The sequence below is a fragment of the Bradyrhizobium cytisi genome, assembly GCF_008123515.1.
Taxonomy (GTDB): Bacteria; Pseudomonadota; Alphaproteobacteria; order Rhizobiales; family Xanthobacteraceae; genus Bradyrhizobium; species Bradyrhizobium cytisi.
The window spans coordinates 1-56644 of record NZ_VSSR01000063.1 but is presented as its reverse complement, the minus strand read 5'-3'; the positions used below and the strand labels follow the sequence as shown (position 1 = coordinate 56644).

The following is a 56644-nucleotide window of genomic DNA, read 5'->3' as shown; positions in this document are numbered from 1 at the left end:
GGTAGCTACGCCGTTGGGGCGAAAAACAAGACCCGGAGCAGATGCGTGTAGTCGGCTTCGAACACCATGATCGCCACGAAGACCAGCACCAGCACCGGCGGCAGCAGGATCGCGTAGGCCAAGGCCAGCCGCTCCCAGGCCATGTGCATGAAGACCGCAACGATCAGGCCAGCCTTCAACACCATGAACAGCAGGATCAGCGACCACCGGAGATGGCCATGGAGGCCGAAATAGTCGACGAGATAGGAGCAGGTGCTGAGAACGAACAACCATCCCCAGACCACGAGATAGAGCTTGATCGGATGCTGCTGGCCCTTTGTCTGCGTGGTTCCTGATGCAAGTGCGTCATGCACGTGAGCTTGCAGCGTGTGTTGCTGTGCTTCCAGATGTACCGCGACGTTTGTCATGCTGCGACCTCACCAGAGATAAAAAAGCGCAAAGATGAACACCCACACCAGATCGACGAAGTGCCAGTACAGGCCGGTGATCTCGACGATCTCGTAATGCCCCTTCCGGCTCGTGAAAAAGCCGCGCCTCTCGACATCGAAGTCTCCGCGCCAGACCTTTCGCGCAATGGCGATCAGGAAGATCACGCCGATCGTCACGTGGGTGCCGTGGAAGCCGGTGATCATGAAAAAGCTCGATCCAAACTGCTCCGCACCCCACGGGTTGCCCCAGGGCCGCACGCCCTCCCTGATCAGCTTGGTCCATTCGAACGCCTGCATCCCGACGAAGGTTGCGCCGAATGCCGCTGTGGCCAGCATCAAGGCTGCCGTTTTCACGCGATCGCGGCGGTAACCGAAATTGACCGCCATCGCCATCGTCCCGCTGCTGCTGATCAGGATGAAGGTCATGATCGCGATCAGGATGAGCGGGATTTTCTTGTCCCCGATCGTGAGGGCGAAGACCTCGCTGGGATTAGGCCACGCCACGGTCGTGGTCATTCGCGTCGTCATGTACGACAGCAGGAAACAACTGAAGATGAAGGTGTCGCTGAGCAGGAAGATCCACATCATGGCCTTCCCCCAGGAGACGTTCTTGAAGGCGCGCTGATCCGAGGACCAATCGGCGGCGATGCCTCGCCAACCTGCAGGCCGCGCCGGCGGTTCTACATTGTTGATCAGCGCCGTTTCTGCCATCTGGTCTTTGCCTTCCCTAGCTCAGCAACTGGCGACAGATGTCGACGAAATTGTCTGTCCAGCCCGTCAGCAAGCCGAGCAGGACCAGCCAGACCACCAGCAGGAAGTGCCAGTAGATCGTGCAGAGTTCCACGCTCAGGCGAATTTGGCTCGCCTCGGCGCCACGTAATACCTTGGCCGTCGTTCTGCCGAGGGCCACCAGGCCGCCCATCAGATGCAGCCCGTGCACCGCGGTGATCAGGTAGAAGAACGAATTGGCTGGATTGGACGCGAGGAAGTACCCGGCGGCACTCAGCTGGCGCCACGCCAGCAGTTGCCCGACAAGGAATGTAATGGCGAACGCTCCACCGGCACACAGGCCGACGCTTGTGACGTCGATGTCGTCGCGGCGCGCGGCCATATACGCCCATTGCAGTGCCACACTGCTCAAGACCAGGACGCCGGTGTTGAACCACAACAGTACCGGCACCGGCAGCGTACGCCAGTCCACCAGGTTCATCCGCATCGAGTAAGCACTGATGAAGAGTGCGAACAGCGAGCCGACGACGGCAAGAAACACGCCCAATCCGATCTTCGCCGGCGGCAGGGACGAGGTGCTCTGCTCACGAAGATCGACGATCAGCCCTTCCTCCAGCCAGGGCTTCGCCGTCAGCCGTTGTTGCGAGAGCCACCATCCCGCAATTGCGGCTATTCCGGCCATGAACAGGATGATGGCGCTCATGCGTGGGATCCTTGCGCCGACAATCCGGCCGGCGGTTCATTCTGCGCCACGAAATCCCTGGCGGCGCCGGGGACGCTGTAATCGTAGGCCCAGCGATGGACGATCGGGAGCTCCTTGCCCCAGTTGCCGTGCCCCGGCGGGGTTTCCGGCGTTTGCCATTCCAACGACGCGGCGCCCCAGGGATTGCCGCCCGCCTCTTTTCCTTTGAGCAGGCTCCAGATCAGGTTGAACAGGAACACGAGCTGGGCGAAGCCGACGATCAGGGCCGCCACGCTCATGAACGCATTGAGGTCATGGGCGGATGCCGGAACGAAGGCCGTTTCGCCGATGTCATGATAGCGGCGGGGCATGCCCAACAGGCCAAGATAGTGCATGGGGAAGAAAATCGCATAGGCGCCGAGGAACGAGACCCAGAAGTGGAATCGCCCGAGCACCTCATTGAGCATTCGTCCGGTGACCTTCGGGTACCAATGATAGATTCCGCCGAACACGGCCATGATCGGCGCAATGCCCATCACCATGTGAAAGTGGGCGACAACGAACATCGTGTCCGACAAGGGAACGTCTACGACCACGTTGCCGAGAAACAGGCCGGTCAGGCCGCCGTTAACGAAGGTGATGATGAAGGCCAGCGCGAACAGCATCGGGATGGTGAGATGAATGTCGCCGCGCCAAAGGGTCAGCACCCAATTGTAAACCTTGATCGCGGTCGGGATCGCGATGATCAGCGTCGTGGTGGCGAAGAAGAACCCGAAATAGGGGTGCATCCCGCTCACATACATGTGGTGCGCCCACACGACGAAGCTGAGGGCGCCGATTGCCACGATCGCCCAGACCATCATGCGATAGCCGAAGATGTTCTTCCGGGCATGGACGCTGATCAGATCGGAAATGATGCCGAAGGCCGGCAACGCCACGATGTAGACTTCAGGATGCCCGAAGAACCAGAACAAATGCTGGAACAGGATCGGGCTGCCGCCGCCATATTTCGTCAGCGTGCCCATCTCGACCAGCGTGGGCATGAAGAAGCTGGTTCCCAGCAGGCGATCGAGCAGCAACATCACCGAGGCGACGAACAGCGCCGGAAAGGCCAGCAGCGCCATGACGGTGGCCGTGAAGATGCCCCATACCGTCAAGGGCAAACGCATCAACGTCATGCCGCGCGTGCGCGCCTGCAGCACGGTCACCACGTAATTCAGCCCGCCCATGGTGAAGCCGATGATGAACAGGATGAGGGAGGCCAGCATGAGAACGATGCCCCAGTCCTGCCCCGGAGTACCGGAGAGAATCGCCTGCGGCGGGTACAGCGTCCAGCCGGCGCCGGTGGGCCCGCCGGGCACGAAAAAGGTCGAGACCAGCACCATGACCGCGAGCAGGTAGACCCAGTAGCTCAGCATGTTCACATAGGGGAACACCATGTCCCGCGCGCCGACCATCAGCGGGATGAGGTAGTTGCCGAAGCCGCCGAGGAACAGCGCGGTGAGAAGATAGATCACCATGATCATGCCGTGCATGGTGATGAACTGGAGATACTGGTTCGGATCGATGAACGAAAACGTGCCGGGGAATCCGAGTTGCAGCCGCATCAGCCATGACAGCACCAGCGCAACCATTCCAATGGACATCGCCGTGATCGAGTACTGGATGGCGATGATCTTGGCATCCTGCGAAAAGACGTACCTCGTCCACCAGCTTCTCGGATGATAGAGCTCGACCTCGCCCACTTCGGCGGGCGGGACGCCTGCGACTGTGTCAAACGGGACATCGACCATCGGAATTCCCTCCTTGGTCTCTCTCTTCAGCGAAGAGTTCGCCCTCTGCTATGCGGCGCTCCTCGCCGATATTTTCATTCGCTCTCTCTCGTGTAAGCCGCTTTCGCGACATCACGCTGCCCGGAGAGCTCGGCGAACGAGTGCTGCTTCTCCAGCCACGCGTGATAGTCTTTCTCTTCCTCGACGATAACCTTGCTCCGCATCTGCGCGTGCGCGGCACCGCAGAGCTCCGCGCAGAGAACGTCGAACGTTCCGGTGCGCGTTGGCGTGAACCAGTAATACGTGACCGAGCCCGGTATCATGTCCATCTTCGCCCGAAACTCGGGCACATAGAAATCATGCAGGACGTCAATCGAGCGGAGCAACACCTTCACCGGCTTCCCAAGCGGCAGGTGCAAGTCGTCATTTTGAATGACGACATCGTCTTGGCCGGCGGGATCGTCGGGATTCAACCCCATGGGATTTTCGGCACTGACATTGCGGGCATCGGAAGTCCCGAGCCGGCCGTCCTTTCCGGGAAGCCGATAGCTCCATTGCCATTGCTGTCCCATGACCTCGACCTCGGTCGCATTGGCCGGAACCGTGACGAACTGGTGCCAGACGACCAGGCCGGGTGCGAGCATGGCGGCGACGCCGATTGCAGTCCCGACGCTGAGCCACCATTCGAGCCTCTTGTTTTCGGGATTGTAGGCTGCGCGCCGTCCCTCCGTGTGTCGAAAGCGGAAGACGCAATAGGCCATGAATGCGACGACCGCGAAGAAAACCGCGCCGGTGATCCAGAATGTCAGGGTGATGGTGTCGTCGATGTAGCGCCAGTTTGAGGCGAGCGGGGTCCACCACCACGGGCTGAAAATGTGAAACAGCACCGAGGCGATTGCGACCAACAGCAGTATGATTGCTACAGCCATCCCTCATGCATCCTTGCCGCTAAAGGCTGTGGATACGAACCAGAGGGCGGAGCTCACGTCTGTCGCGATGGCGAAATCACATCCGCCTTCGTCGTGCCTCTTGCCTCGCCCATTCAACCGGTCGCGATGTCAACGCTTGACACGAGGACAAGTCACGACCGCAATCTCGTCGGAGCTGAAGGCGTTCAGTGTCTTTAGCATGATACCCGTCGAGCCCGGCGTCAATAGAGTCAATAGAGGAGTATGCCTCGCATTGGTCTGGCGGACGCTGGCCCAAATGCAACGCAAGCCGGAGCACCTGCAGGCACCACCCGTCGATGATGCACTGCAGCAGATTGGTTTTTGTGCGGAAGCACAATTCACTCACCTGCGGACGCTACTTGCTTCTATCGCATATCGCGCTAACTTCAGCGTACCGGTCGCGACAGATGTCGTCCGGCAAAGCTCCTTCACGTTGAACCTGATTTGCCGGGATCGATCGCGATTTTCGCGCACGAGACGGATGCGCGTGTTTTAAGTGCGCACCGTTCCCCTGCGATCAGAAGCAAGGAGATCGGCGCCATGACCACGGTATTCGCAAGACCCAAACTGCAAGTGTTTGGCGTCTCTACCCCCTTCGTCGTTCGCAAGATCAGCCTTTCCGATTTGGGCAATGCGCTACGCCTGGGCTGGGAAGACTTCAACGCCGTCCCAACTCACGCCATCGTCCTGTGCGTGATTTATCCCGTTCTCGGACTTGTCCTGTTCAGACTTGTCATCGGCTATTCGGTGCTGCCGCTACTGTTTCCGCTGGCCGCGGGCTTTACGCTGATCGGTCCGTTTGCCGCGCTCGGCCTCTACGAGCTCAGCCGCCGCCGCGAGCGCGGAGAGCAAGCCGCAGCGTGGGACGCCATGCAGGTGCTGCGCGCGCCATCTTTCGGCGCCATGCTCGAACTCGGCGTCCTCCTGCTGGTTCTGTTCGGGGTCTGGATCGGCGCCGCGAACGCGATCTACGTTGCAACCTTCGGCCACGCTCCGGCTGCAAGCATCCCCGACTTCGCAACGCGTGTTTTGACGACACCGGAAGGATGGTCGCTCATCATCGTCGGCTGCGGCGTCGGCTTCCTGTTCGCCGTCGTGGCCCTGTGCGTCAGCGTTGTGTCGTTTCCGCTGATGCTCGACCGGCATGCGACTGCGATCGACGCAATCCGGACGTCGCTGCGGGCCGTGAGGGAGAATCCAGTTCCAATGGCGGCTTGGGGTCTGGTAGTTGCGGCATTGCTGGCGATCGGCTCGCTACCGTTCTTCGTCGGTCTCGCCGTCGTTCTGCCCGTGCTCGGTCATGCCACCTGGCATCTTTATCGGAAGGTGGTCGAGCCCGATCCAAACCCGCCGGAAGAACAGCCCCGCCCACCGATAGGACACCGCTATGCGGCGGATTTCCCGGCCTCACTCTTCCCGTGGAGCCGCGAACGCTAGCCGGAGGCAGCAACGAACGGTCGCACCATCACCGTGTTCGAGGAGGCGAGGCGGCGCCAGGCTGAGCGCGTTGCCTCCAGAACAAAAACGGCACGCGTGATGGTGGCCATTTTCGTATCGGAGCCTAGCTCTCCAAAATCGCGACCGCTCGCGTCCATCCTGCCGAGGCTCGCTCGATTTTCACGGGGAAGCATGACACCTTGAAGCCGGTCGACGGCAGCAATTCGAGATTGTGCAGCTTCTCGAGATGGCAATAGCCGATATGGCGGCCGGCCTTGTGGCCTTCCCATATCAGGCTGGCGTCCCTCGTCCCGGCGTATTTCTTCGCGGTATGAACGAACGGCGCGTCCCAGCTCCAGCCGTCGATGCCGGTCAATCGCACACCGCGCTCGAGCAGGTACATGGTTGCTTCATAGCCCATCCCGCAGCCCGACGTGACGTAGTCCTGCCGGCCATATTTGACGCCGGCGCTGGTGTTGACCACGACGATCTCCAACGGCTTCAGCTCATGGCCGATGCGCTTCAGCTCAGCCTCGACATCTTTGGCGGTTGCGACATAGCCGTCGGGCAGGTGCCGGAAGTCGAGCTTCACGCCGGGCTGGAAGCACCATTCCAGCGGCACCTCGTCGATGGTCCAGGAACGCTCGCCGCGATTCATGGTCGGGTGGAAATGCCAGGGGGCGTCGAGATGCGTGCCGTTGTGGGTCGAGAGGCTGACCTGTTCCACCGCCCAGCCTTGCCCGTCCGGCAGATCCTCGGCCTTCAGTCCGTCGAAGAACTGCAGCATGCGCGGCAGGCCCTGCCGGTGGTCGATATACTGGATCGTCGGATGATTGCCGGGCGGGTCGGCCGGCACATCGTTTTGGAGGGGGACGGAGATGTCGATCAGCTTGCTCGTCATGGCGCTTCCTCGTTGACTGTTTTGGTTGGCGGCCTTCAGGCGTCCCTTCAGACTTCCTGCCGCTCGACGCGGTTCTTCAAAATACCGATCTTCTCGACCTCGAGCTCGATCGTATCGCCATGCTCGAGAAACCATCCGAGCTCGAGGCCGCAGCCATTGCCGACCGTGCCGGAGCCGATGAATTCGCCAGGCATCAACGTCTCGTCCTGGGTGACGTGGGCGATGATCTCTTCGAAGGAAAACAGCATGCCCTCCGTCACGCCTTTCGAGCGGGTCTCGCCGTTGACGCGCGCTTCCATCTTCAGCTTGTAGGGATCGCCGATCTCGTCCGGCGTCACGATCCACGGACCCATCACGTTGCCGCCGTCGAAGCTCTTGCCCTTGGCCGGGCCGAGCCGTCCCTCCATCTCGATGCGCTGCGCGTCGCGCGCGGAGAAATCGTTGAAGATGGTGTAGCCGAAGATGTGATCCTTCGCCTTCGCGGCGGAGATGTTCGCGCCCTTGTTTTTGGTGATGATCCCGAATTCGAGCTCGTAGTCCATGACCTTGCTGTAGCGCGGCCATTTCACCGTGGTGTTGGTGCCGCGGACGCTGAAGCGGTTGGTGATGTAGAAGATCGGCTGCTTGCGATAGACCTCGGGCAACTCGCCGAGCGGCTCGGCGTCGATGCGCGCCAATTCCGCCATGTCCCCCTTGGCGCGCGCCGCGAGCTTCCGCTGCCCGCGTGGCGCCTGGAGGATATGCAGCGCAAACGACATGCCGTCGCGCATTTGCCGCGGCTCTGGCACCGGGGCGAGAACGTCGACGCTACCAACGGCCGCCGACAGCGTCGCGTCCTTGCCTTGCTTGTCGAACAGGGCTGCCGCCCGATCGAGCGCGCGCGGCCCCGCGTCGATCAATGCCAGCATCGAGCCGAAGGCCGGATCGGCCCCGCCGTCCCGCGCGGCGGCGGCGGCGAGGTCGAACAGCTGGCTGTCATTGGCGTGGACGGCTCCGATTTTCTCCTGACCGGCAGATCTGAACGTTGCGAGCTTCACCTTGGGTACCCCTTGCTATCGTTTGAAATATATGATCAGAGAAAATATCGATAAACAAGACTGAAAAATACAAATCGGGAGAGGGCGGTGAGGCGAAAGAAAATAAGGGAGACGTTGACCGGTCTCGCGCTCGGCCTCGGAGTGGGCCTTGGACTGTTTGTTGCCTTAACGGGACCAGCGCTTGCGCAGGCCAAGATCCAGATCGGCTGCACCGCAACCTCCGACTGCGCCTCGGCCATGGTCGCGGTCGACGAAGGCATCTTCAAGAAGCATGGGCTGGACGTCGAGATGACGCCGATCGCGATCAACTCCAACATCCCGGCCGCGATCCTGTCGAACTCGATTCAGGTCGGCGGCCCCACCTCCACCGTCTTCCTCCAGGCCGTCGACGGCGGCCTCGACCTCGTCGCGATCGCCGGCGCCTCGGTCATGAACCCGACCTCGAACACCGCGATCGCCGCCTTCGTCCGCAACGGCATCACCATCAACGAGCCGAAGGATTTCGTCGGCAAGAAGGTCGGCGCGCCCGGCCTGAATGCCTTTCTCCATGTGCTGTTCGTGAAATGGCTGGTGGAGAAAGGCGTCGCCCCCAAAAGCGTCAATTTCGTCGAAGTCACCTTTCCGACCATGGCCGACATCATCAAGTCCGGCGGCGTCGATGCGGTGCTCACCGCCGAGCCGTTCGTCACGCGCATGACCAATGCCGGGATCGGTTCGGTCGGCGCGCGGTACGGCGCCGAGCTCGGCCGCACCGACCCGATCATCTTCTATGCCGCGGCGCGCGACTGGGCGGAGAAGAATGTGGCGACGGTAAAGAAGTTCCGCGAAGCCATCGCGGAGGCTGCTGCAATCGTCAACAGCGATCGCGACAAGGCCTCCAACTCGATCGCCAAGTTCACGAAGCAACCACTCGAGCTCGTCAAGGCGACACCGCCGAACCAGTCCGAGCCGAATCTCAAGCCGGAAAACCTCGCCTGGTGGATCGACGTGATGTCGTCGCAGAAGATGCTGCAATCGAAACTCGACACCGCGAAACTGGTGCTGAACTGAGGACATTGGCGATGCCTGCCCCCGAGCGCACTCTCGAACGTCCTCCGGCGGAGGCCGGCACCTTGAGCGAGCGCGCCGCGAACCTCATCGAGCAGGACATCCTTGCCGGAGATCTCGCACCGGGATCGCGGCTCGGCATCGTCGATCTCGTGCAGCGCTACGAGATCGGCGCCACCCCCCTGCGCGAAGGCTTGTCTCGGCTGATGTCACGCGGCCTGATCGTCGGCATCGGCCAGCGCGGCTTTCGTGTCGCCGAAGTCAGCCACGACGATCTCGCCGACATCACCTGCATGCGGACGGCGGTCGAAATCGAGGCCGTCAGGCTCGCCATCCTCCACGGCGACGTCGCCTGGGAGGCCGGCATCGTCAGCGCGCTGCATCAGATGCGCCGGCATATCGAGCGCACCGGCAATGAATTCCGCGAGGGCGCCGCCGATTTCGATCGGCTGCACAAGGGCTTTCATACCGCCCTGCTCGCGGCCTGCGGCTCACGGCGCATGCTGGCCGCCCATTCCGACCTCTACGACCAGGCCTATCGCTACCGCCGCATCATGATGCGTGCCATCGACAGCGGCGAGGAGTTCATACGTAGTCACCAGATGCTCGCCGACCGCGTGCTCGCCCGCGACCTTGCCGCCGCGCAAGGGATGCTGGCGGCGCATCTGCACTCGACCATCAATTTCGTCTATCCGCCGACAAGCGGGGAGCAATCATGAGTGTCGTTGCCAGGCTCGACGAGGCGCGCGCGGCGCGACGGCAAAAAGCGCTGATCGCGTTCAACGCCACGACGCTGCGGCTCGGCGGCAAGACCATCATCGAGAACCTCGATCTGGAGGTGCGGCCGGGCGAATTCCTCTGCATCGTCGGCGCCTCCGGCTGCGGCAAGACCACAGCGCTGCGGCTCGCCGCGGGCCTCTATGGCCCGACGAGCGGCGCTGTGACCTTCGACGGCGAGCCGATCACCGGACCGCGCCGCGAGGTCGCGATTGTTTTCCAAGATTACGGCAAGGCGCTGCTGCCGTGGCGGACCGCGGCCGGCAACATCTCGCTGGCGCTGGAAGCCTCTCGTGTGCCGGCACGCGAGCGCAGCTCGCGCATCGAGGCGCTGCTGCGCAAGGTCGGCTTGCCCGGCCACGCTGACAAATATCCGACCGAAATGTCGGGCGGCATGCAGCAGCGCCTGCAGATCGCGCGCTGCCTTGCACAGGAGCCGACGACGCTGCTGATGGATGAACCGTTCGGCGCGCTGGATGCGATGACGCGCCAGGGGCTGCAGGACGAGGTCCTGTCGCTGACGCAAACGAGCCAAACGACCGTGATCTTCGTGACCCACGATCTCGACGAGGCGATCTACCTCGGCGACCGCATCGTCGGCCTGCTGCCGCATCCGGGCCGGATCGGCATCGAGCTCGCCGTCGACCTGCCGCGCCCTCGCGACCAGTTGGCCACCCGTGAGCATCCGGAATTCCTGCGGCTGCGCCGGCAATTGTTCGACTTCATCAAGGCGACCGAACATTGAGCCTCGACCGCGCCAGGCCCTTGCTGCTGCCGCTGGCTCTCATGCTGGCGTTCGAGCTCTGGGCGCGCCTCACCCAGCTGCAGAGCGACAGCCTGGCCCCGCCCAGCGCGATCCTCGCGGCGCTGGCCGCGGCGCTTGCCGATCTCTCGATTCCGATCGCGACACGGGACACGCTGTTCGCCGCCTTCGCGGGATTGGCGATCGGTAGCGCCATCGGGCTTTCCCTCGGCATTGCCTTCGGCATCTCGCGCCCCATCGACCGCCTGATGGAAGTGACGGTCGAGGCGATCCGTCCGATTCCTTCGATCGCATTGCTGCCGATTGCGCTGATCGCGCTCGGCTTCGGCTACCGGATGGAGATCGTGATCGTGGCGTTCGCCTGCATCTGGCCGATGCTGATCATGACGCGCAGCGCAGTGCGCAGCATCGAGCCGCGATTGATCGAAGTGTCGCGGGCCCTGCGGCTGAGCGCGACGCAACGGATCGCGAAGATCGTGATCCCGGCCGCACTGCCGCGGATCTTTGTCGCCTTTCGCCTGTCGGCTGGTATCGCCCTGATCGTCGCCGTCACCGTCGAGATCGCCATCAATCCGATCGGCCTCGGCGCCGGCATCATGCTGGCGCAGCAGGCGCTACGCGCCGACCTGATGCTCGCCTATCTGCTTTGGATCGGCGTGATCGGCTACGCGCTGAACATGCTGTTGATTGCGGCCCAGCGCCGCCTGTTCGGCCGCGCCGCGCTCGCCGGAGACAATCCATGAACCGCGCCGCGATCCTCTGGCGTGTCGCAAGCATCCTCGTCGCGGCCGGCTTCATCGCAGCGTGGCAGCTCATCGCCAATCTGCGGCTGGTCTCACCGGTGTTCCTGCCTGGTCCGGACCGGGCCTGGGCTGCCCTGGTGCGCGGCTTTTCGAGCGGCGATCTCGCAAGCAAGCTCATCGGCACGCTCGAACACATGGCCTATGGCTGGCTCGCCGCCTCGATCGCCGGCATTGCGCTCGGCGCGCTAATCGGATCGTCAAGGATGATGCGCGCCTATGTCGCGCCGTCGCTGGAATTTTTGCGGCCCCTGCCGGTCTCCGCGATCATCCCGGTCGCGATCGCGATGCTCGGGCTGACGCAAGGCATGGCGCTGTTCGTCATCGCCTTCGGCGCGATCTGGCCGATCATGCTCGCAACCATCCACGGCTTTGCCGCGGTCGAGCCGCGGCTCTATGAGGTCGCCCGCTCACTGCAGATGTCGCGCGCCGCCGTCATCGGCAGGATCGCCCTGCCCTCGGCATTGCCCGACATCCTCGCGGGCATGCGGCTCAGTCTGACGGTCGCACTGATCCTCTCGGTGGTCTGCGAGATCCTGGCCGGACTCGACGGCCTTGGTCAGTGGGTCCTGCTCTCGGCACGTGCGTTCCGATCCGCCGACCTCTTCGCCGGCGTCATTCTGCTCGGTGCGACCGGATATTTGACGTCGATTGCGGTGTCGCTCGTCGAGCAGCGACTGCTCGCCTGGCAGACTGCGGCCCGATAGCGTGGCGATCACATTGCCAGACAAAAATGGCCCGCGTGATGCGGGCCATTTTCGTATCGAAACCGGTCATTCCGAATTTGGTTGCGGGGATAGGATTTGAACCTATGACCTTCAGGTTATGAGCCTGACGAGCTACCGGGCTGCTCCACCCCGCGTTAAACCGTTGCTTTGCCTTCGTGAAAATACCGGGGACGGCGGATCAGGGCCGACGCTGCTCGCGTGGCTTGCTTCTCCCGTCCCGAAGGCTTCCTTGGAAGGCAACCCCGGGCAAAGCCCGTCGGGTGCAGGGGGTATGTACCAACCCGAACCGCCTTTGGAAAGGGCCGAGGGGACGTTTTTTTCGACTTTATGACAGGTCGCGGGCGCGGATTCCGGCCGGTTTGCCACGCACTTGCCAGAAGTTCCACAAACCGCCAGCTTGCGGCAACAAAACAGGGGCGAAACGCCGATTTGGGGAGGACCGCCTTGAACAATACCTTGGATCGCCCCCTGGCGAGCGCCCCGCTGGCGGCGCTCACGGACAGCTTCCAGGCCATGATCGCGCGGTCACGGGCCGAGCCGGCACCAGATCTCGCCGCGCGGCTCGACCGGCTGGCGCGGCTGCGCGCCGTAGTCGCCGATAACGAAGACCGCTTCCGGCAGGCGATCTCGGCCGATTTCGGCCACCGCTCGGCGGTCGAGACTGATATCGCCGAGACGATGATGGTGCTCTCCGAGATCCGGCACGCGACAAGACATTTGAAAGGCTGGATGACGCCGCAGCGCGTCGCGACAGCGCTGCAATTCCTCCCCGCGCGCAACCGGCTGATGCCGCAGCCGCTCGGCGTCATCGGCATCATCGCGCCTTGGAATTATCCGCTGCAACTGACGCTCGCACCCGCGATCGGCGCCATCGCCGCCGGCAACCGCGTCATCATCAAGCCAAGCGAGCTCGTGCCGCATTTCTCTGCGCTGTTGAGGGAGACGGTCGCCGAGAGGTTCGATTCGACCGAGCTGCTGGTCACCGGGATCGAGGACGAGATCGCAAAGGCCTTTGCGAGCCTGCCGTTCGATCATCTCGTGTTCACCGGCTCGACCCGGGTCGGGCGGCTGGTCGCGGAAGCGGCGGGGCGCAATCTCACGCCTGTCACGCTCGAGCTCGGCGGCAAGTCGCCGGCGATCGTCGATGTCTCCGCCGATCTCGACGAGGCGGCCGAACGCATCGCCTACGGCAAGCTGCTCAATGCCGGGCAGACCTGCATCGCGCCCGATTACGTGCTGGTGCCGGAGGGCGCGTTGCAGGCCTTCGCCGAGAAGGTGCGCACGCAGATGCGGCGCATGTTCGGCACCGATCCTGTCAACAGGGACTACACCTCGATCGTTTCCGACCGGCACTATGCACGGCTCGAAGCGCTGGTCGCGGATGCCGCGCAGCGTGGCGCAAAGATTCTGCAGCCGGCCAGGGCCGACGACCCCAACTGGAAGGCGCACCGCAAATTCCCGCCGACGTTGGTCGTTGGCGCGACCGAGGAGATGGCGGCGATGCAGGAGGAGATCTTTGGTCCGGTGCTTCCCGTTCTCGGCATTCGCGATCCGGCCGACGCGATCGCCTTCGTCAACCGCCGCGACCGGCCGCTCGCGCTGTACTGGTTCGGCAGGGATCGCGACGCGCGCGACGAGGTGCTGGCGCGCACCGTCTCCGGCGGCGTCACCATCAACGACTGCCTGTTTCACTTCGCGCAAATCAACCAGCCGATGGGCGGCGTCGGCGCCTCCGGCACCGGCGCCTATCACGGTGAATGGGGCTTTCGCACCTTCAGCAAGCTGAAGCCGGTGTTTTATCGCTCAAAATTCAACCGTCTCGCCGATCTCCATCCGCCCTATGGCGGCAAGATCGCGCGGCTGGAGAAGATGATGCGGTTCATGTCGTAGCTTCCCGTCATTGCGAGCAAAGCGAAGCAATCCAGACTGCCGCCGCGGAGGGATTCTGGATTGCTTCGCTGCGCTCGCAATGACGACAACAACAAAAACCATTACTTGGGGAAACATCAGTGACTGACACATTCGATTTCATCGTCGTGGGCGCGGGCTCCGGTGGTTGCGCCGTGGCGGGGCGGCTGTCGGAGGATGCGGCGACATCCGTGGCGCTGCTCGATGCCGGCGGACGGAACGACAGTTGGCGGATCACCACGCCCTTCGGGCTCGCTCTGCCATACAAGGCGGCCAACTGGGCCTTCGACACCGTGCCGCAGAAGGGATTGAACGGCCGTATCGGCTATCAGCCGCGCGGCAAGGGCCTCGGCGGCTCCTCGGCGATCAACGCCATGGTCTACATCCGCGGCCACAAATGGGACTACGACCACTGGGCCTCGCTCGGCAATGCCGGCTGGTCGTATGCGGACGTGTTGCCCTATTTCAAGCGTTCGGAGAACAACAGCGATTTCGACGGCGAATATCACGGCAAGGGCGGCCCGCTGCATGTCAACAGGTTGCGCTCGGACAATCCGATCCATGAGATTTTCCATCAGGCCGCACGCGAGGCACAATTCCGCATCCGCGAGGACTTCAATGAAGAGGACCACGAAGGGCTCGGCAGCTACCAGGTGACGCAGCACAGGGGCGAGCGCTGGAGCGCGGCGCGCGCCTATCTGCAGCCCCACATCGACAAGCGCGCGAATCTGCGCGTCGAGACGGCGGCGCATGCGACGAAAATCCTGTTCGAAGGCGGACGCGCGGTCGGCATCGAATATATGCAGGGCAAGCAGACGAAACAGCTGCGGGCGCGCCGCGAGGTGATCCTCGCCTCCGGCGCCTTCCAGTCACCGCAATTGCTGATGCTGTCGGGCATCGGCGACGGCGAGGCGTTTGGCGCGCACGGCATCGGCGTCGTGCATCATTTGCCGGGCGTCGGGCGCAATCTGCAGGACCATCCGGATTTCGTGTTCGTCTACGCCTCCGACTATCCGCACTTCGTTCACTCGTCGCTCGGCCGGCTGCCCTCGCTGCTCCGCGCCATCCGGCGGTACCGCCGCGAACGGCGCGGCCTGATGACCACCAATTTCGCCGAGTGCGGCGGCTTCCTGAAGACGCAGGCCGATCTCGACGTGCCGGATATCCAGCTGCACTTCATCATCGCGATGCTCGACGACCACGGCCGCAAGAAGCACAAGGAGGCGGGTTTCTCATGCCACGTCTGTCTGTTGCGGCCGAAGAGCCGCGGCAGCGTCTGGCTGAAAAGCGCCGATCCGCTGGCGGCGCCGATGATCGATCCGAACTTTCTGGGCGAGGCGGAGGATCTCGAGACCATGGTCGCGGGCTTCAAGACCACGCGGCGGCTGATGGAGACGCCTGCGATGCGCGCCTTGCAGAAGCAGGACATGTTCACGTCCGACGTGAGAACGGACGACGACATCCGCGCCATCCTGCGCAATCGCGTCGACACGGTCTACCACCCCGTCGGCACCTGCAAGATGGGCACGGACGCAATGGCCGTGGTCGATCCGAAGCTGAAGGTGCACGGTGTGGACGGCCTGCGTGTCGTCGATGCCTCGATCATGCCGACGCTGATCGGCGGCAACACCAATGCGCCGGCCATCATGATCGGGGAAAAGGCGGCGGATATGATCAGGAGCGAGGTGCGGTAGCTCTCCTCCCTCTCCCCGTCCTTACGGGGAGAGGGTTGGGGTGAGGGGCCTCTCTCCGCGAGTAGGGTGAGAGTTGGACTCGCGGAGAGTCCCCCTCACCCGGATTGCATCTTCGCTGCAATCCGGCCTCTCCCCGCGAGCGGGGAGAGGCGAAGAAAGGCTGGAGCGCCAGTCACGAGGACGATTTCTTCACTCACCTTGAATAAGCCTGAAATGGACGCCCCCTTAGCTGCTGGAGCGAAAAGATACAGACGATTTTAGCGATCTGAAACCGGAACGACCGGTTCGGCGTTCATTCGTTCCATCGGCAGGGTTGCGCTCATGAATAGCTTCGATTTCGCGGTCTATGCGGCGCTCGCACTCGCGATCGGCTTTGGCTTCAGGACCGGCTTGCTCCGCAGCGCCATGACCATTCTCGCCTATCTCCTGGCGGCCCCCATCGCGGTTTCGCTGATGCCGATGATCGCGCCGCAGATCACGGGCAATCCGAATGCGCCGCAATTCCAGAACTGGATCTGGTTGTTCGGCATCTTTCTGGTGGTCGGCATGCTGCTCGGATATATCGGCCGTTTCGTGCTTGAGGACACGGTCGGCGACGCCGGCATCGGCGACCGCCTCGGCGGCGCCGCGCTCGGCGCCGTCCGGGTCGGCCTTGTCGCCACCACGCTGGTGCTGGTGTTCGACCAGATCGTGCCGGCCAACCGCCAGCCGCCCTTCCTGGCCGGCTCGCATCTGCGGCCGCTGTTCTCGGCGGTCGGGCAGATGGGCTTCAAGTCGCTGCCGCCGGAGGCCGCCGCCGCGATCGACCGCCTCAAGCAGGAGCGGCGCATCTGACTGTTTGGGCATGATCTTTTCGGAAAACCGCTACACACTTTTCCGGATCATGCCCGTTTGCATCGCCGCAGCCCGCGCCATGCATTTTGATGCGGACACGTCCCTTATCAACGGCATCACTCTTGGCTAGAGTGCCGCCCGTCCAAAAACCTGCCTGACATTACGGGAGTGAAACAGTGGATCTTGGGATCAAAGGTCGCCGCGCCATCGTCTGCGCATCCAGCAAGGGCCTGGGGCGCGCTTGCGCCATCTCGCTGGCCGAAGCCGGCGTCGACGTCACGCTGACCGCGCGCGGCGCCGAGGCGCTGAGGAAGACGGCCGACGACATCCGCAAGGCCTATCCCGCCGTGAAGGTCACCGAGATCGTCGGCGACATCACGACGCCTGCGGGCCGCGAAGCCGTGCTGAAGGCCTGCCCCGAGCCGGACATTCTCATCAACAATGCCGGCGGCCCGCCGCCCGGCGATTTCCGCAACTGGACCCGCGACGACTGGATCAAGGCGATCGACGCCAACATGCTCACGCCGATCGAGCTGATCAAGTCGACCGTCGACGGCATGATGGCGCGCAAGTTCGGCCGCATCGTCAACATCACCTCGGCCGCGGTGAAGGCGCCGATCGACATCCTCGGCCTCTCCAACGGCGCGCGCGCCGGCCTCACCGGCTTCATCGCCGGCCTGTCGCGCAAGACCGTGATCAACAACGTCACCATCAACGGCCTGCTGCCGGGCCCGTTCGAGACGGATCGCCTGACCGGCACCGCGAAGGCCGAGGCCGACAAGCGCGGCACGACGCCCGAGCAGGTCCTGGCCGAGCGCGCCAAGCTCAACCCGGCAGGCCGCTTCGGCCAGCCCGACGAGTTCGGCTATGCCTGCGCCTTCCTTTGCGGCGCCAAGGCCGGCTTCATCACCGGCCAGAACATTCTGCTCGATGGTGGTGCGTTCCCGGGAACGCTGTGAGAGCGGTCATCCCGCCTGCGATAGTGGGGAGAGTCCAGCCATGACGATGCGGGAGCTTCAGCGCCCAAGCGCGGGTCATGTGTTATCGAGGATCATCACCGCCGTTTCGTGATCTCGTCCTCGTCCCGCTCGCTGGGATCAGAGGAATCTGCGGTGAGCTGCTCGTCGGTCCAGTCGATGCCGAATGCGTCGAGCCCGTCGGCGAGCAGATCGCCCAGCATCGGCTCGCCGAGCAGGTATTGCACCGTTTCACGGCGCGGGCTGCGATACTCGGACCGTGCCTCCACAGCACGGGCGCGCAAATCGTCCCAATCATCGATCGCGCCGTCGCCGCGACCGAGCCAGGTCAGCGCGACGAGATCGAGCTGCTCGTCCTCGTTCAAGGCAATCATGAAGCCGCCGAGCTCGTTGCGGACCGGATCGGAGCCGTTGTCCTTCAGGACGTCGACTGCGTCGTCATCGGTCGGGTTCGAGCCCGAATCCGGATCGGTATCCGCCTCCTTGACGTCGAATTCGCGGGCCTTTTCGATGATGAAGGCGACCTTCTCGGCGGAAATGGCAAGCTCTGGCATGGGCTCCCCTTTGGCTCGTCCTGGGTTCCGCGATAACGCCGCACTGCTCCAGATGATCCATTGCGCCTGATGGCGGAAACTCGCATCAGCGAAAGAATTGGTGGGCACGGCGCTTCGCGCCTTTGCCCCACCCTACGATCACCCGAATTGAGGGGCTGCAATGCGCCCCGTTTTGAGCGGTTGAATTTCCCGCCGCGCTGTTCCATGAAGCTAATTAACCGATCAGTCCATCCCAAGGGAGAAACGAGAATGAAGCTTGTTCGTTACGGCGAGAAGGGTGCGGAAAAGCCCGGCCTGATCGACAAATCCGGCCAGTTGCGCGACCTGTCGGCGCATGTGAAGGACCTGACCGGCGAGGCCTATTCGCCGGCGTCGCTGACGAAGCTCGCCGCCATCGATCCCGCCTCGCTCCCCGCCGTCTCCGGCAAGCCGCGGTTCGGCGCGCCCGTCACCGGCATCTCGAAGTTCGTCGCGATCGGCCTCAACTACAGCGACCACGCCAAGGAGACCGGCGCCGCCATTCCGAGCGAGCCGATCATCTTCATGAAGGCCAACACCTCGCTGTCCGGCCCGAACGATAAGGTCGAGAAGCCGCGCGGCTCGACCAAGCTCGACTGGGAAGTCGAGATCGCCGCGATCATCGGCACCCGGGCAAAATACGTCTCGGAAGCCGATGCACTGAACCACGTCGCCGGCTATTGCGTCTGCAACGACGTCTCCGAGCGCAACTTCCAGACCGAGCGCCTGGGTCAGTGGACCAAGGGCAAGTCGCACGACACGTTCGGCCCGGTCGGTCCCTGGCTCGCCACCAAGGACGAGATCAAGGACGTGCAGAACCTGTCGATGTGGCTCGACGTTAACGGCCAGCGGCGCCAGACCGGCTCGACCAAGACCATGATCTTCTCGATGGCCAAGTGCATCTCCTATGTCTCGCAGTTCATGACGCTGCTGCCGGGCGACATCATCACGACAGGCACCCCGCCCGGCGTCGGCCTCGGCATGAAGCCGCCGACCTTCCTCAATGTCGGCGACGTCATCACGCTCGGCATCGAAGGCCTCGGCGAGCAGCGCCAGGAGATCGTTGCGGCGTAAGACGCCGCGTCGCCACACCGTCATAGCGAGGAGCGAAGCGACGAAGCAATCCAGGCTGTCTCCGAGGAAGCAATCTGGATTGCTTCGCTTCGCTCGCAATGACGGAAACCAATTGCCGGTCTCCCGCAGGACATTTCCGATGAAACTCTCCTTCTCCGCCGCCTCGCCGTTCGCCCGCAAGGTGCGCATTGCCGCGATCGAGCTTGGGCTGATCGACAGGATCGAATTCACGCCCGCGACCGTCGCACCCGGCACGGCCAACGAGGACTATTCGCGCATCACGCCGCTGAAGAAGCTGCCGGTGCTGATCACTGACGACGGCGACGTGATCCTGGATTCCTACGTCATCGTCGAATATCTCAACGAGATGGCCGGCGGCAGCCTGATCCCGGATTACGGTCCGCGGCGCTGGAAGGCCAAGACCAATCACTCGCTGATCAACGGCATGCTCGATTCCATGCTGCTGTGCCGCTACGAGAAGATGGTGCGGCCGCAGGGCCTGCAATGGCAGGCGTGGTCGGACGATCACTGGAACCGGGCCTGGACCGGCATGGCGCGTTTCGAGAACATGCCTGACGTGCTGAACGGCCCGTTCGACATCTCGCAGATCGGCCTCGTTTGCGTGCTCGGCTACGCCGACTTCCGCTTCGCCGATTGCGGCTGGCGCAAGGCCTATCCGAAGCTCGATGCCTTCCATCAGAAGATGCTGGAGCGGCCGTCGGTGAAGATCTCGGTGCCGCCAGCGGCGTAGCGGGATATGCCTGGAGAATGACGATGCGCGATCAATTCTCCCGGTTCACAATTCTCGGCGCGGGCCTTGTGCTCGCGCTCTCCATCTCAGCCACCAATCTACGGGCCGAGCCTGGACAACAAGGCCAAGCCTGTGGAGCGCCGTCATCGATCGACGATGGCTGGGAGATCGCCTCGCCCGACAGTCTTGGCATGGATGGCGCGCAACTCTGCGGCATCGCTGCACGGCTCAAACAACGCGCGACCTCGGTCCATTCGGTTGTCGTCGTGCGCCACGGCAAGCTCGTCTTCGAGCAGTATTTCCCCGGCTACGACCAACCCTGGGGGCAACCGGAAGGCCAGCACGAATTCACCGCGACGACGAAGCACGACATGCGTTCGGCATCGAAGAGTGTCGTTTCGACGCTCGTCGGCATTGCGATCGATCGCAAGCTGATCGAAGGCGTTGATGAGCCTGTGCTCAAATTCTTCCCCGACCGTCAGGCGATGAAGCAGCCGGGCTGGGAGGCCATTAAGCTGCGCCATCTGCTGACGATGTCCTCGGGGATGAAATGGGACGAAGCGCGGGCCTGGACCGATCCGAACAACGACGAGCCGCATCTCACGTTTGAAGCCGATCCGATCGGCTATGTGCTCGCAAAGCCACTCGCTGCACCGCCGGATGTGCTCTGGACCTATAATGGCGGCGGAACTGAACTGCTCGGCAACATCCTCGAGCGCGTCTCGGGCAAGCCGCTGGAGACGTTTGCGCGCGAGGTGCTGTTCCAGCCGCTCGGAATCACCGATCTCGAGTGGAAGGCCTATAAGAACGGCAAGATTGCAGCGGCCGCGGGCCTGCGCTTGCGGCCGCGCGATGCGGCGAAGATCGGCCAGCTCGTGCTCAATCGCGGCCAGTGGAACGGCCAACAAGTTGTCTCGGCCGACTGGATCGCGCAATCGATCACGCCGCGCTTCCAGGCGATCGGCTATTTCGGCGGCACGCTGTTCTACGGCTATCAATGGTGGATGGGCCGCTCGCTGGCCGGCAGCAAGGAAATCAAATGGGTTGCCGCCTTCGGCTGGGGTGGCCAGCGCCTCTTCATCGTGCCCGAGCTTGATCTCGTCATGATGACCACCGCTGCCCAATACGGCCAGCCCAAGGAAGGGCTCGCCGCGATCGACATCCTCTCCAACATCGTCATTCCATCCGTGCGCGACGCACGCTGAGTGCAAGAGAAACGAATAAGGGAAGCGAACAAGGGAAGCGAGCATGAGCCTGAAATTCACCGTCGGCGATCTCACCATCCATCGCGTCATCGAGCAGGAAGCGCCCTTCTTCCCGGCGCTGGACTTCATGCCCGGCCTGACGCCGGAGGTGCTGGCCGAGAACCGGGCGTGGATGCGGCAAGCCAAGGCGCTCGACGACCGGGACACGCTGATCCTGTGTTTCCAGTCTTATGTGATCAAGACGCCGCATCACACCATTCTGGTCGACAGCTGCATCGGCAACGACAAGCCGCGGCCACAGCGGCCGGCATGGAACATGAAGACCGACGACAACTATCAACGCGGGCTCGCCGCGGCGGGCGTCTCCGTCGACGACATCGACTTCGTGATGTGCACCCATCTGCACGTCGACCACGTCGGCTGGAACACGCGGCTGGAGAACGGCCGCTGGGTGCCGACGTTCCCCAAAGCGCGCTATGTGTTCGCCAAGCAGGAGTACGACCATTGGTTCGCGGAGAATGCGAAGACGGAGATTCCGCCCTTTGCCGACAGCGTGCTGCCGGTGGTCGAGGCCAAGCGCCACGAGCTGGTCAGCAACGATCACCAGATCGGCGATCACGTCCGCATCGTGCCGACGCCGGGCCATACGCCCGGCCACATTGCCGTCGCGATGGGACGTGGCCAGGACGACGCGGTATTCTCCGGCGATCTCATGCACTCGCCGCTGCAGACAATCTATCCGGAGCTGTCGATCAGGTTCGACGTCGACCCGGCCAAGGCGGCCACGACGCGGCGAAGCTTCTTGGAACGCTATTGCGACACCGACACGCTGTGCTGCACCGCGCATTTTCCCTCGCCGTCGGTGGGGAAGATCAGGCGCAAGGGTAGCGGCTTCGTGTGTGCGGCGGTGTGATTGAGCTGAGACGCCGTAGAGTGGGCAAAGCAAAGCGTGCCCACCATGCCAAATGCGCCAGGGAATGGTGAGCACGGCGCGCGAAGTGCGCGCCTTTGCCCAGCCTACGATTCCACCCGCGTGGAGAAAGCAATGACAGCACTTCCCGACATTCCCCTCCCCGCCGGCATCCGCTCGCGGTATGTCGACGGCATCAACGGCTTGCGGATGCATGTGCTCGAGGCCGGCTTCGAGACCAGGGGCCGTCCCTGCATCCTGCTGCTGCACGGGTTTCCCGAGCTCGCGTTCTCCTGGCGCAAGGTGATGCCGGCGCTCAGCGAGGCCGGCTATCACGTGCTCGCGCCCGACCAGCGCGGCTATGGCCGCACGACCGGCTGGACCGCGGATTACGACGGCGATCTCACCCCATTCTCTCTTCTCAACCTCGTCCGCGATGCGCTCGCCCTGGTGACGGCGTTCGGCTACAGGCAGGTCGATCTCGCCGGACACGATTTCGGCAGCCCGGTCGCGGCGTGGTGCGCGCTGATCCGGCCCGACGTGTTTCGTTCGGTGACGTTGATGAGCGCGCCGTTCGGCGGAGCGCCGGCGTTGCCCTTCGACACGGTCGATAGTCCCGCGAAGCCACCGGTCGAAGATCCCGTGCATCGCGAACTCGCCGCGCTGCCGCGCCCGCGCATCCACTATCAATGGTACTATGCGACGCGCGCCGCCAACGCCGACATGCAGCACGCGCCGCAAGGCGTGCATGATTTCCTGCGCGCCTATTATCATCACAAGAGCGCGGACTGGATCGACAACAAGCCATATCCGCTGAAATCATGGTCGGCAGGCGAGCTTGCCAAGCTGCCGACCTATTACGTGATGAACCTCGGTGAGACCATGGCCGAGACGGTCGCGAAGGAGATGCCGTCGCCGACCGCGATCGCCGCCAATCAATGGCTGCCAGACAGCGACCTCGCCTATTACAGCGCCGAATATGCCCGCACCGGATTCCAGGGCGGCCTGCAATGGTATCGCTACGGCACGTCAGGCTCGCTCAACAACGAGATGCAGCTGTTCTCGGGCCGCAGCATCGACGTGCCCGCGTGCTTCATCTCGGGCAAGCAGGATTGGGGCACTTATCAGCGCCCCGGCGTGTTCGAGGCAATGCAGGGGCGCGGCTGCACCAAGATGCTCGGTTGCCATCTCGTCGACGGTGCGGGCCATTGGGTGCAGCAGGAGCAGCCCGCCGAGGTCAGCCGGCTGCTGCTCGACTTCCTCGAAAAGGCCCGCGCCGCATGATTTGACCCGGGAACCGCGTCGCATTATATAGTTTAGAATAGTTCTAAACTAATGAGACAGGCCGTCGTGAAGAATTTTGCCGATCTGACCGAGCGCGAGGTGCTTGCGGTCGCGATCTCCTCAGAGGAGGAGGACAGCCGCATTTACATGTCCTTCGCCGAGGATCTCCGGGAACGCTATCCGGATACGGCCAAGATCTTCGAGGAGATGGCGGAAGAGGAGCGCGGCCATCGCCACATGCTGCTGGAGATGTACGAGCAGCGCTTCGGTCCTCATTTGCCTCCGATCCGCCGCGAGGACGTCAAGGGATTCCTGCGCCGCCGCCCAGTCTGGCTCACCAAGAACCTCTCGCTCGACACCATCCGCAAGGAGGTCGAGACCATGGAGATGCAGGCCGAGCGGTTTTACGTGAAGGCGGCCGAACAGGCGCAGGATACCGGGGTGCGCCGCCTGCTCGGCGATCTCGCCGAAGCCGAGAAAGGTCATGAAGAGACCGCGGCAAAGCTGGCGGACCAGATTCTCAAGCCCGGCGTGCGCGCCGAGGAAGACCGCACGCGGCGGCGGATGTTCGTGCTGCAATATGTGCAGCCGGGCCTCGCCGGCTTGATGGACGGCTCGGTCTCGACGCTGGCGCCGCTGTTCGCGGCGGCCTTCGCCACGCACCAGAACTGGCAGACGTTCCTGGTTGGCCTCGCCGCCTCGATCGGCGCCGGCATCAGCATGGGATTTGCCGAAGCGCTGTCCGACGACGGCTCGCTGACGGGCCGGGGCTCGCCCTGGCTGCGCGGCATCACCTGCGGCGCGATGACGACGCTCGGCGGGCTCGGTCATACCATGCCCTATCTCGTGCCGGACGCATGGCCCAACGCATTCTGGATCGCGACCGCGATCGCCGGCATCGTCGTGTTCTTCGAACTCTGGGCGATCGCCTTCATCCGCGCGCGCTACATGGATACGCCGTTCCTCCAGGCCGTATTCCAGATCGTGCTCGGCGGTGCCATCGTGCTGGCGGTGGGGATCTTGATCGGGGCGGCATAGCAGCCTCGGCATTCCCTCGCATGGCAATCGCGATCAAACGGCGGTTGCGGCGTTCGGCCAAACTGCGCATCATCCCTTCAGTGAAGCGCAGGAGCATGTCGTGGCGAAATCGGAATGGAGTTACAAGAGCGCGGTCGAGCTGTCGGCCGCATTGGCGGCGAAGAAGGTCTCCGCCGTCGAGCTCACGCAGGACGCGATCGACCGCATCGAACGTCACGACGGCAAGGTCAACGCGATCTGCGTCCGCGATTTCGACCGCGCGCTGAGCGCCGCGCGTGATGCGGATGCGGCCCTGGCCCGCGGCGAGCGCAAGCCGCTGCTCGGCCTGCCGATGACGGTGAAGGAATCCTACAACATCGCCGGCCTGCCGACGACCTGGGGCATTCCCGCGCAGAAGGACTTCATTGCCAAGGAAGACGCGCTGCCGGTGACGCGGGTGAAGGACGCTGGCACTGTCATCGTCGGCAAGACCAACGTGCCGCTCGGCCTCGGCGACTGGCAAAGCTACAACGACATCTACGGCACCACCAACAACCCCTACGATCTCGGCCGCACGCCGGGCGGTTCGTCCGGCGGCTCCTCGGCGGCCCTCGCCGCAGGCTACGGCCCGCTCTCCATCGGCTCCGATATCGGCGGCTCGCTGCGCGTGCCGGCCTTCCATTGCGGCGTCTACGCACACAAGCCGACCTTCAACCTCGTCGCCATGCGTGGCCACACGCCGCCGCCGCTGCCACCGTTGCCATTCGAGCGTGACCTCTCGGTGATCGGCCCGATGGCACGCAGCGCCGCCGATCTGTCGCTGGTGCTCGACGTGATGGCCGGGCCCGATCCGATCGATGCAGGCTTCGCCTATCGGCTCGAATTGCCGGCGGCACGGCACACCGCCTTCAGGGATTTCCGCGTGCTGGTGATCGACACCGATCCGGTGCTGCCGACCGGCACCGCCGTGCGCGGCACCATCAACGCGCTCGCCGATAACCTCGCCAAATCAGGCGTCAAGATCGAACGCAGCAGTCCGCTGCTGCCGGATTTCGCGGCTTCGTCGCGGCTCTATATGCGCATGCTGATGTCGTTCCTCGCCGCAAGTTTTGCGCCCGACATCTATGCCGGCGCCAAGGCGGCGGCAGCCGCGCTGCCCGAGGGCGACAACAGCCTCGCCGCCGAGCGGCTGCGCGGCATCGCGCTCAGCCATCGCGACTGGCAGATGGCGAACGGCGGACGCACCCGGTTGCGCGCGCAATGGCGCGAGCTGTTCAAGACGTTCGACGCCGTGATCTGTCCGGTGATGCCGACCGCCGCCTATCCCCACGACCATTCGCCGGATCAGGAAACCCGCCGCATCACAATCGACGGCAAGGAGCACGTCTATCCCGACCAGCTCGCCTGGCCCGGCATCGCCACGCTGCCCGGCCTGCCCTCGACCGCGATCCCGACCGGCTTCGCGCCGGATGGGCTGCCGGTCGGCGTCCAGATCGTCGGCCCATGGCTCGAGGACCGCACGCCGCTGAAGCTGGCCGAGCTGATCGAGCGCGAATTCGGCGGGTTCGTGCCGCCGAAGATGTTTGATGATTGATGCCGCCGCGTCATTGCGAGGAGCCCTTGCGACGAAGCAATCCCGTCCGCATCTGCGGAAACATTTCTGGATTGCTTCGCCGCTCTCGCAATGACGGAGTAGATAACTGAGGACGGATAAATATCATGAGCCAGGACCTCGAACTGCTCACCGCACTCAACCGTGACTATGTCGCATCTGTGCAGAACTGCGACGTCAAACGCTTCGACGAGATCCTGGCGCCGGAGTTTTACTGCTCCAATCCGGACAAGACGCTGGTCGACCGCACCGGCTTCCTGGAGCAGACCGCGCGGCCGGTCGCGATCCGCGATCTGCATGCGTTTGACGTCATCATCCGCATCATGGGCGACTTCGCGATCATTCACGCGGCAACGAGCTACACCACCGCGGATGGTCAGCAGGCGACCGGGCGCTACACCGATTGCTGGGCGAAGAAGAACGGCAAGTGGCTCGCGGTGTCTGCGCACGTGTCGCGGTGAGCGGCCCGCATCGCCGCCCCACTCTCCGCCGTCATGCCCCACGAAGGCGGGGCATCCAGTACGCCGCGGCGTCTCGGTTTAGCAACGACGGTCTCTGGAATACTGGATCGCCCGGTCAAGCCGGGCGATGACAGCGTAATCGGCGCTAGCTATCAAACACAATCACGCTCCGCAGCGTCTTGCCGGCTTTCATGTTGGCAAAGCCCTCGTTGATCTCGGACAGCTTCAGCTTGGCCGAGATCCAGTCTTCCAAATGCAGCCGGCCGCGCAGGTAGAAATCGACCAGACGCGGCATGTCGACGCGGAAATGGTTCGAGCCCATTGACGAGCCCTGGATCCGGCGTTCGCGCAGGAAGTCAAAACCGTGCAGCTCGATCTTCTGGCCGAACGGGATCATGCCGACGATCGTGGCGGTGCCGCCGGAAGCGAGCATGCCGAACGCCTGCTCCGCGGTTTCCTTGCGGCCGAGCACCTCGAAGGAATGATGGACGCCGCCATTGGTGAGGTCGCGGACCTGCTTCACGACGTCGCCGTCGGCGGGGTTGACGATGTCGGTGGCGCCGAGCTTGGTCGCGAGTTGGAGCTTTGCCGGATTGGTGTCGATGGCGATGATGCGGCCCGCACCGGCGATCTGCGCACCGTTGATGGCGGCCATGCCGACACCGCCGCAGCCGATCACGGCGACGGTTTCGCCGGCCGTCACCTTCGCCGTGTTCACCACCGCGCCGTAGCCGGTGATGACACCGCAGCCGATCAGCGCGGCGAGATCGAGCGGCATCTCCTTGCGGATTTTGACGATCGCGTTCTCGTGCACCAGCATCTGCTCGGCGAAGGAGGAGAGGTTGAGGAACTGGTGCAGCTTCTCGGGCTTCGACCATTGCATGCGATTGGAGACGCCCGGCAGCAGCTTCACCGTGGTGTCAGTGCAGAGCACCGTGCGCCCCGTGGCGCAATTGTCGCAGGTGCCGCAGAACACGGATAGGCACGTGACGACGTGGTCGCCCGGCTTCACATAGGTGACGTCGGAGCCGACCTGCTCGACAATGCCGGCGGACTCGTGTCCGAGCACCGCGGGCAGCGGATGCGGGTAGAGGCCTTCCATGAAGTGCAGATCGGAGTGGCAGAGCCCGGCGACTGACGTGCGGATCAGAACTTCGCGTGGGCCGGGCTTCGGCAGGCTGACATCCTCGATGACCAGCGGCTTGTTGACTTCATGGAGGACGGCGGCCTTCATCGAGCACTCCCTATCGCGTTTTTTGATTTGATCGTGGCCCGCAGCCTACGCTGCCAGAACCAGTTCGCCAACCTCGCTCATGCCGGCGTCGCGGTCACCGAGCAGAAGTGCTGCGATCTTGGCCTGCGTGGCATTTTCCGTCAGCCGGAACGGATCGCCCGGCACGACGCGATGGTCGATCACTAGCCGCGACAGCAGCAGCCGGCGCGCGTCGCCGCGCATGTCGTGGATGCGGTGCGCCTCCCAGGCGAGCGCAATGGCGCTTGCGACGTGATAGAGCAGGCTCGTTGCGCGCCGCGCATCGGCCTCGTTCTCTGACTTGCCTGCGACCTCGCGCGCGAAGCCGACGGCGCGCTCGACGAGGCCGCGCAAATTGTCGCGCCAGGCCTGCGGCACCGAGGCGCTATCGTCGAGGCGTGCGTGCAGATCCGCATTCAGCGCGGATTCTGCGCCGTGGCGGCCAACGGCACGCCTCAACGCATCGATGGCGACGATGTTGCCGGTGCCTTCCCAGACGGAGCCGAGATGCGCATCGCGCAGCAGGCGCGGCGTGGCGAATTCCTCGATATAGCCGATGCCGCCGCGCATCTCGAGCGCGTCGCCACAGACTTTTCGCGCATCGCGCGTAGCGCGGAATTTCAGGGTCGGGGTCAGAATGCGCAGCAGCGCCGCCGCATCCTGGCTGCCGGCTTCCGCACGATCGAGCGCATCGGCGGTGAGAAAGCTCATCGACAGCGCCTGCTCGACCGGCAGCATGATTTTCAGCATCTGCCGTCGGCCGAGCGGCAGGTCGATGATGCGGTTGCCGAACACCACGCGGTTCTTCGCCACGGCAAACGCGTCATGGTAGGCGCGGCGCATCAGCGCGGCCGATTTAACGCCGTTTGAAAGCCGCGACGAGTTCACCATCTCGGCCATCTGCACAAAACCGCGGTCGAGCTTGCCGACCGCGTACGCAATCGCGCCTTCGAGCTTGATCTCGCCGGAGGCCATCGAGCGGGTGCCGAGCTTGTCCTTGAGACGCACGATCCGGTAGTGGTTCTGCGAGCCGTCGTCGAGGAAGCGCGGCATCAGGAACAGGCCGACACCGCGCGTGCCGGGGCCGGCGCCTTCGGGGCGCGCCAGCAGCATCACGACTTTCGCGTCTGCATTCGAGCAGAACCATTTTTCGCCGGTGAGGCGCCAATGGTCGCCCTCCTGCACCGCGCGCGTGGTCAGCGTGCCGACATCGGAGCCGCCTTCCTTCTCGGTCATGAACTGGCCGCCTTGCGTCAGCTTGCTCATGTCGGTCGAGGTTAGGCCGTCCAGATATTTTGCTTTCAGCGCGTCGCTGCCGAAATTCGCCAGCAGCTTTGCACAGCCGTCTGTGACGTTGATCGGGCAGCCCATGCCGAATTCGGCCTGGTTGAACAGGAAGGTGAAGGCGTGCTTGGCCACCACAGGATATTTGTCCGGCCAGCCCATGATGCCCTTGCGGATCGACAGCGCGTGGATACCGAATTCGCCGAAGGCAGCGTTCTCCAGCTCGCGATAGGCCGGGTGATATTCGATCCACTGCACGTCGCGGCCGAACTTGTCGCGCTGGTGCAGCAGCGGCGTGTGTCGGTCGGCGAGCCGCGCACAATCGTCGAGATGGCCGCCGGCGAGCTCACCGAGGCGATCGAGATGCGGCTCGATGTGGCGGAATAGCGTCTCCGGCAAATGGATGCGCAGGAGGTCCGTCAGCGCCTGATCGGCGCGGTAGAAATTCATGCCAGCGGTATCGGGCGCCAGCAGGCCGGATGGTGCGGCCGCGACATTATTTGGCTGCGCTGTGGCCGGCTTGTGCATGATCGTCCTCTTCGTTTCCGCCCGGCGCCAAATTCTTATCGCTTGCCGCTTGGGATGATGTCGATCATGCTCCCATCGCGAGAGGCGATAAAGCCGCAAATTGTCAGGGAGGCATGATCGCCGTGAAGGAGCAATTCGCTCTGCGGAATTGTGATCGAGCCGGCTGGTTGTCCGCGTGGCGGATGCATAGATCAGCGGCGTCCCGTCCCCGAGAGATCACGCCATGGAACATCCGAAATACAAGATCGCCCTCATCGTCGGCGCCGGCGAAGGCCTGAGCGCCTCGCTGGCACGGCTGCTGTCCGCGCAAGGCATTCGCGTCGCGCTTGCCGCGCGAAAGATCGAGAAGTTAGGCGCGCTCTGCAGCCAGACCGGCGCGAAGGCCTATGCCTGCAACGCCACCGAGCCTGAGGAGGTCGAGCGCCTGTTCGGTCTGGTCGAGCGCGAGATCGGCACGCCGGATCTCGTCGTCTACAATGCCTCTGGCCGCGCGCGTGGCACTTTTGTCGATCTCGTCCCGGCGGATGTCGCGAATGCGATCGCGGTCAGCGCCTATGGCGGCTTCCTGGTGGCCCAACAGGCGGCCAGGCGCATGGTACCAAGCAAGCATGGCGCGATCCTGTTCACCGGCGCTTCGGCCAGCGTCAAGGGCTACGCGCAATCCGCCCCGTTCGCGATGGGCAAGTTCGCGCTGCGCGGGCTGGCGCAGAGCATGGCGCGCGAATTGTCGCCGCAAGGCATTCACGTCGCGCATTTCGTCATCGACGGCGGCATCAAGAGCGCCGCGCGCACCGAGCCGGCCGACAAGCCGGACTCGATGCTCGATCCCGATGCGATCGCGGAGAGCTACTGGAACGTGCTGCAGCAGCCGCGCAGCGCCTGGAGCTGGGAGCTGGAGCTGCGGCCCTGGGTGGAGAAGTTTTGAGGCGATAACGTAACAGCAACCGTCATTGCGAGCGGAGCGAAGCAATCCAGAGATGTTTCTCCGGATACAGACTGGATTGCTTCGTCGCTTCGCTCCTCGCAATGACGAAAGTAGGGAGCGACCATGACCACGGAAACCACCGTCGACACCGGCACCAATGAACTGCTCTGCGTCATTCGCGACCGCGTCGCCGTCATTACGCTGAACCGGCCGGAGGCGCGCAACTCGCTGTCGGACACGCTGACGCCGGCGCTGCGCACGATGATCCGGACCTGCGGCGAGAACCCCGATGTCGGCGCGCTGCTCATTACCGGCGCCGGCGAAGCCTTCTGTGCCGGCGGCGACGTCAAGGGCATGGGCGCGCATCGTGATCCCAAAAAGCTGGAAATGTCGCTTGAGGACCGCGTCGCCGATCTCCAGGAGCGGCAGCGGCTGCTCACCGGAGCACTGGTGTCGGTGCGCAAGCCGACCATCGCCGCACTCCCTGGCCCCGCGGTCGGCGCCGGGCTTGCGCTCGCTATGGCCTGCGACGTCCGCATCGCCGCACAATCGGCCTTCGTCGCCACCGGCTATGCCCGCATCGCGCTTTCCGGCGATTACGGCATCGCCTGGCTGTTGACGCGGCTGGTCGGCACCGCGCGGGCGCGCGAGCTGCTGTTCACCGGCGATCGCGTCGACGCCGCGCGCGCCGAGGCCATCGGCCTCGTCAACCGCGTCGTGCCTGACGACAAGCTGCAAGCCGAGGCCTTCGCCCTGGCAAAGTCGCTCGCCGAAGGTCCGCGGCTGGCGCTGCGCTACATGAAGGACAATCTCGACGAGGCCCTGCTGTTCGATTTCGAAACCGCCCGCGATCACGAGGCCGAGCGCCTGATCCGCCTCACCACGACCGCCGATCACAAGGAGGCGGTGCAGGCGTTCATCGAGAAGCGCAAGGCGGTGTTCACGGGGAAGTAGGCGCCTCAATCACAGCGACGCGTTTTGCGTGAGGGGCAAAAAAAGCCCGGCTCAGATTTGACTTGAGCCGGGCCCGGAGTGGTGTCAGGCCGAGGCTGAGGGGCTATCGGCCTGACGGGAAAGTGCGGCGAGACGCCAGCTGGCGCAGGGAATGTCCTTCGGCGCGACGTGGATCTCCTTGTCGAAACGCACCAACTTCCAGTCGTCAGGATGACTGACGAAGGCGAAACCGGATTTGCGCGCGAGCGAGATCATGGTCTGGTTGGAGCGCAGCGTATCGCCGAAGATGTGCTCGGCGCCAAGCGAGGCGGCGCGGCATTCGAGGTTCTTCAGAAGCGCGGTGGCAATGCCGTGGCCCTGCCAGCGATCGTCGACCGAGAGGCCGAACTCCAGCGTCGAGGTCTCGACATGCAAGGCGTAGCGCGCCTCGGCAACGATGGTCTCGAAGCCGTCGACCATCCTGGTCGCGACCACGGTAAATCGTTCGCGCTCGCCGACCTGAAGGAAGTCATTCAGCAGCCCCTTCGGCAGTTCGCTGAGCGCGCCCAAGAAGCGGTTGTAACGGGAGCGGGTCGAGAGCGAGCGGAAATAGTGCTGGAGCTCCTCGGTGTCGCGCGGCTCGACGTAGCGCACGTTGATTGCGTCGCCCTGCCGGGTGCGCAGCACGTCCGAATATTGCTTCAGATCTTCAAGCCGGAGGGTGCTCATGACACGTGCCCTAGAGAAGGAGGGACCGCCGGCGCCCCTGTGATCAGGCGGCGCCGGCCTGGCGGCCTATCAGGCCCGCCAGAAGGGTTTCTCAGCCTCAAAGGCGATATCGCTCCAGGACAGGCCGACGTCGTGGAGATCGCGGGCGGTCCAGTTGCTCAGTTCGCGACGGGTCCGGTAACGCTCGTGCCAGACATGGAGTGTTTCGCCGATCTGGTAGAGCAGCCCAGGCGCATGATGATTTGTCATCGAATTGTCAGTGCAGGTAGACATTTTCAGCTCCTCGAGCTAAATTTCGACCGAATATCCTCCTGCGCGCGTGCTTCGACAAACGACAATTTGTACCTCTTCGCATGAAATAAGCTCATGCATCATGCTGCCAAATGACTGCCAGATTGCCCTCCCTGAACGGATTGCGGGCGTTTGAGGCCGCCGCGCGCCATCTCAGCTTCACGCTGGCGGCAAGCGAGCTGAACGTGACACAGACCGCGATCAGCCATCAGATCCGCCGGCTCGAGGACGAGCTCGGCATCCGCCTGTTCATCCGGCAGAACCGCGCGCTGGCGCTGACGCCGGAGGCGCGCGACTACCTGCCCGGCGTCCGCGCCGCCTTCAACGACCTCCGGCTTGCGACCGACCGGCTGCTGCGCAAGGACGACGACAAGGTGCTGACGGTCTCGACACTGGCCTCGCTGGCGGCAAAATGGCTGCTGCCGCGGCTGACCGATTTCCAGGAGGCACATCCCGGCATCGACGTGCACATCACCACCTCGACCAGCCTCGTCGATTTCCAGCGCGACGATGTCGACGCCGCAATCCGTTATGGCCGCGGCCAATGGCCGGGCCTGCGCGCCGACTGGCTGATGGCGGACGAGCTGTTCCCGGTGTGCAGCCCCTCGCTGCTGCGCGGCGACAAGCCGCTGCGCCAGCCGGAGGATTTGCGGGGTTATCCCCTGCTGCACACATCCAACGCCAACAGCGACGACTGGCGGCTGTGGCTGACGGCGGCGGGCCTCCCGGCCGACATCGCCAGGCAGCCCGGCATCACCTTCGACATGATCTTCATGACCATCCAGGCCGCGATCGACGGCATCGGCGTGGCGATGGGGCGGACCTCCTATGTCAGCGACGACATCGCCAAGGGCCGGCTCGTGGTCCCCTTCAAGATCGCGCTGCCGGCGGATGCGGGCTTCTATCTGGTCTCGCCGGAGGGCCGCCGCGAGGCGCCGAAGCTCGCCGCGTTTCGCCAGTGGATGATCGCTGCAACGCAGAATAAAGCCTGAAAAATCATCAGCTTCCGCAGCAAATTCAGTTGACTCGCAACGCCTCGCGCGAGATGGGGTAAGACAGATTGTCACAGCAACGATCTGTCGCCTTGCCGTGAAAATGAGTTCCGGTCCGGCCACGTCTTCCAGGGGAGTAACGTCAATGGCTGGACCAGCAGCATCAACCAATCCGCCCGAGATCAAATCGCGCATCGGCGCGATTCTGCGCGCAACGAGCGGCAATTTCCTCGAACAGTTCGACTTCTTCCTGTTCGGCTTCTATGCCGCCGCGATCGGCAAGGCGTTCTTCCCCTCCACCAACGAGACCGCGTCACTGCTCAACACCTTTGGCGTGTTCTGGCTCGGCGCGCTGATGCGCCCGGTCGGCGCGATCGTGCTCGGCGCCTACATCGACCGCATCGGCCGCCGTCAGGGCCTGATCGTCACGCTCGCTATCATGGCCATCGGCACGGTCGTGATCGCATTCTGCCCGAGCTACGCCACGATCGGCATCGCAGCGCCTGTGATCGTCCTGGTCGGACGCCTGCTGCAGGGCTTCTCCGCCGGCGTCGAGCTCGGCGGCGTGTCGGTCTACCTCGCGGAAATCTCCACGCCCGGCAACCGCGGCTTCTACACCTCGTTCCAGTCGTCGAGCCAGCAGGTCGCGATCTTCGTGGCGTCGATCCTCGGCTATCTCCTCTCCGAGGTGATGCCGGCTGACACGGTTGCAGCCTGGGGCTGGCGCATTCCCTTTTTCGTCGGTTGCATGATCATTCCGCTGATCTTCTTCCTGCGGCGCACGCTGGAGGAAACGCCCGCCTTCCTCGCCATGAAGAAGCATCCGACGGCGAACGAGGTGTTCGCCTCCGCGCTCGCCAACTGGCGCATCGTCATCCTCGGCATGATGATCGCGGTCCTGACCACGACGACGTTCTACTTCGTCACCGTGTACACGCCGACCTTCGGCAAGACCGTGCTGAAGCTGTCGTCGCAGGATGCGCTGCTGGTCACGCTGCTGGTCGCCGTCACGAATTTCATCTGGAATCCGGTCGGCGGCGCGCTGTCCGACCGGATCGGCCGCAAGCCGGTGCTGCTCGGCATCGCCACACTGGCGCTGCTCACCGCCTATCCGGCACTGAGCTGGCTGGTGGCGGCGCCGACCTTCGGCAAGCTGCTCGCGGTCGAGATGATGTTCTCGTTCTATTTCGGCATGTACAGCGGCACCATGCTCGGTGCTCTCGTCGAGATCGTGCCGGCACACGTCCGCACCACCTGCTTCTCGCTCGCCTTCGCGCTCGCCGCCGCGCTGTTCGGTACCTTCACGCCGTTCGCCTCGACCTTGCTGATCGACTACACCGGCAACAAGGCATCGCCCGGTCTTTGGCTGATGTTTGCGGCCGCGCTTGGTATCATTGCCGCGTCGATCGTCTATCGCGGCGGCCGCCAGGCGGTGACGACGTATGATACGGCGGCGGAGCCGGTGGCGGGTCATTGATGGTCATTCCGGGGCGCGCGTAGCGCGAGCCCGGAATCCATTTCTCCGAGCATTCCTGACGCACGATGGATTCCGGGCTCGGTCCTACGGACCGCCCCGGAATGACAGTGGGGGCTACAGCTCCACCACCACGTAATCGCTCTCGACCTTCACCGTGATCGTCTCGGCGACATACGGCCCCTTCACCACGCTCGCACCGGGCTCGACATGGGCCGGATAGGCCTTCGCGCGGAAGCGGCGGGGGTCGCAATAGGATTGGCCGGTGCGGATGTCGAACTCCCAGCCGTGCCAGGGGCAGCGGATGATCTCGCCGAGTTTCGTATATTCGATCTCGCCGGGATCCCTGGACTGCGCGAGCCCGATCAGCGGGCCCTCGCACAGCGCCGCGCCCTGATGCGGGCAGCGGTTCATCAGGCCGAAATACTCGCCCTTGACGTTGAAGACCGCGATCGGCCGTCCCTCGATCTCCAGGAATTTTCGCGTGCCCGGCGGAAGCTCATCGACCGCGGCAATCACATGCCTCGCCATCAACTGATTCCGTAGAGCTTCCGGGCATTGCCCAGATAGAACGCCTCGCGGTTGGTGTCGCTGACGCCCGCCGGTAAGACACGCGACGGCTCGTCATAATCCCAATGCGGATAGTCGGTCGCGAACAGCAGCCGGTCCCAACCGAGCCAGTTGATGACGTCGAGCAGATCCTCGCGCCGCTCCGGATCTTCCATCGGCTGCGTGGTCCACCACACCTGCTCGCGGATATATTCCGACGGCGGCCGTTTTACATGCGGCACCTCGCTGCGCAGCCGCTGCCACGCCTTATCGAGCCGCCAGGCCAGTGACGGTGCCCAGCCAAAGCCGGCTTCGATCATCACCATCTTTAGTTTCGGGAAGCGCTCGAACACGCCTTCCAGCACGAGGCTGGCCAGTGCCGATTGCTGGCACTGCGAGTGGCCCACCATCTCCTCGATGTAATAGGACGGCCAGCCCGATGGCGTGATCGGGTTGCCGCCGAAGCCGAAGGCATGGACGCCGACGGGAAGGCCGGCCTCTTCCGCGGCCTGATAGATCGGCCAGTAGCGGCGCTGACCGAGCGGCTCGACATTGCGGCTGAGCAGCAGCACCTGCACAAAGTTCTTGTCACCGGCGCGCTCGCGAATCTCGGCAGCGGCCGACAGGCCATCCTCATTGCCGACGACGATCGACGCCTTCAGCCGCTTGTCCTTGCTGGTCCATTTGTCGATCTGCCAGTCGTTGATGGCCGAGCAGAGCGCGGCCGAGAGGTCGTGATTGCGGATGCCTTGCCCGGTATTGAGCGGATTGAGCACGCCGAGTTGCACGTTGTTGGGATCGAGCAGTTGCTTCTGCATGAAAGACAGCGAGGAGCCCTGCGGGCCGCCCTCCGGCGGATAGGCATCGCGGCGCGAGGCATTGGGCTGCGCCTTCGGATAGGGCGGGCCTTCCATCATGCCCTGATAGGCATGAACGCCGTAGATCTCGAGGTGATGCTGCCAGCGTTTGGCCAGATAGGGATAGAGCTCGGTCCGGGTCGCGCGCGCCGGATGGATGTCGCAGTCGGCTATCGCGGTCTTCGTCGTCGGGGGGGAAGCGGCCTCTAGGCTCTCGCGGAACTGGATATTCATCGCCTTGCCTCCTTTGGCAGCGGGCTCACGTCAGGCGGGGATAGGTTGCATGCGGATTGTCGATCATGATCTTGCGCACGAGATCGGGGGACAGACCTTGAGGCAGCGCGTCCAGGCCATCGAACTGCCAGTGCGGATAGTCGGTGGAGAATAGGACCAATTCGTCGGACTGCATATGCTCAAACAGGCGAATTAATGTCGCTTCGTCCGGCGGCGCATCAAATGGCTGTAACGAGAAGCGGATGTTGCTGCGCACAATTTCCAGCGGCGCACGATCGACCCAGGGCGTCTCCATCCGTACCCCGCGCCAGAACTTGTGCAGGCGCCAGAGAAAGGGCGAGATCCAGGAGACGCCGGACTCCAGCATCACCATCTTCAGCCGCGGATATTTGGCGAAAACGCCCTCGACGATCAGGCTGGTGAGCTGGGTCTGAAACGCCTGGGCCTGACCGACATAATCCTCGATGTGATAGGAACCCCACCCCACCGCGGTCGGCGGATTGTGATAGGCGGAACCGGCGTGGATCCCGACCGGAAGGTCGTGTCGTTCCGCCGCCTCATAGATCGGCCACAGCGCGCGCTTGCCGAGCGGCGTGTCGCCCATCACCAGCATCAGCACCTGCACGAAGCGCTTGTCCTGCGCGCAGCGCTCGATCTCGGCGACTGCCTTCTCGACGCTTTGCGTCGGGATCACGATCGAGCCGCGCAGCCGGGAATCGCGATCGAGCCATTCCTTCGCGAGCCATTCGTTCAGCGCGCGGCAGAACGCGGCCTGCAAATCTTCCGAGAACACCATCTGCACGCCGTAAAGCGGGTTGCAGATGGCATACGTCAGCCGGAACGGATCGAGCACATGCCGCTGCATGTCCTCCAGGCTTTCGCCCGGCTTGCCATTCTCGGGACGCCAATCGGGCCGCGCCACGATCGGCGAGTTTTTCGGGTAGGATTGCGAGACGAGATCGACCATGCCGCGCGTCGTCACCTGATCGCGCCAATAGTCGTTCAGGTACGGCAGCAGGCTGGTCAGATGCGGCACGGCCGGATGCACGTCGCAATCCACCCCGCCGGCGATCAGGGACGCCATGACGCCTCTCTTCTCACGTTTCCTCGTCGTGTCCTGTTGCGGGCGGCGCTTGGCCGCTTCGCCTTGTCCGCCATTCAAGCAGGCCTGCCCTCCGCCCGCAACTCGGCCAAGGCTTCTGTCATATGCTAGGAAGGCCGGGCTCGGTTGCGAAGGAATAAGGGATGATAGGGATGAAAGAGCTCGTCGGCATTGCGGAACAGGTCGCAGGCAAACTGATCGCGCGCAAGCAGACCATTGCGGTCGCGGAATCCTCGACCGGCGGCCTGATCGCAGCGAGCCTGCTCGCGGTGCCCGGCGCCTCCGCCTATTTCCTCGGCGGCGCAGTGGTCTACACCCGCGACGCCAGGCGCGTACTGATGGATATTTCGGACGAAGGAATGAAGGGCTTTCGTTCCTCCTCGGAGCCCTACGCGAAACTTCTGGCCGAACAGATGCGCGGCCGCTTCAGCTCCGACTGGGGCCTGTCCGAGACCGGCGCAGCCGGCCCGACCGGCAACCGCTATGGCGACGCTGCCGGCCATAGCTGCATGGCGGTCGCGGGGCCCGCGGCTGAGGTGATGACGCTGGAGACGGGCAGCAGCGACCGGTTCGCCAACATGCAGCTGTTCGCGGCGACGGCGCTGAAGTTGTTGCTGAAGAAGCTGGAGGGATAGCTGCCTAGCCGTGCGAGTGAGAATTGAACAGTATCGCCACAAGCACCACTGTCATGCCCCGCGAAGGCGGGGCATCCAGTACTCCGCGGCCTCTCGATTCAATCACGACGGTCTCGGAGTACTGGATCGCCCGCCTTCGCGGGCGATGACACCAGAGTAGCGACCTCACCTTCCCAAATGCCGCGTAAAAATCCGCACCACATAGCCCTTGAATCGCGGTGCCTCGTCGTAAAGCTCTGAGGCCAACCGCTCGATCGTCTCGCGCAGCGACATGAACTGCGCCTGGCGGGCGCTGCTTTCGGTACCCTGCATGCCCGCAAGCTCGTCCATCGCGGCATCGCTGATCTGGCAATGCACGACGTCGCCGTCATTCGTCATGGTGAAGCGGAAAGCCAGACGTTCGAGGTCGTGGCCGATGATCCTGTCGCGCGCCAGCGGCATCCAATTGTCCCGTTCGCACCCCCGAACGGGACAATGCAAAAAATCCGGCGGCTTGTCACCTTGGCCGCAAGACGAACCGCGGCTCTCTAATAGACGAGCGCAGTCCCGGTCGGCTTCTCCAGCGCCGTGGCCAACGATTTGTACTCCTCGCAGTCCGTCCCGCAGATGGCTGCAATCCGGCTCAGATGATAGAGCGCCTGCTCGCGGTTGCCTCGCTCGAGCTGCCACAGCCCGTAATACTGCCACGTCAGGACGTGGTTCGGATCCGCCTTCAGCGCGCGCTCGTACCAGACCTGCGACTGCTCGTAGTCGCCAAGCTTGCGGTAGGAGTAGCCGATGAGGTTGGCGACGTTCGGATGGTCGTCATGGCCAAGCGATTTCAATTGCGCGATCGCGCTCGCATAGTCATTGCGCTCGTAGATGGTGTCATAAGCCACGCGGTAGCCGGTCGCGAATGCGGGATCGTCGATGCTGGACTGGTTGTTGGGTTTCCTGTTCTTTTGTGTGGCCTTTGTTCCCGGCCGCTTCGGATAGGTCGGTTGGGCTGTGCTCGGAGCTGAATAGGTGCTCGCAAAAGGATCCATGCCTCCGCCTCCGCCGCCTCCGCCACCGCCCCCTCCACCACCTCCTGCGGCATATGCCGGGGAAGCCAGCAGTGCCGCAAACGTTCCCAGAGTAACGAACCTGATCATCGTTCCGATCATTTCTGTCTCCTGTCTCGATCCAAGCGGCCCCGGACCAATTGATAACCCTGCGTTGGCTTCGATATTCCGTGGCGCAGTGTTAACGGAGACGTCGACGCTCGTAAGACAGCTCCCCTGTCCTTCCAGGAGAGCTAAGTGCTCTACTGATAAGCGCTCTACTGAAACGCGACTTCGGCAAAGCTGCGCAGCTTGCGCGAATGCAAGCGCTCCGACTCCTGCTGCTTCAGTCGTTCCAGCGCCTTGAGACCGATCTCAAGATGCTGGCCGACGCGGCGGCGGTAGAATTCGCTGGCCATGCCGGCGAGCTTGATCTCGCCATGCAGCGGCTTGTCGGAGACGCAGAGCAGCGTGCCATAGGGCACGCGGAAGCGGTAACCGTTGGCCGCGATCGCGGCCGATTCCATGTCGAGCGCGACTGCGCGCGATTGCGACATGCGGCGAATGACCTCGGGCCCTGATATCTCCCAATTGCGGTTGTCGACGCTGGCGACCGTGCCCGTGCGCATCAGGCGCTTGAGCTCGAAACCTTCCAGGCCGGTGACGTCCTCGACCGCCTGCTCCAGAGCGACTTGCATCTCGGCCAGTGCCGGGATCGGCACCCACAGCGGCAGCTCGCGATCGAGCACGTGGTCCTCGCGCACATAGCCATGCGCCAGCACGTAGTCGCCGAGCCGCTGGGTGTTGCGCAAGCCGGCGCAATGCCCGAGCATCAGCCAAGCATGCGGCCGTAGCACCGCGACGTGATCGGTGACGTTGCGCGCGTTGGACGGACCGGTGCCGATGTTGATCAGGGTGATGCCGCGATAATCGGGCGCGACCAGATGGAAGGCCGGCATCTGTGGCGTGCGCGTAGGCGCGTCTCCGGTGGTCGCCCCGCCAGCACGTGTGATGACGTTGCCCGGCGCAACAAAGGCTTCGAGCCCGGCCTCACCGGACTGAAGCCGCTGCTGACACATCTGCGCGAAGGCATCGACATAGAACTGGTAGTTGGTGAAAATGACAAAGTTCTGGAAATGCTCGGGATCGGTGCCGGTGTAGTGATAGAGCCGGCGCAGCGAGTAGTCGACGCGGGCAGCGCGGAACAGCGACAGCGGCTCGGGCGCACCCGGCTGAAGCTCGAACGTGCCGTCGGCGATCGAATCGTCCATGGCGGCGAGATCAGGCACGTCGAACGCATCGCGCAGCGAGCGCGTAACCGGCGAATTCTCGCTGGTGCTGATGGCGGCTTCGATGTTGATATCGCGGCGATAGGCGAAGTGGATCGGGATCGGCTCATTGGACTCACCGATCTCGACGGGAACGCCGTGGTTCTGGATCAGGAGGCCGATCTGCTCGGTGAGATAGGCGCGGAACAGATCCGGCCGCGTCACGCTGGTCTCGTGCACGCCTGGTCTGGCGACGAAGCCATAGGAGAGACGCGAGTCCAGCCGCGCATACGTCGCGGTGGTGAGGCGGACGAAGGGATAATACGCGCGCACCCGCATCGTGATCGCCTCGCCTGAGACATAGGCTTCGAACCGGTCGCGCAGGAACTTTGTGTTGCGCTCGTAGATCTCCTCAAGACAGGCGACGGCAGGGCCGGCGTCGGTGAAGGATTTTGTGGCGATGGAGGGCGGGGTCTGCATGGTTCGAACGCCGGGTTGTTGGAGGCTTGAGTCGAACTATAGCAAGAATGAAGCCCCGCCGTCATTGCGAGCGCAGCGAAGCAATCCAGAAATCTCGCCGCGGAGGCAGACTGGATTGCTTCGCTACGCTCGCAATGACGAATGAAGATGACGCACTTCCCCGCGTCACTTCTCGCGGAACGCCCGCATGAACTGGTCGTGCAGCGGCTTCAAGAGGTACGACAGCATGGTGCGATCGCCGGTCTGGACGAAAGCTTCCACCGGCATGCCGGGGATCAGCTTGGAGTCGCCGAGCTTGGCGACCTCTTCCGCCGACAGCGAGACGCGGATGGTATAATAGCTCTGGCCGGTGCGCTGGTCGGTGGTCACGTCGGGCGAGACGCGGCTGACGACGCCGGTGAGCTCGGGCGTGGTGCGCTGGTTGAAGGCGGAGAGGCGCAGCAGCGTCTTCTGGCCGATCTGGAGCTTGTCGATATCGACCGGATTGACCTTCGCCTCGACCTGGAGGTCGTCGGCCTGCGGCACGATCAGCATGAGCGCATCGCCGGCAGTGACGACGCCGCCGACGGTGTGCACCGTCGATTGCAGCACCATGCCGTCCTGCGGCGCGCGAATGTCGACACGACGGAGCTGGTCTTCGGCCGCGACCTTGCGCTCGATCAGCTCGCCGCTCTTGTCGTTGGTCTCGCGCAGATCCTTGGAGACCTCGCTCACCATGTCCTTGTCGACCTGGATGATCTGAAGCTCGGTCTCGGTGATCTTGCCCTTGGCCTGCGCCCGTGAGGCGATGTACTGCGCGCGCTCGCCGTTGAGGCGGGCGGAGTCGCGCTCGAGCGTGGTCAGGCGCGAGATCTGCACCAGGTGCTTGTCATAGAGATCGCGCACGCCGATCAGCTCCTGCTGCACCAGCGAGATCTCTTTGTCCTTGGCTTTCTCCTGCGCGGAAAGGCCCTCAATCTCCTCGTTGAGCTGCTGGATGCGCTCGCGGAGCTGGGCCTTCTGGCCGGCACGGCCGTTGACACGGACGTCGAACAACTTGGTTTCGGCAGAGAGCAGCGCCTTGACGTCGGGATCGTCGCCGCGATCGAGCAGCGATGGCGGGAATTCGATCTTGTCGAGACCGCGCTGCTCGGCCTGCAGCCGTGCCGCACGGGCCAGCGCGGCGTCGAGATTCTTGGTGACGATGGCGAGGTTGGCCTTGGTGACGGTGTCGTCGAGCCGCACCACGACGTCGCCGGCCTTGACCACGTCGCCGTCGCGGGCGCGCACCTCGCCGACCACGCCGCCGGTCGGGTGCTGCACCTTCTTGACGTTGGATTCGACCACGATCTGGCCCGGCGCGATCAACGCGCCGGAGATCTGCACCATGGAGGCCCAACCGCCGAGGCCGATGGCCAGCACCAGCACGATCGAGATCCCGAGGACGAGGTGAAACCGGATCGATTCCCGCACCGTCCTGGTCGCGGCGGGCTTTGTGCCGCCGACCGTCATCGTGCTCATGGTTTGGCCACTCCGCCTTCGCTGACGATCTTGATCGGCGCCGGTGGCGCGACGCGGGGCTGGAGCACCTGGGCGAGCACTTTCTCCTTCGGACCGAAGGCCTGCATGCGGCCGTCGCGAAGCACCAGGACCTGGTCGACCGCCTCGACGCCGATGGGCCGGTGCGCCACCACGATGACGATGGCGCCGCGCTCGCGCGCGCTGCGGATCGCGCGGGTCAGCGCCTCGTCGCCTTCGGTGTCGAGATTGGAGTTCGGCTCGTCCAGCACGATCAGGAACGGATTGCCGTAGAGCGCGCGCGCCAGCGCCACGCGCTGCGCCTGGCCTGCGGACAGCGACGTGCCCTGCTCGCCGACTTGCGTATTGTAGCCCTCGCGCATCTTGATGATCATCTCGTGCACGCCGGCTTCCTTGGCCGCGGAGATGATGCCGTCGGACGTCGCCTCCGGATCAAAACGGCCGATGTTCTGCGCGATGGTGCCGCTGAACAGCTCGACGTCCTGCGGCAGATAGCCGATGTGACGGCCGAGCACGTCGGACGACCATTGGTCGAGCGCCGCGCCGTCAAGCCGGACCTTGCCGCGGACCGGATACCAGACGCCGACGAGTGCGCGGATCAGCGAGGATTTGCCGGAGCCGCTCGGCCCGATCACGCCGAGGCCGTTGCCGGCCTCGAGCACAAAATTGACGTCCTGGACGATAAGGCGCTGGTCGCCTGGAGCAACCATCGCCACGCCTTCGACCGAGAGGCGGCTGGTGGGTGCCTGCAACTGGGTCGGCGTCGCCTGCGCCGGCATCTGTTCCAGCAGGCGGCTGAGGCGGTGCCAGCTCTGGCGTGCCGCGACGAAGGATTTCCAATGCGCGATCGCGAGATCGACCGGCGCCAGCGCGCGGGCCGAGAGGATCGAGCCCGCAATGATGATGCCGGCGGTCGCCTCCTGATGGATGACGAGATAGGCGCCGACCGCGAGCACCGCCGATTGCAGCATCATGCGCAGCACTTTTGCGACGGCGCCCAGGCCGCCGGCGACGTCGCTCGCACGCTGATTGCCGGCGAGGTATTTTTCGTTGGCCTCGCTCCAGCGCGCGTTCAGCCGGCCGGCCATGCCCATCGACACCAGCACCTCGGCATTGCGGCGGCTCGACTGGGCGAGATCGTTGCGCTGGGCGGCAAGGCCCATCGCATCCTTCGCCGGCTGGCGGGACAGGAACTCGGTGACCAGCGTCAGCCCGACCAGGATGATGGCGCCGACCAAGGCGGTCACGCCGATCATGACGTGGAAGGCGAAGCAGATGGCGAGATAGAGCGGCAGCCAGGGCAGGTCGAAGAACGCGCTCGGGCCCATGCCGCCGAGGAACGAGCGGACATTGTCGAGATCGCGCAGCGGCTGCAGCCCCTCGTTGCGGCTGCCCACCAGCAGCGGCAGGCGTACGATGGTGTCGAACACGCGTTTGTTCAGGGCCTCGTCGAGCGCGGTTCCGACCCGTCCCAGGATGCGGCTGCGGATCATGTCGAGCACGCCCTGCGCCATATAGAGACCGCCGGCGAGGACGATCAGGCCGACGAGGGTTGGAATGCTGCGGCTCGGCAGCACCCGGTCGTAGACCTCCAGCATGAAGATCGACCCGGTCAGATAGAGCAGGTTGATCATGCAGCTCATGAAACCGACGCCGACGAACGCCGTGCGGCAGGCACGCAGCGCGTCACCGAGCTCTGAACGGCGGAGGCCGGGAACGGCTGCCATCAATCTGATCTCTTTCGGGTAATGGGGCAAACCCCCTGATTTCCAGAGTCCTGATTACAAAAACAAATCGAGGCGTACGCGCCCCGGATTAATATCGGGTTCTCCCCGCATGCAGTGCAATCGAATTAATCCGAGCCTCGCCACATCTACCCAGGACGGCCCAATCCGCAAGTCCGGTATTTCACAGTCTTTGCGGCTTTTTATAGCAAAGACAAGCGCCTCTCCCCAAAGCTCACGGGGAGAAGCGCTTGGTTCCGATCGATCGAACCGGTTAGAGCCGGCCGCCGCCGCGCACCAGCCGCACCACCAGCAGCAGGATGATGGCGCCGATGGCGGAATAGATGATCTCCGAGACCAGCCCGAGGCCGAGATGAATGCCGAGCTTCGGGAACAGGAACGTCGCGACGAACGCACCGGCGATGCCGATCACGATGTCGCCGATGATGCCGAACCCGCTTCCTCGCACGACCTTGCCGGCGAGCCAGCCGGCAACCAGGCCGACAAACAGGATGACGATGAGGCTTTGGCCAGAAATATACATAAGTTGAAGTCCCTCTCCGTGAACGGGCCCATGGAACCGGAACCGGGATGAATGGGGTCTGAATGGTGTTCCCGGAGGGACCGCTCAGACAGGAATCGCGAAAACAACCCCATGCACAGTAGAATGAGCGCGGCCGAAATGGCCCCGGCGAATCGCCATAACCCCATGCCGACGCGACTGATTTTTGTCATGAGGAGCAATCGCTCCTGACATCGGCACGTGCCCCGATTTGGCGGCGGCTACCCGGCTACGCGCAGTGTCGTTACCGCAACACAGGCGTTGCCGAAAGGAACGAGCACCACTTGCGCACCGTTCGGCAGCGCGATCGTCGCGAGACCACCGAGCGCGCCGTTGTGACCGTTGAGCTTGGCGAGCTCGTCGGCAACGATCGAGCAGCTCTCCGTCCGGGGCGTCACCCGCACCAGATTGCCTTCGCAGGACGCTCCGACCGGTGCAGCAAACACGACACCAGCGGCCCGCTGATTGGTGTTGCCCTGGGTGGCCTGGTCGGGTGCAAGCGCGACCAGCGCCTGTACTGAATGCGAATTGCCGGCCTTGGCGTCCCACTGCGACTGCGCGGTGTAGTTGGAGTTCGTCGCGAGACCGCGGCCGAGCGTCCCAAACAGATTGGCGCATGTCACGATGTTGCCCTGCCGCGCATGATCGTCGAACACGGTCGGTTGCTGCCCCGCCTGCTGCGGCGGAGCGGGTGCGGCGGCAGCCGGCGCCGTCTGCGCCTCCTGCGGACGTGGCTTGTGCGGTTGCGGCTTCGCGGCGGGCTTCTTGGCCGGCGCCGGAGCTCCAGGCTGCAACGGTATAGGCTGCGCCTCGGCAGGCTGGACCTGCTGGGCATATCCCACGACAGCGGCTGCACTGAGCGCCGCCATGACGACAACCGCGAAAATCAGGATGGGCATTTTCAGTCGCATCGGCGTATTCATCCTCCTTGTATCATTTCAGTTTCGCCAATACACCGGACAACCCATCCAGCGGCGCCTCCAGTACGATCGGCCCTCCTTGCGGAAGCTGATAGGACACACGGCACAGCGTCGCCGCGCGGATGTGCCGCCTGAGCACGTCGCCGATCGCAACCGTGGCGAAGCAGAAATTGGCGTCGCAGTGATCGGTCTGGGCGACAATTCGGTCCGGGCCATCGCCCATCGCGAGCTCGACATGCGCGCCAACCCCCGCAACTGCGGGAATGCGCATCGTCATCAGCGGCTTGCCGTCGGCGGTCGCAATCAGCGACCAATTGAAGGCGACCGTGCCCTGCGCGTTGACGATTGATTGCGTCACGTTGCAGACCCGACGCCTGGATTTGAGGCTCTCGTCGCAAATCAAGGTCCAGTTCCGGAACGGCTGGATCATCCGCCTGAACTCGCCGAGCGTCTCACCCTCCGGCACCACGACATCCGAAGGCTTGACGGCGTAAGCCGATGGCGGTGCGGGCTGCGCGGATGCGCTCGCCGCCGCCCGAAGCCAGATCACCAGAGCCAGGCACGCCAGCCGCCGCGTCGAGGTCAGGGTCAATTGAGTGTCAGGCTCACGCCGGCGCTGACGCCCCAGTCGCCCCCGGCGGTGGTCGCCGCCGCATTGCTGCGCAGCCGGCCGTTCTCGCTGGTGTAGCCAATGCCGAAGGCCAGCGCGCCCTGGCTGCGCCAGATGCCGCCGCCCGCCGATGCGCTCACCTTGCCGGGCCGGTCGTCATAACGCAGCGACGCGGCAGCCATGCCGATCGCGGCCGCACGCCAGGCGTCCTGCCGCACCTCGCCGATCCGGCCGTTAAGCTGCTCGAAGGCGCTGTTGAGCTGGTTGAGGTTGACCGCATCGGTGCCGGCGACACCCGCCGCCACATTGCCGATCGTCACCGGCGCGCCGCTGCCGCTGTTCAGCGTCAGCTTGTTTGTGGTGTTGCCGGCGCCGTCGGTGTCGTAGCGGATCGAGCTCGACGCCACCGCCTGGAGCTGACTGACATTGACCGCGTCGGTCGCGGCGGAGCCCGCGGCAACATTGGTGACGCGGCGTTCGGCCCCGGACGAGCCGACCGACACTTCGCCCGTCGCCACGCCCGCAACGCTCTTGCCGACGACAGGCGTATAGGCCGCATCGCTCAGATTGGCCGTGGTGGTCGCGTTCGCACCGAGCGCCAGCGAGTTGGCCTGCGTCGCCTTGGCGCCGGCGCCGATCGCGACCGAATTGTCGGCCGACGCGGCGGAGCCGTTGCCCATCGAGATCGCGTTGGCCCCGCTTGCGACCGATTGCGGGCCGATCGCGACGCTCTCGGCACCGGCCGCAGTGGAATCCGCGGCCGTCGAATTGGCGTGGAAATATTTGACGCCGCCACCGCCGCTGCTGATATTGCTGACGGTGGTGTAAAGGCCGTCCAGCGCGACGTTGGTGGCCCAGAGCTGCGAGCCGTTGATCGCATCGGTCGAGGTCGAGGTGATCTGTCCCGCCGCGACGTTGGTGACGGTGCGCTCCGAACCGGCGCTGCCGACGCTGACGGTCGATGTTGGCGCCGTGCCGGCGAAATTGTAGGTGGTGCCGCCGATCGTGGTGCTCGTGGTCTTGACCACCGTCGAGGTGGTCGAATTGGCGCCGAGCGCGACGTCCCCGGCCTGCGCCGTCGCCTTGGCGTTCGGACCGAGCGCAACGCTGGTCGGGTTGGACGTCTGGGATCCCGCGCCGATCGACACCGATTGGACGCCGTTGGCCTGCGCATTGGTTCCGAACGCAATCGAATCGGCGAAGCTGGACAGCGAATTCTGGCCGATCGCGATGCCGCCGGGTGCGGTCTGCTGCACGGTCGCGCCGAAGCCCATGCCGATGCCGTTGTCGCCATTGACCACGGTCTGCGGCCCCACCGCGACCGAATTGTTGCCGACCGCAAGCGAGTCGGCGAGCGTCGAGTTGGCGTGGAAATATTTCGTAGTCGTGGTCGCGAACGACGTCAGCGCGCCGGTCAGCTGCCGCACGGTGACGGCGTCGCTGCTCTGGGTGCCGTCGGCCACGTTGGTGATCTGTCGATAGCTCGTCGCGTTGCCGACCGAAACCGCGCCGAGCAGCGCGAGATCGGTGGTGTTGTAGGGGATGATGGTGCCGCCGATCGTGCCGGAAGTCGGCGCGACCGCGCGGTTGGATATCGACCCCGAGCCGATCGCCACGCCATCGGCAACTGTGGCCTGGGCATTGAAGCCCAGCGCAGTCGCTCCCGCAGCGCTCGCCGACGCCGCAACGCCGGCAGCCATCGAATTGGTCCCAGTCGCGCCGTTATTGTTGTAGTTGGCCTTCTGGGTGCCGCCGTCGTTGACACCATAATAATGCGTCAGGCCGTTGCTGACGACGGTCGAGAGGCTGTCGATCGCGGAGGTAGCGGCCCACAGCTGCGAGCCGTTGATCGCATCGGTCGAGCCGTTGCTGATCCGCCCCGCCGCGACATTGGTGATGGTGCGCTCGTTGCCGACCGAGCCGACGCTGACCGTCGAGAGTGGATTGGTGCCGGCGAAGGCGTAGTTGGTGCCGCCGATGCTGATGCCGGGGGTCCCGACCGCCGTGGTGGTCTGGCTGCCCGAGCCGAGCGCGATATCGTTGGCGTTCGCGGCGGTCGCGCCGTTGCCGATCGACACCGAGCCGCTGCCGGTCGCGGTCGACACCGGTCCGATCGCAACCGAGTTGGTCCCCGCCGCGGACGAATCCGCCAGCGTCGAATTGGCGTGGAAATACTTGATGCCGCCACCGGTGTTGATGTTGTTGACGGTGGTGGCGAGGCCGTCGACGGCCTGGTTTGTGGCCCAGAGCTGCGAGCCGTTGATCGCGTCGGTCGAAGAGTTGCTGATCCGGCCCGCCGCGACATTGGTGATGGTGCGCTCGGCGCCGACCGTGCCGACGCTGACCGTCGAAAGCGGATTCGTGCCGGCGAAGGCGTAGTTGATGCCGCCGACGGTGACGCCGGGCGTGCCGACCGCCGTGGCGGTCTGGCTGCCCGCGCCGAGCGCGACATCGTTGGCGTTGGCTGCGTTCGCGCCGTTGCCGATCGACACCGAGCCGCTGCCGGTCGCGGTCGACACCGGTCCGATCGCAACCGAGTTGGTTCCGACGGCGGACGAATCGGCCAGCGTCGAATTGGCATGGAAGTACTTGATGCCGCCGCCGGTGCTGATGTTGTTGACGGTGGAGGCGAGCCCGTCGACGGCCTGGTTGGTGGCCCAGAGCTGCGAGCCGTTGATCGCGTCGGTCGAAGAGTTGCTGATCCGGCCCGCCGCGACATTGGTGATGGTGCGCTCGGCGCCAAGCGCACCGACGCTGACCGTCGAGTTCGGCGTCGTGCCGGCGAAGCTGTAGGTGGTGCCGTTGATCACGGTGTTCGGCGTGCCGACCGCCACAGCGGTGACGCTGCCGGAGCCGAGCGCGACATCGCCGGATTTTGCCGCCGCCGTTGCGCCGTCACCCAGCGCGATATTGCCCGCAAGACCGGCCGCGCCCGCCGTGGAGCCGTTGCCCAGCGCCACGGAGCCCTGACCGATCGCCTTGTTGTTGTTGCCGATCGCGACGGCGCCGGCGGCCTGATTGGCGGCGGTGGCGGTCGCGGTGCCGTCACTATTGGCGATGTTGTTTGCACCGCCGGTGAAGGCGCCCGTGCCGCTGACGTAACTCGGATCGCCGATCGTCACGGCGCCGTTGCCATAGGCGACGTTGTTCGCGCCGATGGAGACCGCCTGGCCGCCGGTCGCCACAGCATTGGTGCCCAGGGCGACCGCGTTGGCGGAACTGGCCGCGGCATTGTTGCCGATGGCAATAGCGCTGGCCGCCGACGCATTGGCCTGAAATCCCGCGGCAAAGGCATTGACGGCGCCGGCGACGGCGCTAACGCCCGTGGCGATCGAATTAGCACCACTCGACGCCGCGTTGTTACCGATCGCGACGCCGCCTGTCGCCGCGTTGTTGACGATTGCGCCCGATCCGATCGAGACCGCGCCGCCGGAGCTCAGCGCCTGCGCCTGATTACCCAGGGCAACGCCGAAATTTCCTGACGCCGTGGCGAGATTGCCGGCCGCCAGTGAGCTGGTACCCGACGCGACCGACTGGACGCCAACCGCGACGGCGTTGCCGCCGCTCGCGTTGGCAAGATATCCAAGGGATGCGGTGCCGACCGCGGAGGCTTTCGCCCCGTTACCGATGGCGGTGGCTTGATTTGCTGACGCTGCGGCGGACGTACCTAACGCACTGGCTCCCGTCCCCGTTGCGGATGCGCTCGAACCGACGCTGGTCGACCACGCGCCCGTCGCGGTGGCGGTTGTGCCGAGGGCAACAGCCTCGAATGTGAAGCCGCTCGGCGCGGTCCCGCTGGCGTTGGCATTCACGCCGATGGCGATCGGAGAACCGCCACCGGTTCCGGCGCTTGCTTTGGAGCCGACCCCGATGGCCGTGCCCGAACCGTTCGAAGATGAGGCGGTGGAGGACAATCCAATCGCGATCGAGGCACCACCGGAAGCATTAGCCGACGAACCCAACGCAAGGGAACTTGCCCCACTTGCCGTGGTGTTGACACCGAAGGCGCTCGATCCGTCCGCAGTGGCGTGCGCGTTTCCGCCGACCGCGAGGGCATTGACGCCGGTCGCGTTTGCAAAGACACCCATGCCGATCGCATTGAGCCCATTCACAGAGTTGGCATAGCCCACGATGATCGAGCCATCGCCGGTTGCGCTGTTCGCATCGCCGACCGCCAGCGAGTTCTGGCCATTCGCAGTGGTGCTAGTGCCGATGGCCGTCGCATTGGCACCGGCTGCGTGGGCGCCGCAACCAAGAGCAGTGCTGCCTGCGGTTGCAGCAGTAGGACTGGTGCAGTTGGCGGGGTTGCTCAAAACGCCATTGCCGATGGCGACCTGCGCAAACGCCGCCTGTGGAGCCACCATGATCGCCATCACGGCAAGCAGCGCGCCGCCCGCGCCCAGTGACCCGAGCCCCAGCCGGTCGCGCTTCATGCCAAACGCCCGGTGCGCCCGACGCAGCACCGACAGCAGCCGGCGCCGCAGCGAAGTGCTGCCCGCATCGCCCGACGCGATCCAACTCGGCACGAAGCCGGTGCGGCCCCGACGCTTCAGCGATGCGGCTGGAATCTGTGCGACAGCCATGGTGTGCCCCTTTTGTGACAGCTTGTCCAAACGTGGGGCCGCGGCGCCGAAGACCGCACCGAAGCACAGTTCTGTCGGACACCTGTGTGGACGTTCGGAGATGATGGCGCACGGCGCGATCAAGTCCGGTCCTGGCTGATGATGCATCAGACTAAACGAGCGCATCGTGCCACCCAGCGCTCGCCCGGCTGCCATCAAGTTGCCCCCGAGTCGTCATAGTAGAAAAGGATAGACACAATTGGGGCAGCGTCACTCGGCAGCTCGTCCAAATAGCTGGCAGATCGTCTCACAAGTTGAACGATCAGCACGGAACCCGCGCGATCTCCTCACAATTCAACCCGCAATTGATCCGCCGCGCGCCCGTTCGCGCGCCACACGCGGGCTGACGCCGAATTCACGGCGGAACGCGCGCGTGAAATCCGACGCCTGCTTGAAGCCGTGGCGATAGGCGATCTCCTGCACTCGTTTGTCCGCGCTTGCGACTAGTTCCGCATGCGCGGCACGCAGACGCCTGCGCATGATGTAGCCGGCTACGCCGCCGACGCTTTCGAAGGCACGGTAGAGGTTCGAGCGCGAGACCCGCAATTGTTCCGCCACGCGATTCGGCGTGAGGTCAAACTCGCCCAGATGCGCCTCTATATACTCGCGGGCGCGCTCGAACAGGATCGATTCGATGGCGCCTCGTCCCTGCTCCTGCCTGGTGCCGGACAGCTCGATACATGCGGCGATCATGTTCGCCGTCGCACGCCCGGCCTGCCTCAGCTCGTCCGATGACAACTGGATGACTCGCATTTCGAGCCGATCCAGATAATCGGCCAGCAGCTCGATCAGATTGCCGCTCAGGATGGTGTTGCAAACGCTGTCGAGCTGCTCCGTCACGCGCTCGAATGCGTCCCGCCGCATGCCAATCACCAGACCCTCATAGTCCGAGATGCGGCCGCGAAAATCGTCGTCGAGCGAAATGATGAACATCGCTCCAGGCCCGGCATGGATTTGCCGCTCGCCGGTCTCGAACCAGGCTTCTCCCGAGCGCACACGGAACAACCACCAGATATCGACCGGGGATGGCACGGAAACGCGCGCGAAGGTTTGAGCAGCAAACCGTCCGGACGTAAACACGACATCTGCCATGTTGCAGGTCAGGTATTCAACTTCGAATCCCCGTGCGGGATCGTGGCCATCCGATGGCGCGACCTCGAGCAACGAGGCCATGCGCGTTTTCCAGACGTCAAACTGTTCCGGCGCTGGATAGGGCCGGGTCGAGAACAGCCGCGGCGGCGCCGGCGCTCTATCCCTGACGTCCCGGGGTTCGCGTGGCAGGGGAACTGGTTCCAGGAGCCTTGCTGCGCTCGCGGGCCTGCGATCATCTTGTTGCATGTATTTTCGCCTCCGCTGCGCGACGAACGTCCGCCCAACGGAAGCGCATTCCCCAAAGATTATGTCGCCTGCGTCTGACAGGACCGGCGAATTTCAACGAGATAAAGGAGCGGCATCCCATGCGGGACATCATCTGTTTACGCCGGACGCTCCTGATAGGGCTGATGCAGGTTCCGGCCGCAGTCGTGGTCACACATGGCATTCATCATTGTCGCGTCGCTGCCGTATCCGCTCGGAAGCTTCGTCCCGATTCGGTCTGCCTGATCTAGAGAACAATCTGGGCGAGAACCAGAGAGCCGGCAACGCGCGTCGTGAAGAAACTCAAAATTGACTTCATGCGATGCCGTTGGGCAACGTATCCTCGTACGATCTTCCTAAAATTTTCTCGATTCCAGCGCAGAGGCGAAAAGCATGGCGCCACAGAGGAACGATCTCAGCACGATCGGTGGTGGCGAAATCCACGCAAGCGATCTCGTTGTCGACGCGTGAGTATATTTGCCTATTGATGCGGCAATCCATCGCATCGCACGCGAAACCAATCCGTGCGACGCGCGTGCCGCATGATGCGGCACTCATAGACAATTCCCCCGCCCGGTTAAGTTCGCCACGAATACTCTGTTGGCCAGTCGACTACGGCCGGAGCAGCAGCTTGCTAGTTCGCGGCCACCGCCTCCGCCAGCACGCACCGTGCCGCTCGGCCCGGCGCAACCTCCACATTCGCAGGCAATTGCGCGATGCAGCGCGGCTGCGCCACGGCGCAGCGGGGGGCGAAGGAGCAGTTGTGGGGCATTTCGGCCAGCGATGGCGGGGTGCCGGGGATGGTCTCGAGGCGCTGCCCCCGCTTGGCGCCGTGGATGGTCGAGGCGAGCAGGCCCTTGGCATAGGGATGGACCGGGGAGCGGACGATGTCGCGCAGGCTGCCCTGCTCCACGATCTGGCCGGCATACATCACCGCGACGCGGTCGCAGATCTCGATGGCAACACCAATGTCGTGGGTGACGAAGATGACGGACATGCCGAACTCGCGTTGCAGCTCGCGCAGCAGCAGCAGGATCTGGATCTGCACGGTGGCATCGAGCGCCGTGGTCGGCTCGTCCGCGAGCAGGATTTTTGGCCGGCAGGCGAGCGCCAGCGCAATCATCGCGCGCTGGCGCATGCCGCCGGACATTTCGTGCGGATAGGCATCGAGCCGCCGCTTGGCAGACGGGATGCGCACGACCTCGAGCATCTCGAGCGCACGCGCCGTGCCCTCCGCATACGACTTGCCCTCGTGGCGCACGACGCTCTCGGCGATCTGCGCGCCGATGGTGTAGACCGGGTCGAGCGCCAGTGCCGGCTCCTGAAAGATCATCGACACGGTCTGGCCGCGGAACGACGACAGTTCCTCGTCGTTCATCGCGAGCACGTCGCGGCCCATGACGTTGACCTTGCCGGAAATCTGCGTGCGCTTCTTCGGCAACAGCCGCATCAACGCGCGCAGCGTCACGCTCTTGCCCGAACCGGATTCGCCGAGCAGGCCCAGCACCTCGCCATCGCCGAGCGAGAGATTGAGATCGTTCACGGCATAGACCGTGCGCTCGCCGGTGAAGCGGATGTTGAGGCCTGAGATCTCGACGAGCTTTGTCATGACGGCAGCTTGGGTACCCGGTCGTGATAGTCGGTGACGCGCTGGAAGGCGGCACCGATGGTGAGCAAGGTCGCTTCATCGAAGGAGCGGCCGATCAGCTGCATGCCGACAGGCAGGCCACTCCTGGTGAAGCCGGAGGGAACGGTGAGCGACGGCAGGCCCAGAAAATTCACCGGACGGGTGAACAGCGTCAGCCGCTGCAACAGCGCCGGTGCGTTCGGCCCGCCGCCGACGTCGCTCTCCTCGATGGTCGGTGCAGGCACCGGAGATGCCGGTGCGATGATCGCATCCACACCAGCGGCCGCGGCATTGTGGGCGGCGAGTGCCGGGCCGCGCCAGCGCATCGCCTCGAGATAGGTGATGGCGGGCACGGCGAGACCGTTCTGCAGCCGCATCAGCACCTGCGGACCATAATCCTGCGGACGTTCGATCATCCAGCGCTTGTGGAAGGCGGCAGCTTCCGCCGCGAGCACGAGCTGGCTCGCCGCGGACAATTGCCGCTGGTCGGGCAGCTCGACTGTGAGGATGTCGGCGCCCTCGCGCTTGAGCACCGCGATGGTCTCGTCCAGCACGCGCGCGACCTCACTGTCGAGATCGTCGACATAGAACGAGGCGGGCACGCCGATCTTGAGGCCCTTCAGCGAGCCTTTGGTTGCCGCGACATAGTCCGACAGCGGCTCGTGGCTTGCGGTCGAATCCTCGGGGTCGGGACCGGCCATCAGCGCCAGCAGCAGCGCGCAGTCCTCAGTGGTGCGCGCGAGCGGGCCGACGGTGTCGAGCGATTGCGACAGCGGCATCGCGCCGGCGCGGCTGACGCGGCCGACGGTGGTCTTCAGACCGGTGACACCGCAGAAATGCGCGGGCATACGGATCGAGCCGCCGGTGTCGGAGCCCAGCGCCGCATAGGTCAGCCGCGCTGCGACCGACGAGCCGGAGCCTGACGACGAACCACCGGTGATATGCGCGACGTTCCAGGGATTGCGCACCGGGCCGTAATGGGCGTTGTGGCCGGTCGGGCCATAGGCGAACTCGGCCAGATGCAGCGTGCCGAGGCGAATCTGGCCGGCGTCCTTCAATCGCTGCAAGGCGGTGGACGTCACGGTCGGCACGAAATCGCGGCGGATCAGCGAGCCGCAGGTCGAGACGTGGCCTGCGTCGTAATACATGTCCTTGTGCGCGAGCGGCACGCCATGCAAGGGACCTCGGACCTCGCCTTTGGCGAGCGCGGCGTCGGCGGCATCGGCCGCCTTCAACGCAGCTTCGGACTCGATCGACATGAAGGCGTTGAGATGCGGCTGCCACTGCGCGATGCGATGCAGCAGCGCGCGCGTCACCTCATGCGAGGACACCTGCTTCATCGCGATCGCGCGCGCGACCTCGGTGAGCGTCATCAAGGCAGGCTCGGTGCTCATTTCGACACCTTCTGCGTCTGCGCGAGCGGATAGAGCGCGGGCTCGAGGTCGAACGGCAACGTGCCGGCGATGGCGGCAAAGCCTTCGAAGGCCGGTCCAATGGAATTGGAGATGCGCGTCGCGATCTCGTCGTTCACGGGAATACCGGCGACTTGTGCCGTCGCCTGGATCTCTTTTGTCGTCGGTCTCGTCATGCGGTTTCCTCTCAGGGCGCGCGGCTATGGCCTGAACCCGGAATCGCCATGTAGCACGCGGCCTCGTGGCCCATATTATCCAGCGCGGTGAGCTTTGGTGCAGCAATTGCGCAGAGCGGCTCCGCAAACGCACAACGGGTGTGGAAGCGGCAGCCCGCGGGCGGATCGATCGGATTGGGTGGATCGCCCGTGATCGGCGGCTGCTCGGTGCGCCTATCAGGATCGGAGGACGGCATCGCGGCCAGCAGCGCGCGCGTATAGGGATGCGCGGGCGCGTCCCAGACCTGGTCGACGGGGCCGAGCTCGACCACCTCGCCGAGATACATCACCAGCACGCGGTCGCTGATGTAGCGGACGACGTTGAGGTCGTGGCTGATGAAGAGATAGGTCAGGCCGAACTCGCGCTTGAGATCGGCCAGCAGGTTAAGCACCTGCGCCTCGACGGATTTGTCGAGCGCGGAGACGGCTTCATCCAGAATCACGAGCCGCGGCGAGAGCGCGAGCGCGCGGGCGATGTTGACGCGCTGGCGCTGGCCGCCGGAGATCTCGTGCGGATAGCGGTTGGCGAAATTTGCGGGCACCAGGCCGACTTTGCCGAGCAGCTCGCGCGCCAGCGCACGCGCGGTGCCATCGGCCATGCCATGGACCTTGGGGCCGAACGCGATCGATTCCTCGATGGTCAGGCGCGGATTGAGCGAGGCGTAGGAATCCTGGAACACCATCTGCATGCCGCGGCGGAGCTCGCGCAGCGACAGCGACTGCCCGACGGACATGCCGTCATAGATGATGTCGCCGGCATCGCGCGGCATCAGGTGCATCAAGAGGCGCGCGGTGGTCGACTTACCGCAACCGGACTCGCCGACGATGCCGACCGTCTCGCCCTTGGCGATGGAGAAGGAGACATTGTCGACGGCGCGCACGGTACGTTTCGCGGCGAACAGCCCACCACGTACCGGAAAATGCTTGGTCAGGCCGTTGACCTGGAGCAACGGCTGCGCGACGCCGCCGACGTCCTCGACCGGCTCCAGCATGGCAACGGAGGTGCTGGTGTCGCTCATGCCCGCGGCCTCCTGCCGCTCCCCGTCGGAGCAAGGCCGTCACATATGGCCCGTACTAAAGCCTCCACGCCGTCATGGCCGGGCTTGTCCCGGCCATCCACGCCTTGCCACACGGGACGAAGAACGTGGGTGCCCGGGACAAGCCCGGGCATGA

At 64.3% G+C, this 56644-nt stretch carries 53 protein-coding genes and 1 tRNA gene; 23 read left to right on the top strand and 31 right to left on the bottom strand.

What is annotated here, in order from left to right:
• Positions 1-5: 5 nt before the first annotated feature.
• From FXB38_RS32485 to coxB, 5 genes are all read right to left on the bottom strand, one after another.
• Positions 6-407: a cytochrome C oxidase subunit IV family protein gene (locus tag FXB38_RS32485; RefSeq protein WP_187435298.1), complete on the bottom strand. Its 402-nt coding sequence runs from the start codon at positions 405-407 to the stop codon at positions 6-8.
• A gap of 9 nt (positions 408-416) precedes the next feature.
• Positions 417-1139 (bottom strand): heme-copper oxidase subunit III family protein, encoded by a 723-nt coding sequence (locus FXB38_RS32480; protein ID WP_148755050.1) that lies wholly within the window; start codon positions 1137-1139, stop codon positions 417-419.
• A gap of 16 nt (positions 1140-1155) precedes the next feature.
• A complete protein-coding gene (locus FXB38_RS32475) occupies positions 1156-1860 on the bottom strand; it encodes a cytochrome c oxidase subunit 3 (RefSeq protein ID WP_148755049.1) in 705 nt (234 codons plus the stop codon).
• A complete protein-coding gene (locus FXB38_RS32470; protein WP_148755048.1) occupies positions 1857-3632 on the bottom strand; it encodes a cbb3-type cytochrome c oxidase subunit I in 1776 nt (591 codons plus the stop codon). The genes FXB38_RS32475 and FXB38_RS32470 overlap by 4 nt, the downstream gene beginning before the upstream one ends.
• Positions 3633-3706: 74 nt before the next feature.
• Positions 3707-4540, bottom strand: coding sequence for a cytochrome c oxidase subunit II (coxB, locus tag FXB38_RS32465; protein WP_148755047.1), 834 nt, complete (start codon positions 4538-4540; stop codon positions 3707-3709).
• Positions 4541-5101: 561 nt separating this feature from the next.
• Here coxB and FXB38_RS32460 point away from each other — a divergent pair.
• The gene (locus tag FXB38_RS32460) at positions 5102-5998 is read left to right on the top strand and encodes a DUF2189 domain-containing protein (RefSeq protein ID WP_148755046.1); all 897 of its coding nucleotides are present in this window, start codon (positions 5102-5104) and stop codon (positions 5996-5998) included.
• Between the two features lie 124 nt (positions 5999-6122).
• Here FXB38_RS32460 and FXB38_RS32455 read toward each other — a convergent pair whose 3' ends face one another.
• Positions 6123-6899 carry a cyclase family protein gene (locus FXB38_RS32455; RefSeq protein ID WP_148755045.1) on the bottom strand — a complete coding sequence of 259 codons (777 nt, stop codon included), beginning with the start codon at positions 6897-6899 and terminating at the stop codon, positions 6123-6125.
• A gap of 47 nt (positions 6900-6946) precedes the next feature.
• The gene (locus tag FXB38_RS32450; protein WP_148755044.1) at positions 6947-7936 is read right to left on the bottom strand and encodes a fumarylacetoacetate hydrolase family protein; all 990 of its coding nucleotides are present in this window, start codon (positions 7934-7936) and stop codon (positions 6947-6949) included.
• 102 nt (positions 7937-8038) lie between these two features.
• Here FXB38_RS32450 and FXB38_RS32445 point away from each other — a divergent pair, with 102 nt between their 5' ends.
• From FXB38_RS32445 to FXB38_RS32425, 5 genes are read left to right on the top strand one after another with little or no spacing between them, the layout of a single operon-like run.
• Complete coding sequence (locus FXB38_RS32445) at positions 8039-8986, top strand: ABC transporter substrate-binding protein (protein ID WP_430640199.1); 948 nt, start codon at positions 8039-8041, stop codon at positions 8984-8986.
• 11 nt (positions 8987-8997) lie between these two features.
• The gene (locus tag FXB38_RS32440) at positions 8998-9702 is read left to right on the top strand and encodes a GntR family transcriptional regulator (protein ID WP_148755043.1); all 705 of its coding nucleotides are present in this window, start codon (positions 8998-9000) and stop codon (positions 9700-9702) included.
• Positions 9699-10505: an ABC transporter ATP-binding protein gene (locus FXB38_RS32435; protein ID WP_148755042.1), complete on the top strand. Its 807-nt coding sequence runs from the start codon at positions 9699-9701 to the stop codon at positions 10503-10505. The genes FXB38_RS32440 and FXB38_RS32435 overlap by 4 nt, the downstream gene beginning before the upstream one ends.
• Positions 10502-11266 (top strand): ABC transporter permease, encoded by a 765-nt coding sequence (locus FXB38_RS32430; RefSeq protein ID WP_148755041.1) that lies wholly within the window; start codon positions 10502-10504, stop codon positions 11264-11266. Before FXB38_RS32435 ends, FXB38_RS32430 begins: the two co-directional genes overlap by 4 nt.
• Positions 11263-12030: an ABC transporter permease gene (locus FXB38_RS32425; protein ID WP_148755040.1), complete on the top strand. Its 768-nt coding sequence runs from the start codon at positions 11263-11265 to the stop codon at positions 12028-12030. Before FXB38_RS32430 ends, FXB38_RS32425 begins: the two co-directional genes overlap by 4 nt.
• Positions 12031-12108: 78 nt before the next feature.
• Here the strand turns inward: FXB38_RS32425 and FXB38_RS32420 are convergent.
• A tRNA-Met gene (locus FXB38_RS32420) sits at positions 12109-12185 on the bottom strand.
• A 379-nt stretch (positions 12186-12564) separates the two neighbouring features.
• Between FXB38_RS32420 and FXB38_RS32415 the strand changes: the two genes are divergently transcribed.
• The 4 genes from FXB38_RS32415 to FXB38_RS32400 all read left to right on the top strand — a co-directional run bounded on the left by FXB38_RS32415 (position 12565) and on the right by FXB38_RS32400 (position 17446).
• Complete coding sequence (locus tag FXB38_RS32415) at positions 12565-13941, top strand: coniferyl aldehyde dehydrogenase (protein WP_148755055.1); 1377 nt, start codon at positions 12565-12567, stop codon at positions 13939-13941.
• 119 nt (positions 13942-14060) lie between these two features.
• Positions 14061-15653: a GMC family oxidoreductase gene (locus FXB38_RS32410; protein WP_148755039.1), complete on the top strand. Its 1593-nt coding sequence runs from the start codon at positions 14061-14063 to the stop codon at positions 15651-15653.
• A gap of 321 nt (positions 15654-15974) precedes the next feature.
• Positions 15975-16487, top strand: coding sequence for a CvpA family protein (locus tag FXB38_RS32405; protein WP_148755038.1), 513 nt, complete (start codon positions 15975-15977; stop codon positions 16485-16487).
• A 176-nt stretch (positions 16488-16663) separates the two neighbouring features.
• A complete protein-coding gene (locus FXB38_RS32400; protein ID WP_148755037.1) occupies positions 16664-17446 on the top strand; it encodes an SDR family oxidoreductase in 783 nt (260 codons plus the stop codon).
• Positions 17447-17541: 95 nt separating this feature from the next.
• Here the strand turns inward: FXB38_RS32400 and FXB38_RS32395 are convergent, their stop codons facing one another.
• A complete protein-coding gene (locus FXB38_RS32395) occupies positions 17542-18018 on the bottom strand; it encodes a DUF3775 domain-containing protein (protein WP_148755036.1) in 477 nt (158 codons plus the stop codon).
• 249 nt (positions 18019-18267) lie between these two features.
• Here FXB38_RS32395 and FXB38_RS32390 point away from each other — a divergent pair, with 249 nt between their 5' ends.
• From FXB38_RS32390 to FXB38_RS32355, 8 genes are all read left to right on the top strand, one after another.
• Complete coding sequence (locus tag FXB38_RS32390; RefSeq protein WP_148755035.1) at positions 18268-19110, top strand: fumarylacetoacetate hydrolase family protein; 843 nt, start codon at positions 18268-18270, stop codon at positions 19108-19110.
• Between the two features lie 139 nt (positions 19111-19249).
• Complete coding sequence (locus tag FXB38_RS32385) at positions 19250-19861, top strand: glutathione S-transferase family protein (protein ID WP_148755034.1); 612 nt, start codon at positions 19250-19252, stop codon at positions 19859-19861.
• A gap of 23 nt (positions 19862-19884) precedes the next feature.
• Positions 19885-21066, top strand: coding sequence for a serine hydrolase domain-containing protein (locus FXB38_RS32380; RefSeq protein WP_148755033.1), 1182 nt, complete (start codon positions 19885-19887; stop codon positions 21064-21066).
• 43 nt (positions 21067-21109) lie between these two features.
• Complete coding sequence (locus FXB38_RS32375; protein ID WP_148755032.1) at positions 21110-21979, top strand: MBL fold metallo-hydrolase; 870 nt, start codon at positions 21110-21112, stop codon at positions 21977-21979.
• A 132-nt stretch (positions 21980-22111) separates the two neighbouring features.
• Positions 22112-23260: an alpha/beta hydrolase gene (locus tag FXB38_RS32370; protein WP_187435296.1), complete on the top strand. Its 1149-nt coding sequence runs from the start codon at positions 22112-22114 to the stop codon at positions 23258-23260.
• Between the two features lie 66 nt (positions 23261-23326).
• Positions 23327-24298, top strand: coding sequence for an iron exporter MbfA (mbfA, locus tag FXB38_RS32365; RefSeq protein ID WP_148755054.1), 972 nt, complete (start codon positions 23327-23329; stop codon positions 24296-24298).
• A 100-nt stretch (positions 24299-24398) separates the two neighbouring features.
• Positions 24399-25871 (top strand): amidase, encoded by a 1473-nt coding sequence (locus FXB38_RS32360; RefSeq protein WP_148755030.1) that lies wholly within the window; start codon positions 24399-24401, stop codon positions 25869-25871.
• 125 nt (positions 25872-25996) lie between these two features.
• Positions 25997-26350, top strand: coding sequence for a nuclear transport factor 2 family protein (locus tag FXB38_RS32355; RefSeq protein ID WP_148755029.1), 354 nt, complete (start codon positions 25997-25999; stop codon positions 26348-26350).
• A 145-nt stretch (positions 26351-26495) separates the two neighbouring features.
• On the opposite strand, the gene FXB38_RS32350 is transcribed toward FXB38_RS32355, so the two are convergent.
• Positions 26496-27584 carry a Zn-dependent alcohol dehydrogenase gene (locus tag FXB38_RS32350; protein WP_148755028.1) on the bottom strand — a complete coding sequence of 363 codons (1089 nt, stop codon included), beginning with the start codon at positions 27582-27584 and terminating at the stop codon, positions 26496-26498.
• A 45-nt stretch (positions 27585-27629) separates the two neighbouring features.
• A complete protein-coding gene (locus tag FXB38_RS32345; RefSeq protein WP_148755026.1) occupies positions 27630-29414 on the bottom strand; it encodes an acyl-CoA dehydrogenase family protein in 1785 nt (594 codons plus the stop codon).
• A gap of 223 nt (positions 29415-29637) precedes the next feature.
• Between FXB38_RS32345 and FXB38_RS32340 the strand changes: the two genes are divergently transcribed.
• Positions 29638-30339, top strand: a complete 702-nt coding sequence (locus tag FXB38_RS32340; RefSeq protein WP_148755025.1) for an SDR family NAD(P)-dependent oxidoreductase — start codon at positions 29638-29640, stop codon at positions 30337-30339.
• A gap of 123 nt (positions 30340-30462) precedes the next feature.
• Positions 30463-31293: an enoyl-CoA hydratase gene (locus FXB38_RS32335; protein ID WP_148755023.1), complete on the top strand. Its 831-nt coding sequence runs from the start codon at positions 30463-30465 to the stop codon at positions 31291-31293.
• Positions 31294-31377: 84 nt separating this feature from the next.
• On the opposite strand, the gene FXB38_RS32330 is transcribed toward FXB38_RS32335, so the two are convergent.
• Entirely contained in the window at positions 31378-32001 is a 624-nt protein-coding gene (locus FXB38_RS32330) for a GNAT family N-acetyltransferase (protein WP_148755022.1), read from the bottom strand.
• Between the two features lie 69 nt (positions 32002-32070).
• Entirely contained in the window at positions 32071-32274 is a 204-nt protein-coding gene (locus tag FXB38_RS32325; protein ID WP_148755021.1) for a DUF1127 domain-containing protein, read from the bottom strand.
• Positions 32275-32384: 110 nt separating this feature from the next.
• On the opposite strand from FXB38_RS32325, the gene FXB38_RS32320 reads away from it, so the two are divergent.
• A complete protein-coding gene (locus tag FXB38_RS32320; RefSeq protein WP_148755019.1) occupies positions 32385-33284 on the top strand; it encodes a transcriptional regulator GcvA in 900 nt (299 codons plus the stop codon).
• Positions 33285-33429: 145 nt separating this feature from the next.
• A complete protein-coding gene (tcuC, locus tag FXB38_RS32315) occupies positions 33430-34761 on the top strand; it encodes an MFS transporter (protein ID WP_148755017.1) in 1332 nt (443 codons plus the stop codon).
• A 114-nt stretch (positions 34762-34875) separates the two neighbouring features.
• Here tcuC and FXB38_RS32310 read toward each other — a convergent pair whose 3' ends face one another.
• The 3 genes from FXB38_RS32310 to FXB38_RS32300 are packed head-to-tail and all read right to left on the bottom strand — an operon-like array spanning position 34876 to position 37482.
• Positions 34876-35289: a Rieske (2Fe-2S) protein gene (locus FXB38_RS32310; protein WP_148755016.1), complete on the bottom strand. Its 414-nt coding sequence runs from the start codon at positions 35287-35289 to the stop codon at positions 34876-34878.
• The gene (locus tag FXB38_RS32305) at positions 35289-36398 is read right to left on the bottom strand and encodes an amidohydrolase family protein (protein ID WP_148755014.1); all 1110 of its coding nucleotides are present in this window, start codon (positions 36396-36398) and stop codon (positions 35289-35291) included. The genes FXB38_RS32310 and FXB38_RS32305 overlap by 1 nt, the downstream gene beginning before the upstream one ends.
• A gap of 25 nt (positions 36399-36423) precedes the next feature.
• Positions 36424-37482 carry an amidohydrolase family protein gene (locus FXB38_RS32300; RefSeq protein WP_148755013.1) on the bottom strand — a complete coding sequence of 353 codons (1059 nt, stop codon included), beginning with the start codon at positions 37480-37482 and terminating at the stop codon, positions 36424-36426.
• A 170-nt stretch (positions 37483-37652) separates the two neighbouring features.
• Here FXB38_RS32300 and FXB38_RS32295 point away from each other — a divergent pair, with 170 nt between their 5' ends.
• Positions 37653-38135: a CinA family protein gene (locus FXB38_RS32295; RefSeq protein WP_148755011.1), complete on the top strand. Its 483-nt coding sequence runs from the start codon at positions 37653-37655 to the stop codon at positions 38133-38135.
• Positions 38136-38300: 165 nt separating this feature from the next.
• Here FXB38_RS32295 and FXB38_RS32285 read toward each other — a convergent pair whose 3' ends face one another.
• From FXB38_RS32285 to FXB38_RS32215, 15 genes are all read right to left on the bottom strand, one after another.
• Positions 38301-38576, bottom strand: coding sequence for a DUF1488 family protein (locus tag FXB38_RS32285; protein ID WP_187435295.1), 276 nt, complete (start codon positions 38574-38576; stop codon positions 38301-38303).
• 86 nt (positions 38577-38662) lie between these two features.
• On the bottom strand, positions 38663-39280 hold the full coding sequence (locus tag FXB38_RS32280; RefSeq protein WP_148755008.1) for a tetratricopeptide repeat protein: 618 nt from the start codon (positions 39278-39280) through the stop codon (positions 38663-38665).
• Between the two features lie 155 nt (positions 39281-39435).
• Positions 39436-40905 (bottom strand): AMP nucleosidase, encoded by a 1470-nt coding sequence (locus FXB38_RS32275; RefSeq protein ID WP_148755007.1) that lies wholly within the window; start codon positions 40903-40905, stop codon positions 39436-39438.
• Positions 40906-41070: 165 nt separating this feature from the next.
• On the bottom strand, positions 41071-42405 hold the full coding sequence (locus FXB38_RS32270) for an HlyD family type I secretion periplasmic adaptor subunit (protein WP_148755005.1): 1335 nt from the start codon (positions 42403-42405) through the stop codon (positions 41071-41073).
• Positions 42402-44150 carry a type I secretion system permease/ATPase gene (locus FXB38_RS32265; RefSeq protein WP_148755004.1) on the bottom strand — a complete coding sequence of 583 codons (1749 nt, stop codon included), beginning with the start codon at positions 44148-44150 and terminating at the stop codon, positions 42402-42404. Before FXB38_RS32265 ends, FXB38_RS32270 begins: the two co-directional genes overlap by 4 nt.
• A 271-nt stretch (positions 44151-44421) precedes the next feature.
• Entirely contained in the window at positions 44422-44691 is a 270-nt protein-coding gene (locus tag FXB38_RS32260) for a GlsB/YeaQ/YmgE family stress response membrane protein (RefSeq protein ID WP_148755003.1), read from the bottom strand.
• 239 nt (positions 44692-44930) lie between these two features.
• On the bottom strand, positions 44931-45608 hold the full coding sequence (locus FXB38_RS32255; protein ID WP_148755002.1) for a hypothetical protein: 678 nt from the start codon (positions 45606-45608) through the stop codon (positions 44931-44933).
• A 34-nt stretch (positions 45609-45642) separates the two neighbouring features.
• On the bottom strand, positions 45643-46221 hold the full coding sequence (locus FXB38_RS32250) for an invasion associated locus B family protein (RefSeq protein WP_148755001.1): 579 nt from the start codon (positions 46219-46221) through the stop codon (positions 45643-45645).
• A complete protein-coding gene (locus FXB38_RS32245; protein WP_148755000.1) occupies positions 46218-50822 on the bottom strand; it encodes a beta strand repeat-containing protein in 4605 nt (1534 codons plus the stop codon). The genes FXB38_RS32250 and FXB38_RS32245 overlap by 4 nt, the downstream gene beginning before the upstream one ends.
• Before the next feature lie 333 nt (positions 50823-51155).
• On the bottom strand, positions 51156-52034 hold the full coding sequence (locus tag FXB38_RS32240) for an AraC family transcriptional regulator (protein WP_246230298.1): 879 nt from the start codon (positions 52032-52034) through the stop codon (positions 51156-51158).
• 498 nt (positions 52035-52532) lie between these two features.
• Positions 52533-52775 carry a hypothetical protein gene (locus FXB38_RS32235; RefSeq protein ID WP_148754998.1) on the bottom strand — a complete coding sequence of 81 codons (243 nt, stop codon included), beginning with the start codon at positions 52773-52775 and terminating at the stop codon, positions 52533-52535.
• Positions 52776-52851: 76 nt separating this feature from the next.
• Positions 52852-53826 (bottom strand): ABC transporter ATP-binding protein, encoded by a 975-nt coding sequence (locus FXB38_RS32230; protein WP_148754997.1) that lies wholly within the window; start codon positions 53824-53826, stop codon positions 52852-52854.
• Positions 53823-55238, bottom strand: a complete 1416-nt coding sequence (locus FXB38_RS32225; protein ID WP_148754996.1) for an amidase — start codon at positions 55236-55238, stop codon at positions 53823-53825. The genes FXB38_RS32230 and FXB38_RS32225 overlap by 4 nt, the downstream gene beginning before the upstream one ends.
• On the bottom strand, positions 55235-55432 hold the full coding sequence (locus tag FXB38_RS32220) for a hypothetical protein (protein ID WP_148754995.1): 198 nt from the start codon (positions 55430-55432) through the stop codon (positions 55235-55237). Before FXB38_RS32220 ends, FXB38_RS32225 begins: the two co-directional genes overlap by 4 nt.
• A gap of 11 nt (positions 55433-55443) precedes the next feature.
• Entirely contained in the window at positions 55444-56490 is a 1047-nt protein-coding gene (locus tag FXB38_RS32215; protein WP_187435294.1) for an ABC transporter ATP-binding protein, read from the bottom strand.
• Positions 56491-56644 lie beyond the last annotated feature (154 nt).

Excerpts from the sequence above, each read along its gene's own strand:
- FXB38_RS32305 (WP_148755014.1), bottom strand. The coding sequence starts at position 36,398 with ATGAATATCCAGTTCCGCGAGAGCCTAGAGGCCGCTTCCCCCCCGACG.
- FXB38_RS32225 (WP_148754996.1), bottom strand. The coding sequence starts at position 55,238 with ATGAGCACCGAGCCTGCCTTGATGACGCTCACCGAGGTCGCGCGCGCG.
- FXB38_RS32425 (WP_148755040.1), top strand. The coding sequence starts at position 11,263 with ATGAACCGCGCCGCGATCCTCTGGCGTGTCGCAAGCATCCTCGTCGCG.
- FXB38_RS32485 (WP_187435298.1), bottom strand. The coding sequence starts at position 407 with ATGACAAACGTCGCGGTACATCTGGAAGCACAGCAACACACGCTGCAA.
- FXB38_RS32270 (WP_148755005.1), bottom strand. The coding sequence starts at position 42,405 with ATGAGCACGATGACGGTCGGCGGCACAAAGCCCGCCGCGACCAGGACG.
- FXB38_RS32295 (WP_148755011.1), top strand. The coding sequence starts at position 37,653 with ATGAAAGAGCTCGTCGGCATTGCGGAACAGGTCGCAGGCAAACTGATC.
- FXB38_RS32240 (WP_246230298.1), bottom strand. The coding sequence starts at position 52,034 with ATGGCCTCGTTGCTCGAGGTCGCGCCATCGGATGGCCACGATCCCGCA.
- FXB38_RS32265 (WP_148755004.1), bottom strand. The coding sequence starts at position 44,150 with ATGGCAGCCGTTCCCGGCCTCCGCCGTTCAGAGCTCGGTGACGCGCTG.
- FXB38_RS32325 (WP_148755021.1), bottom strand. The coding sequence starts at position 32,274 with ATGTCTACCTGCACTGACAATTCGATGACAAATCATCATGCGCCTGGG.
- FXB38_RS32460 (WP_148755046.1), top strand. The coding sequence starts at position 5,102 with ATGACCACGGTATTCGCAAGACCCAAACTGCAAGTGTTTGGCGTCTCT.
- FXB38_RS32215 (WP_187435294.1), bottom strand. The coding sequence starts at position 56,490 with ATGAGCGACACCAGCACCTCCGTTGCCATGCTGGAGCCGGTCGAGGAC.
- FXB38_RS32395 (WP_148755036.1), bottom strand. The coding sequence starts at position 18,018 with ATGCCAGAGCTTGCCATTTCCGCCGAGAAGGTCGCCTTCATCATCGAA.
- tcuC (WP_148755017.1), top strand. The coding sequence starts at position 33,430 with ATGGCTGGACCAGCAGCATCAACCAATCCGCCCGAGATCAAATCGCGC.
- FXB38_RS32285 (WP_187435295.1), bottom strand. The coding sequence starts at position 38,576 with ATGCCGCTGGCGCGCGACAGGATCATCGGCCACGACCTCGAACGTCTG.
- FXB38_RS32335 (WP_148755023.1), top strand. The coding sequence starts at position 30,463 with ATGACCACGGAAACCACCGTCGACACCGGCACCAATGAACTGCTCTGC.
- FXB38_RS32255 (WP_148755002.1), bottom strand. The coding sequence starts at position 45,608 with ATGCCCATCCTGATTTTCGCGGTTGTCGTCATGGCGGCGCTCAGTGCA.
- FXB38_RS32370 (WP_187435296.1), top strand. The coding sequence starts at position 22,112 with ATGACAGCACTTCCCGACATTCCCCTCCCCGCCGGCATCCGCTCGCGG.
- FXB38_RS32480 (WP_148755050.1), bottom strand. The coding sequence starts at position 1,139 with ATGGCAGAAACGGCGCTGATCAACAATGTAGAACCGCCGGCGCGGCCT.
- FXB38_RS32435 (WP_148755042.1), top strand. The coding sequence starts at position 9,699 with ATGAGTGTCGTTGCCAGGCTCGACGAGGCGCGCGCGGCGCGACGGCAA.
- FXB38_RS32275 (WP_148755007.1), bottom strand. The coding sequence starts at position 40,905 with ATGCAGACCCCGCCCTCCATCGCCACAAAATCCTTCACCGACGCCGGC.
- FXB38_RS32320 (WP_148755019.1), top strand. The coding sequence starts at position 32,385 with ATGACTGCCAGATTGCCCTCCCTGAACGGATTGCGGGCGTTTGAGGCC.
- FXB38_RS32330 (WP_148755022.1), bottom strand. The coding sequence starts at position 32,001 with ATGAGCACCCTCCGGCTTGAAGATCTGAAGCAATATTCGGACGTGCTG.
- FXB38_RS32405 (WP_148755038.1), top strand. The coding sequence starts at position 15,975 with ATGAATAGCTTCGATTTCGCGGTCTATGCGGCGCTCGCACTCGCGATC.
- FXB38_RS32455 (WP_148755045.1), bottom strand. The coding sequence starts at position 6,899 with ATGACGAGCAAGCTGATCGACATCTCCGTCCCCCTCCAAAACGATGTG.
- FXB38_RS32230 (WP_148754997.1), bottom strand. The coding sequence starts at position 53,826 with ATGACAAAGCTCGTCGAGATCTCAGGCCTCAACATCCGCTTCACCGGC.
- FXB38_RS32470 (WP_148755048.1), bottom strand. The coding sequence starts at position 3,632 with ATGGTCGATGTCCCGTTTGACACAGTCGCAGGCGTCCCGCCCGCCGAA.
- FXB38_RS32245 (WP_148755000.1), bottom strand. The coding sequence starts at position 50,822 with ATGGCTGTCGCACAGATTCCAGCCGCATCGCTGAAGCGTCGGGGCCGC.
- FXB38_RS32300 (WP_148755013.1), bottom strand. The coding sequence starts at position 37,482 with ATGGCGTCCCTGATCGCCGGCGGGGTGGATTGCGACGTGCATCCGGCC.
- FXB38_RS32390 (WP_148755035.1), top strand. The coding sequence starts at position 18,268 with ATGAAGCTTGTTCGTTACGGCGAGAAGGGTGCGGAAAAGCCCGGCCTG.
- FXB38_RS32385 (WP_148755034.1), top strand. The coding sequence starts at position 19,250 with ATGAAACTCTCCTTCTCCGCCGCCTCGCCGTTCGCCCGCAAGGTGCGC.
- FXB38_RS32345 (WP_148755026.1), bottom strand. The coding sequence starts at position 29,414 with ATGCACAAGCCGGCCACAGCGCAGCCAAATAATGTCGCGGCCGCACCA.
- FXB38_RS32415 (WP_148755055.1), top strand. The coding sequence starts at position 12,565 with ATGATCGCGCGGTCACGGGCCGAGCCGGCACCAGATCTCGCCGCGCGG.
- FXB38_RS32220 (WP_148754995.1), bottom strand. The coding sequence starts at position 55,432 with ATGACGAGACCGACGACAAAAGAGATCCAGGCGACGGCACAAGTCGCC.
- FXB38_RS32380 (WP_148755033.1), top strand. The coding sequence starts at position 19,885 with ATGCGCGATCAATTCTCCCGGTTCACAATTCTCGGCGCGGGCCTTGTG.
- coxB (WP_148755047.1), bottom strand. The coding sequence starts at position 4,540 with ATGGCTGTAGCAATCATACTGCTGTTGGTCGCAATCGCCTCGGTGCTG.
- FXB38_RS32280 (WP_148755008.1), bottom strand. The coding sequence starts at position 39,280 with ATGATCGGAACGATGATCAGGTTCGTTACTCTGGGAACGTTTGCGGCA.
- FXB38_RS32355 (WP_148755029.1), top strand. The coding sequence starts at position 25,997 with ATGAGCCAGGACCTCGAACTGCTCACCGCACTCAACCGTGACTATGTC.
- FXB38_RS32310 (WP_148755016.1), bottom strand. The coding sequence starts at position 35,289 with ATGGCGAGGCATGTGATTGCCGCGGTCGATGAGCTTCCGCCGGGCACG.
- FXB38_RS32235 (WP_148754998.1), bottom strand. The coding sequence starts at position 52,775 with ATGAGTGCCGCATCATGCGGCACGCGCGTCGCACGGATTGGTTTCGCG.
- FXB38_RS32350 (WP_148755028.1), bottom strand. The coding sequence starts at position 27,584 with ATGAAGGCCGCCGTCCTCCATGAAGTCAACAAGCCGCTGGTCATCGAG.
- FXB38_RS32440 (WP_148755043.1), top strand. The coding sequence starts at position 8,998 with ATGCCTGCCCCCGAGCGCACTCTCGAACGTCCTCCGGCGGAGGCCGGC.
- FXB38_RS32340 (WP_148755025.1), top strand. The coding sequence starts at position 29,638 with ATGGAACATCCGAAATACAAGATCGCCCTCATCGTCGGCGCCGGCGAA.
- FXB38_RS32375 (WP_148755032.1), top strand. The coding sequence starts at position 21,110 with ATGAGCCTGAAATTCACCGTCGGCGATCTCACCATCCATCGCGTCATC.
- FXB38_RS32475 (WP_148755049.1), bottom strand. The coding sequence starts at position 1,860 with ATGAGCGCCATCATCCTGTTCATGGCCGGAATAGCCGCAATTGCGGGA.
- FXB38_RS32260 (WP_148755003.1), bottom strand. The coding sequence starts at position 44,691 with ATGTATATTTCTGGCCAAAGCCTCATCGTCATCCTGTTTGTCGGCCTG.